We start from the raw sequence: 54,832 nt of genomic DNA, 5'->3' as shown, positions 1-54,832 counted from the left end.
CGGCCCCGCCTATGTCATCGCCCAGATTGAGGCCCTGTTGCGTCAGTTGCACGCGAAGGCGGTTCTGAACGTGCCCGACCCCCTGGGATCCGCCCGCTTGTTTGCCGCGCTTTTCAAAGGATCCGATCTCCTGATAATCGCGCGCTTCGATGAGGCCAGAGCAGAGGACGACAACGAAATCGAATCCTATTGCCGGTCGGCCGTCGCCATGTTCATCGCCGCGCACGCGACGCGAGCTGCGACCGATCAGACAATGCCAGGCTGAAACGCAAAAAGCCCGCAGTTACGCGGGCTTAGAGATGCTTTAGTGCCGGTCTATGCCGGACGCGGGATCATTCCCACTCAATCGTCGCCGGCGGCTTGCTCGACACGTCATACGTGACGCGGGAGATACCTTCGATTTCGTTGATGATGCGCCCGGAAACGGTTTCCAGCAGCTCGTACGGCAGGTGTGCCCAACGAGCGGTCATGAAGTCGATGGTTTCCACGGCACGCAGGGCCACGACCCAGGCGTAACGACGGCCATCGCCAACCACGCCCACCGATTTCACCGGTTGGAACACCACGAATGCCTGGCTGACCTTGTGGTACCAGTCGGCCTTGCGCAGTTCTTCGATGAAGATGTGGTCGGCGCGACGCAGCAGGTCGGCGTACTCCTTCTTCACTTCACCGAGGATCCGCACGCCCAGGCCCGGGCCCGGGAATGGGTGGCGGTAGACCATGTCGTAGGGCAGGCCCAGTTCCAGGCCGAGGCGACGCACTTCGTCCTTGAACAGTTCGCGCAGCGGCTCGACCAGCTTGAGGTTCATCTCTTCCGGCAGGCCACCGACGTTGTGGTGGGACTTGATCACGTGGGCCTTGCCGCTCTTGGCGCCGGCCGACTCGATCACGTCGGGGTAGATGGTGCCTTGGGCCAGGTACTTGATGTTGTCCAGCTTGCAGGATTCAGCATCGAACACATCGATGAAGGTGCGGCCGATGATCTTGCGCTTCTTCTCCGGGTCGGACTCGCCGGCCAGGTTGTTCAGGAACTGCTCCTCGGCGTTGGCGCGGATCACCTTGACGCCCATGTTCTCGGCGAACATGGCCATCACTTGCTCGCCTTCGTGCAGACGCAGCAGGCCGTTGTCGACGAAGACGCAGGTCAGTTGATCGCCAATGGCCTTGTGCAGCAGCGCAGCGACCACCGAGGAATCCACGCCGCCAGACAGGCCCAGCAACACGTTGTCGGTACCGACCTGGGCGCGAACCTGGGCGATGGCGTCTTCAGCGATTTTCGACGGGGTCCACAGGGCTTCGCACCCGCAGATGTCGAGGATGAAGCGCGACAGGATGCGGCCGCCCTGCTTGGTGTGGGTCACCTCGGGGTGGAACTGCACACCGTAGTAACGGCGATCATCGTTGAACATGCCGGCAATCGGGCAGCTCGGGGTGCTGGCCAGGATGTGGAAGTCTTCCGGCATCTTGGTGACCTTGTCACCGTGGCTCATCCACACGTCCAGGCCGAACAGGCCGTCGGCGTCGATGTGGTCTTCGATGCCGTCCAGCAGGCGGCTCTTGCCGACCACGTCGACGCGGGCGTAACCGAACTCACGCAGGTCCGAACCTTCGACCTTGCCGCCCAGTTGTTCGGCCATGGTCTGCATGCCGTAGCAGATACCGAAGACCGGCACGCCCAGGTCGAACACGGCTTGCGGGCAGCGCGGGCTGTCGGCTTCGTGCACAGACTCGGGACCGCCGGCGAGGATGACGCCTTTAGGCGCGAATTCGCGAATCGCTTCGTCATCCATGTCGAACGGATGCAATTCGCAGTACACGCCGATTTCACGCACGCGGCGGGCGATCAGTTGGGTGTACTGGGAACCGAAGTCGAGGATCAGGATGCGGTGAGCGTGAATGTCGAGGGCCATGACTCATTCTCATGTAGTGAATCAGAAACAACTCGGGGCTGAATGAACAGCCCCGGTGATTAACATTTTGCTGGAGGCCTTAACCTACGCGGTAGTTCGGCGCTTCCTTGGTGATCTGCACGTCGTGGACATGAGACTCGGCCATACCGGCGCCAGTGATGCGCACGAACTCCGGCTTGGTGCGCATCTCTTCGATGTCGGCGCTGCCGGTGTAGCCCATGGAAGAACGCAGGCCGCCCATCAGCTGATGGATGATGGCGCTCAGGGTGCCTTTGTACGGCACGCGACCTTCGATGCCTTCCGGCACCAGCTTCTCGGCACCCGCGGAGGAGTCCTGGAAGTAACGGTCGGAAGAGCCCTGGGCCTGGGACATGGCGCCCAGCGAACCCATGCCGCGATAAGCCTTGTAGCTACGCCCCTGGAACAGTTCGATCTCACCCGGCGCTTCTTCAGTACCGGCGAACATCGAACCCATCATCACGCAGGAAGCACCGGCTACGATGGCCTTGGACAGGTCACCGGAGAAACGGATACCGCCGTCGGCGATCAACGGTACGCCCGTGCCTTCAAGGGCTGCGGCGACGTTGGCGATGGCGCTGATCTGTGGAACACCAACACCGGCGACGATGCGGGTGGTGCAGATCGAGCCTGGGCCGATACCGACCTTGACCGCGTCGGCGCCGGCTTCGGCCAAGGCCTTGGCGGCCGCGCCGGTGGCGATGTTGCCGCCGATCACCTGCACTTCAGGGAAGTTCTGCTTGACCCAGCGAACACGGTCGATCACGCCTTTGGAATGGCCGTGGGCAGTGTCGACCACCACCACGTCGACGCCAGCCGTCACCAGAGCCGCGACGCGGTCACCAGTGTCCTTGCCGGTACCGACCGCAGCGCCTACACGCAGACGACCCTGGTCGTCCTTGCTGGCCAGCGGGTAAGCCTTGGCTTTTTCGATGTCGTTGACGGTCATCATGCCCTTGAGGGTGAATTTGTCGTCGACGATCAGCACGCGCTCGATGCGGTGCTTGTGCAGCAATTCGCGGACCTCGTCCTTGTTGGTGCCTTCCTTGACCGTGACCAGGCGCTCTTTAGGCGTCATCACTTGGCGGACGGTGGCATCCAGGCGATTCTCGAAACGCACGTCGCGGGAGGTGACGATGCCGACCAGGTCGCCATCGTGCAGCACCGGGACGCCGGAGATATTGTGCATGCGGGTCAGTTCGAACAGATCGCGAACCGTGGCGTCAGCCTCGATGGTGATCGGGTCCTTGACCACGCCAGCCTCGAACCGCTTGACCTTGCGCACTTCGGCGGCCTGCTGTTCGATGGTCATGTTCTTGTGGATGATCCCGATACCGCCTTCCTGGGCCATGGCAATGGCCAGACGGGCTTCGGTCACGGTGTCCATGGCGGCGGAAACCAGTGGGATATTCAGTTCGATGCCACGGGTGAGACGGGTTTTGAGACTGACTTCGTTAGGCAGTACCTCAGAATAACCGGGCACTAGGAGAATGTCGTCGAAGGTCAGAGCTTCTTGGCTGATACGCAGCATCGCGGGGGCTCCCGAGCGGGAAAATGGAAGCGCGCCATTATACTCATGGACCCCGTCTGGCTCAATGTAAAACTCTGTCTATTATTGGCGGGCTGATTGACGGGGCTAATCACCGCACTGTGGCTGTACACCGCCCCCCTGTGGCGAGGGGATTTATCCCCGCTGGACTGCGCAGCAGTCCCAAAGCAGTCGACTCATATACCTGATGTACCGCATAGCCTGGGTTTAGGGCCGCTTCGCGCCCCAGCGGGGATAAATCCCCTCGCCACAAAAGCAATCTCCAGTGTGCCTATCTACAACTCAACCCTCACCCAACTCACCGGCTGATCCAGCCAATCGGCGAATTCATCGAGAAAGTCCTGCTTGAACCCCGCCTCCAGCCAGTTGTTGAAGATGAATCCCAGGTTGGAAAAGCCGCAGGGCTGCAGGAACAGGAAGCCGTTGATGTCATCTTCGTGCCCACACTCGGGGCAGGTGAAGTTGTCGGTGCGCGCTGGCATCCAGTCTTCCAGGCTTTCGAACAGCGCCTCGCCGACTTCCTTACGGCACTCGGCACAGCCGGCCTCTTCGAGAAAGCCCTTGCCCGGCGTATAGATGCAGCGCTTGGTAATGATCTCCAGGCCATTGATCGCTTCGCCGAACGGCAAGGCCTCGGGATGCAAGACCACCGACCGAGCGCCAGGGGCGATGGCGTGGGCCATGCGATTGCCGGTGCGCCCGCAGGTGGTCAGTTGTTCTTCGACGATATTCTTGCGCACCAGCCAGCGCACGATCGCCCGGGCCCGGGGCTCGTGGACCGGCAGGGTGGAAATTTTCGGGACGATGATGCTTTGCGAATTCATGACGAGGCCTGGAGGTTCCCATGGGGGCGAATAAAGGCCGGCAGCTTAATCCCTGGCCGAGCCAGGTCAAGCACTCAGGTAACGCCCGATCAAGGCAATGCCGCTGGCGAGCACCAGCCAGGTCACCAAGCGCACGAACGCCTCGCGCGACATCCGCATCGTCAGGCGACGACCCACCCACAGCCCCAGCGCCATGGCCGGCAACAAACACAGCGCCAGTACCAGCAAGGGTAGCTCGGCATACACGCCTGCGATGATGAACAGGCTCAAACGCACCACGGTGCTGCAACTGATCAAGGCACTTTGCGTGGCCCGGGCCGGATCCTTGGGCAGGCGGCTGTTCAGGTAGATCGCATATAAAAAGCCGCCACTGCCAAACAACGCCCCGAACATCCCACCCACCGTGCCCATCGGGAACGCCCACAGCGACGACAACTGTGCCGGCCGGGTCTTGATCAACAGGCTGTAGATCGCATAGCTGCTGATGAACAGCCCCATCAACAGCAACAGCAGGTCGGACTTGAGGTTGAGCAGGAAAATCACCCCCAGGGTGCAACCCAGCGCCATGCACGGCAGCAATCGCAACAGCTCCGGCCGGGACACGTCCCGGCGCGACGGCAGCAGGTTGCCGAAGGCCGCGACAAAATCCAGCAGCACCAGCAGCGGGATGATCTTCGACAATGGCATGAACAGCAGCAGGATGGGCGCGGCCACCAGTGCCGTGCCGAACCCGGCGATGCCGAACACGATGTAAGCCAGGGCGATGGCCGAGCCGATCACCAGCCATTCCATGGGCGCGAATGCCCACTGGCCCAACCACGACAGAAGATTCATCCGGTACTTCCTTGATGAGGAAGCGGCGACTTTAGCCAGATGTGTCGGGGCATATCCAGCATTTGTGGTGACAGGTCCACCGCTATCGCGAGCAAGCTCGCTCCCACATTGGATTTCCATTGGATTCAAATGCTGTGTACGACGCAGAACCCTTGTGGGAGCGAGCTTGCTCGCGATGCAGGCGACTCGGTCTAATTCTCTGTACACATGGAGATTCAGCTACAAATGCCCTTATCATGCCGCCCATGATTAAAGATCCCTTTGCCCGACTGGGCCTGGACCGCGAGGTCCTGACTGTCAGCCAGCTCAACGGCCGTGCGCGGGTGTTGCTCGAAGACGTGTTCAGCAACATCTGGGTCGAGGGGGAAATCTCCAACCTTGCCCGTCCGGCCTCCGGCCATGTGTATTTCACCCTCAAGGACAGCGGCGCCCAGGTGCGTTGCGCGCTGTTCCGGCAGAACGCCGCGCGGGTGCGCCAGGCCTTGAAGGACGGACTGGCGGTGAAAGTGCGCGGCAAGGTTTCGCTGTTCGAGGGCCGCGGCGACTATCAACTGATCCTCGACACCGTGGAGCCGGCCGGCGATGGCGCCCTGCGCCTGGCCTTCGATGCCCTGAAGGAAAAACTCAGCGCCGAGGGCCTGTTCAGTGCCGAACGCAAGGTGCCGCTGCCAGCCCATCCACAACGCATCGGCATCATCAGCTCACCCACCGGCGCGGTGATCCGCGACATCATCAGCGTGTTCCGCCGTCGTGCGCCGCAGATCGCCCTGACCCTGATTCCCACCGCCGTGCAGGGCCGCGAAGCCACCGTGCAAATCGTCCGCGCCCTGAAACTGGCGGACGCCCGGGGTTTCGACGCGCTGATCCTGGCCCGAGGCGGCGGTTCCCTGGAAGACTTGTGGTGCTTCAACGAAGAAGCCGTGGCCCGGGCGGTGGATGCCTGCGTCACGCCGATCGTCAGCGCCGTCGGCCATGAAACCGACGTGTCCATCAGCGATTTCGTCGCCGACGTGCGCGCCCCGACCCCGTCCGCCGCCGCCGAACTGCTGGCACCGGATGCCGGCGACCTGGTGCGTCGGGTCGAAAGCCTGCACCGCCGGCTGGTGATGCGCATGCGTGACCGCCTGATGCGCGATCAACTGCGCCTCGAAGGCCTCACCCGGCGCCTGCGCCATCCCGGCGAACGCCTGCGCCAGCAAGCCCAGCGCCTCGACGACCTGGACATGCGCCTGCGCCGGGCCTTCGAGCGCAGCCTCAATACCCGCCGCGAACGCTTGATCCGCCTGGAAACCCGCCTGGCCGGGCAACATCCGGGCCGACACCTGGCGTTGCTGCGCCAGCGCCTGGACAGCCTGGCCGAACGCCTGCCCAGGGCAATGCGCGAAGGCCTGAAAGCGCGACGCGTGCAGTTGCACAACCAGATGCAGACGCTGCACATCGTCAGCCCCTTGGCGACCCTTGGCCGGGGCTACAGCATCTTGCTCGATGAACGTGGCCATGCGATCCGCAGCGCCGGGCAAACCCAGACCGGCCAGCGCCTGACCGCCCGCCTCGGCGAAGGCGAGCTGCTGGTGCGGGTCGAAGACAATCACCTGACGCCGGTCACCCTTTCTCTACTGGATTGATTCATGCCGCGATATCTCGCCCCACTGCTGTTGCTGTGCCTGACCTTCAACGCCCACGCCGACAGTTACATCAGTCGCCTGTTGAACAAACCGGTGCCCGGCGGCGTGGCCGTGGTGGACCTGGGCAGCGCGGCCCAGGCGCCGAAAGCCAGTTACCAGGGCAAGCCGGTGCTGGTGGTCAAGGAACAGGACAACTGGCTGGCGATTGTCGGCATTCCCCTGACGGTCCAGCCCGGCACCCAACAGATCAGCAGCGGCGGCGCGACGCAGCCGTTCGTGGTCGGTTATAAAAAGTACCCCGAGCAACACATCACCCTGAAGAACAAACGCCAGGTCAACCCGAACCCGGCGGACCTCAAGCGCATCGATGCTGAGTTGGCGGTGCAATTGAAAGCCTACCGCAGCTTCAGCCCGAACATCCCCAGCAACCTGTTGCTGGACAAGCCGGTCAACGGCCCGCTGTCGAGCAAGTTCGGCGTGCGTCGTTTCTTCAACGGCGAAGAGCGCAACCCCCATGCCGGCCTGGACTTCGCCGTGCCCGCCGGTACGCCGATCAAGACCCCGGCCGCCGGCAAGGTGATCCTCACCGGCAATTACTTCTTTAATGGCAACACCGTGTTCGTCGACCATGGCCAGGGTTTCATCAGCATGTTCTGCCACATGTCGAAGATCGACGTGAAGGTCGGCCAGCAGCTGGCCCGGGGCACGGTGGTGGGTAAGGTCGGTTCCACGGGTCGGGCGACCGGGCCGCATATGCACTGGAACATCAGCCTGAATGATGCGCGGGTGGATCCGGCGATTTTCATCGGAGCGTTTCAGCCCTGAGGTTTGTGCAAGGCTACTGGCCTCTTCGCGAGCAAGCTCGCTCCCACAAGGGTATTTCGGCATTCTGAAAAACGCCGCTGTACCTGTGGGAGCGAGCTTGCTCGCGATGACGGCAGCAGCATCACCACCTCCCCATGGATTGCCAAGCTCCAAACATCGACGCAATAAAACTACAATTTTCCGAAAAGCTCGCGATTAAATCTCGCAAACCCGCCTAAAAACAGAACTTCTCTCAATTTTTTCCGACTGCTTGCGATCCTTCCCCCACGCGGTTAGGGTTGAAGGCATGAAAACCTCTCACACCCTCATCCAGCTTCGCCAGCACCGCAGCCTGTGCCTCGTCAGCGCACGACTGCCGGGCTGAATCGCGGCACCTCGTCCCGGCTGTGAAGCCACCCCCATCGAACCACCGGCAGGCCGCCTTTTTCCGGCCACGACAATAAGGATTCCCTGATGAGCATGCTCAAAGACCCGTCTTCCAAATACCGCGCCTTCCCGACCATCAACCTGCCGGATCGCACCTGGCCGTCGAAGACCATCACCGCCGCGCCGATCTGGTGCAGTTCCGACCTGCGTGACGGCAATCAGTCGCTGATCGAGCCGATGGACGCGGTCAAGAAGCTGCGCTTCTGGAAAACCCTCGTGGCCGTGGGCGTGAAGGAAATCGAAGCGTCGTTCCCAGCCGCTTCCCAGACCGACTTCGACTTCGTGCGTACCCTCATCGAAGAAGGCCACATCCCGGACGACACCACCATCCAGGTGCTGACCCAGGCCCGTGAAGACTTGATCGCCCGTACGTTCGAATCCCTGCGCGGTGCGAAAAAGGCCATCGTCCATCTGTACAACGCCACCTGCCCGTCGTTCCGCCGCATCGTGTTCAACCAGGACAAGGAAGGCGTGAAGGAAATCGCAGTGAACGCGGCCAAGCTGTTCGTCAAATACGCGGCGCAGCAGCCAGAAACCCAATGGCAATTCGAATACTCGCCAGAAACTTTCAGCGCCACTGAGCTGGAGTTCGCCAAGGAAGTCTGCGACGCGGTGATCGAAGTCTGGAACCCGACGCCTGAACGCAAGGTGATCCTCAACCTGCCGGCCACCGTGGAAGTCGCTACCCCGAACATCTACGCCGACCAGATCGAGTGGTTCCACCGCAACATCACCCGCCGTGACAGCGTGCTCATCAGCCTGCACACCCACAACGACCGTGGCACCGGCGTGGCCGCCACCGAGCTGGGCCTGATGGCCGGTGCCGACCGCGTCGAAGGCTGCCTGTTCGGCAACGGCGAACGCACCGGTAACGTCGACCTGGTGACCGTGGCGCTGAACCTCTACACCCAAGGCATCAACCCTGGGCTGGACTTCTCCGACATCGACGGCGTGCGCAAAGTGGTCGAAGAGTGCAACCAGATCCCGGTGCATCCACGTCATCCATACGTGGGCGACCTGGTTCACACAGCGTTCTCCGGTTCGCACCAGGACGCGATTCGCAAGGGCTTCGCCCAGCAGAAATCCGACGGTCTGTGGGAAGTCCCGTACCTGCCGATCGACCCGGCCGACATCGGCCGCAGCTACGAGGCGGTGATTCGCGTCAACAGCCAGTCCGGCAAGGGCGGCATCGCCTACCTGTTGGAGCAGGAATACGGCATCAGCCTGCCACGCCGCATGCAGATCGAGTTCAGCCAGGTGGTGCAGCGCGAAACCGATCGCCTGGGCCTGGAAATGACCGCCCAGCAGATCCACAGCCTGTTGCAACGCGAATACCTGCAAGCCAACACCCCGTACGCGCTGGTCAGCCATCGCCTGCAGGAAGAGAACGGCAACAGCGCCGTAGAGGTGGAAGTGGCCAGCAAGGGCCAGGGCGAGACCAACCTGCACTGGCGCGGCAAGGGCAATGGCGCGCTGGAAGCCCTGGTGGCCGGCCTGCCGATTCCGGTGGAGATCATGGACTACAACGAACACGCCATTGGTGCTGGCACCAACGCCAAGGCCGCGGCCTACATCGAACTGCGGGTTAACGGCGAGCGTGCGGTGCATGGCGTGGGTATCGATGAAAACATCACCACCGCCAGCTTCAAGGCCCTGTTCAGTGCGCTGAACCGCTCGCTGAGCCAGCCAGAAGCCAAGGCAGCCTGATTCCTGGGCTGAAATGCAAAAAGGCCCCGGGGTGTGAACCCTGGGGCCTTTTTGTTTGGCTGATGGTTGGGTGCTGACTGTACTGGCCTCATCGCGAGCAAGCTCGCTCCCACAGGGTTTTGCATAACCCCGTGGGAGCGAGCTTGCTCGCGATGAGGCCTGTCAGGCAACCAAACTGTCAGGCATGGGTGTCGACAGAAACGGTCATGGCCTGCAACAACGACGCCCGCAGGGTTTGCAGCATCGCCTGGGTACCCATGATCTGGGTCTGGATGGCCATGGCCTGCTGAGCCTTCAGCTCTTCGTTGGCCTGGCTCTTCTGCACCCGGGCCAGTTGGGCTTGCTGCTGGGCCAGCAGTTTTTCGGCCTGCTCGATCTGCTTTTTCAGTTGTTCGATGATGTCCCCACTACCGCTGGACGGAGCACCGGCGACATTCGCGCCGCGGGTGTCAACCTGCAGGGTCTTGTCCTTGTCGTCGCCGGTTTCGGTGGACGATACGGGGCTGAGCGCTTGTTCTTCCTGCGCCCCTTTGATCGAGACTTTAGGGGCCGAAAGCGGATACGGGTTAACGGTGGTTGCGTTGATACTGGTCATGAGCATTCTCCTTGGCTGACCGTTTATCGGCACGCAACACCATTCCTGAAGAGCTGAATCGTTTCAATTAGATGAATTCGAAGTCGTCGGCATCCAGGTTCGCGGGAAACCGCGTGCGATACGCCGCCAGGTCCGCCGCGTTCAAACACACCGTGAACACCCCGTCTGCCTCGCCCGCGCTGAGCAAGGTCTCGCCCTGGAAATCCAGCACCTGACTGTCACCGGTGTAGGCAAAACCCTTGCCGTCCGTACCGATGCGGTTCACTGCCGCCACGTAGCACAGGTTCTCGATGGCCCGGGCCGGCAGCAGTCGGTTCCAATGCTGACGCCGGGCACCCGGCCAGTTGGCGGTGTACAGCAACAGGTCGGTGTCCTCGGCGTCGCGGCTCCAGACCGGGAAACGCAGGTCGTAGCAAATCAGCGGACGAACCCGCCAACCCTTAAGTTCGAACAATACCTGGCGCTCACCCGGCGTGTAATGGTTGTGCTCCCCCGCCATGCGAAACAGATGACGCTTGTCGTAATGCAGCACTTCACCGTCCGGCCGCGCCCACAGCAGGCGATTGCGATGGCTGCCGTCGGCGGCCTGAATGATCACACTGCCGGTGATGACCGCATCCAGCTTCGCCGCCTGGGCCTTGAGCCACTTGTGCGACGGACCGCATTCCGGCTCCGCCAGGGCCTCGGACTCCATGGAAAACCCGGTGGTGAACATTTCCGGCAGGATGATCAGGTCCGCCCCACGCGCCTGCTCCAACAAACCTTCGAAGTGGGCCAGGTTGGCCTGGCGGTCGTGCCAGGCCAGGGTGGTCTGGATCAAGGCGACATTGAGATTGGGCAACGCGCTCAAATCACGCATAGTTTTTCCGCCGCTTCGCGCAGCGTCTCCTCGCGTTTGGCAAAGCACAGGCGCACCAGGCGCTGGCCTTCGGGCGGGCTCTGGTAGAACACCGAGACCGGGATCGTCGCCACGCCGTGCTCACGGGTCATCCAGACCGCCATGTCGACGTCATTCAAGTCCGGGCGGATTTGCGAGTAATCCACCAACTGGAAATAAGTCCCGGCCACCCGCTTGAAACTGAATCGCGACGGAGCCAGCAGATCGCAGAACAGGTCGCGCTTGGCCTGGTAGAAGTCCGGCAGTTCGTCGACATGCTCCGGATGCTCGGCCATGTAGTCGGCTAACGCGTACTGCAACGGCGTCACACCGCAGAAGCTGACGTACTGGTGCACCTTGCGCAACTCTGCCGTCAGGGCCGCTGGCGCTACCACGTAGCCGGTTTTCCAGCCGGTGACGTGGTAAGTCTTGCCGAACGAACTGACCACGAAGGCGCGGCGGTACAGTTCTTCGTGGGCCAGGACGCTGGCGTGGGAAACGCCGTCGAACACCAGGTGTTCGTAGACCTCGTCGCTGATCAGGTAAATGTCGCGGTCGCGAATCAACGCCGCCAACTGATCCAGTTCGGCACGACTGATGAGGGCGCCGCTGGGGTTGTGGGGGCTGTTGAGGATGATCAACCGCGTACGTGGGCTCAGGGCTTCGCCGAGCTTCTGGAAGTCGATGGCGAAGTCCTCCAGGCCCAACTGCACATGCACGCAGCGCCCACCCGCCAGCTGCACCGCCGGCTCGTAGCTGTCATAGCAAGGGTCGAACACGATCACTTCGTCGCCACTGTGGACCACGGCGGCAATGGCACAGAAAATCGCCTGGGTCGCGCCGGGGGTGACGGTGACTTCCTGGTCGGCATCGACACTGACACCATAACTGCGGGCGATCTTCGCCGCGATCTGTTGGCGCAGGGCCGGCAAACCGGTCATGGGCGAATACTGGTTATGGCCTTGGGCAATATGCCGGCCGACTGCATCGCGCAGGGCCTGGGGACCATCGAAATCGGGAAATCCTTGGGACAGATTGAGCGCGCCGGTCTGCGCGGCGAGCTGGGACATCTGGGTAAAGATAGTGATGCCGACATTCGGCAACTTGCTGGTGATCATCGAGGGTTCCCTGGGTCTGCACCCGGCTCTGGTGCGGCGCGGGAGAGGTCGAGGATAGCCCAATCGCCGGGCATGAAAAAGGGTGCCCTAGGCACCCTATTATCAAGCATCCCGACACAGAACCCTGTGGCGAGGGGATTTATCCCCGCTGGGTTGCACAGCAACCCCAAAGCAGTGAATTCAATCTACCTGACACACCGAGCTGTGGGTATTAGGGCTGCTTCGCAGCCCAGCGGGGATAAATCCCCTCGCCACAGGTTCTGTGTGCTGTCTCAGTCACTGTGGGCAACGCCCTTCAGTGAGCAGCCAATCAACGCTTGTCACGACGCTTCTTGTCAGCCTTCTTGTTGTGCGACATCAAGCGGCGCTTCTTGTTGACCTGGCGGTCGGTGAGCGTGTTCTTGTTGCCTTCGTACGGGTTCTCGCCACCCTTGAATTCGATGCGGATCGGCGTGCCGACCAGCTTCAGGACGCGGCGATAGGTGTTTTCCAAGTAACGGACGTACGACTTGGGCACCTTCTCGATCTGGTTACCGTGGATCACGATAATCGGCGGGTTGGCACCACCCAAGTGGGCGTAACGCAGCTTGATCCGGCGGTTGTTGACCATCGGCGGGGCGTGCTCGCCAACGGCGTCTTCCAGGATCTGGGTCAGGCGGTTGGTCGGCCAGCGGGTGACCGCGGACTTGAACGAGTTCTGCACCGAGGCGTAGAGGTTGCCCACGCCCGTGCCGTGCAGGGCCGAGATGAAGTGGATGTCGGCGAAGTCGACGAAGAACAGCCGGCGCTGCAATTCGACCTTGACGAAATCCCGTTCGCTCGGCGTCATGCCGTCCCACTTGTTGATCGCGATGACCAGCGCACGACCGGCTTCCAGGGCGAAACCCAGCAGGTTCAGATCGTGGTCGACCACACCCTCGCGGGCGTCCATCACGAAGATCACCACGTTGGCGTCTTTGATCGCCTGCAGGGTTTTGACCACGGAGAATTTTTCGACTTCTTCGTGGATCTTGCCGCGCTTGCGTACACCCGCGGTGTCGATCAGCGTGTACTTTTCTTCGTTACGCTCGAACGGGATGTAGATGCTGTCACGGGTGGTGCCGGGCTGGTCATAGACGATGACCCGGTCTTCGCCGAGCATGCGGTTGACCAACGTCGACTTGCCCACGTTGGGACGGCCAATGATAGCGATCTTGATCCCGTCTTTTTCGCTCGGGCCCGGAATGCGCTTGGCCTCCTCACCTTCGGCAACGATCTCTTCTTCGCCGTCTTCCGGCTCGTCGGCGTCATCCTTGGGGAAATCCGCCAGGGCGATTTCCAGCATCTGGGTGATGCCGCGACCGTGGGCACCGGCGATCGGGATCGCCTGGCCCATGCCCAAGGGTGCGAATTCAGCGCGGGCCATGTCCGGGTCGATGTTGTCGACCTTGTTGGCAACCACGTAGGAACGCTTGTTACGTTTGCGCAAATGCTCGGCGATCATCTGGTCGGCGGCGGTAAAACCGGCCTTGGCGTCTACCAGGAACAGCACCACATCGGCTTCTTCGATGGCGAGCAGCGACTGCTCGGCCATTTTTTCGTCCATGCCGTGTTCATCACCGGAGATGCCGCCGGTGTCGACCAGAATATAGGTACGCCCTTGCCACTTGGCCTCACCGTATTGGCGATCACGGGTCAGACCGGACAAGTCGCCGACAATGGCGTCGCGAGTCCTGGTCAGGCGGTTGAACAAGGTGGACTTGCCGACGTTCGGTCGGCCCACCAGGGCGATTACGGGAACCATGCGGCTCTCCACTTCGTTATTTCAGAAAATACAAAAGCCGCTGCGAGGCAGCGGCTGGTGCTCGGGGCAGCACTGTGGGAGCAGCGCTTGCTGACTCCCACAGGTGAAGCCGCTTGGGGGATTAGCCCCAAGCATAGTCTTACTTGATGGTCAGGGCTTCCAGTTTGCCGCTGTTGCCATACACATAAATCATGTTGCCCGCCACCAGCGGACGGGCCCGCAGGCCGTCGCTGTCGATGCGCTCGCGGCCGACGAAACGGCCGTCCACCTGGCTGAGCAGGTGCAGGTAACCTTCCAGGTCACCCACTGCAACGTAGCTGGAGAACACTTCCGGGGCCGACAGTTGACGACGGGCCAGGGAGTCGTTGCTCCACAACGCAGTGGTGGAACGCTCGTCGACGCCTTCGACCGTGCCCGAGGACAGGCTCACGTAGACGCTGCCGAAGCCTTGGGCGACACCGGCGTAGCTGGACGCATCGCGCTGCCACAACGGACGACCGCTTTCCAGGTCCAGTGCCGCCACGCGGCCCTGGTAGCTGGCGACGTACAACGTACCGCCGGACAGCAGCAAGCCGCCGTCGATGTCGACCACACGCTCCAGCTCCGAACGACCTTGTGGGATCGCTACACGCTGTTCCCAGACCGGCACGCCGTTGGAAACATCCAGGGCGACCACTTTACCGGTCGACAACCCAGCCACCGCGAGGCGGTTGGTGACGATCGGCGCACTGGTGCCGCGCAAGGTCAGTACCGCCGGGGTACTGTCGTACAACCAGCGCTGGTTGCCGGTGGCGGCATCCAGGCCGATCAGACGGTCATCCTGGGTCTGGACCACGACCACGTCACCGTTGGTGGCGGGCGGTGCGAGCACTTCACTGGTCACGCGGGCGCGCCATTTTTCTTCACCGCTGCTCGCGTCCAGGGCGACGATCTCGCCCTTGAGCGTGCCGATCATGACTAGCCCGTAACCCACGCCAACGGCGCCGGACACAGGCAGTTCGAGATCTTGCTTCCATTTGACGTCGCCATTGCTGCGATCCATCGCCATGACCACGCCCGTGACGTCGCCGGCATAGATGGTGTCGCCATCGATTGCCGGCACCAGCATGTTGTAGGTCTCACCCTGGCCGTCACCGATGGAGCGGCTCCATTGCTTCTGCAGCACGACTTCTTCTTTGAAGTCGGTCAGCTCGGCCGGAGGCAGTTCTTTCTTGCTGTTGCTGCTGCAACCCGCGGCCAGAATGGCCAGGGCCAGCAATGCTGCATGTTTCCACTGGATCACGTCACGCATCCCCTTTGGCCAGGTCGTCCAGCTTGATTTGCAGGCCACCGACCGCGGCTTCATCCGACAGCGCGGCCTTGGCTTTTTGGTAGGCCGCATGGGCCTCATCGGCACGGCCCAGCTGTACCAGCAGGTCGCCCTTGAGTTCTTCGCGGGTCGCCAGGAAAGCCTTGTCGGCCTCGCCGTCGAGCAGCTTCAACGCATCTTCAGCCTTGTTCTGCGCCGCCAGCACCTGCGCCAGGCGCTGACGTGCCACTTCGCCCAGGGTCGGGTTGGCCGGCTTGTCGACGATACCCTTGAGCTCGGTAGCGGCGTCATCCAGCTTGCCGCTGTCCACGGCGACCTTGGCCACGAACAAGCGACCGTATTGCGCGTAGGCGGTGCCGCCGAATTCCTTGTCCAGCTTGCCGGCCAGGTCCGCCACACGGGCAGGGTCAGGCTTGCCGTCCGGGGTCAGGGTGGTTTCCAGCAATTGCTGATAGAGCACCGAGGCGCCTTGCGACTGGTTGCTCTGGTATTTCTGGTAGGCCTGCCAGCCGAACACGATGACCAGCGCCAACAGGCCGCCAGTGACCAGCGGCTTGCCGTTGCGCGTCCACCAGTCCTTCAAATCCGCCAGCTGTTCATCTTCGGTACTCGACACCCCAATACTCCTTAATCGCTAAATCGGCTGTTTGACAGCTTCAACCCTGCACGACGCAGGTGGCCAGGTGTGCAGCAAGCGCATCCCAGGCAATGCTTTGTTGTTCGCCCTGGCCACGCAGGGGTTTGAAACCTACCACTTGTTGGGCCAGTTCGTCGTCACCGAGGATCAGTGCATACAGCGCACCGCTCTTGTCGGCCTTCTTGAATTGGCTCTTGAAGCTGCCGGCGCCGGCGTTGATCTGCAAGCGCAGGTTGGGCAACTGGTCGCGGATCCGCTCGCTCAACGACAAGGCGGCCAGTTCGGCGGCCTCGCCAAAGGCGCACAGGTAGACGTCGACCTGACGGGACAGCTCTTCAGGTACCTTGTCCAAGGCTTCCAGCATCAGCACCAGACGCTCGATGCCCATGGCAAAGCCCACGCCCGGGGTCGGCTTGCCGCCCATCTGCTCCACCAGCCCGTCGTAGCGGCCGCCGGCACATACGGTGCCTTGGGCGCCGAGTTTGTCGGTGACCCATTCGAATACGGTCTTGCTGTAGTAATCCAGGCCACGGACCAACTTGGGGTTGATCACGTAGGGAATGCCGACAGCGTCGAGGCGCGCCTTCAACCCTTCGAAGTGCGCGCGGGATTCGTCGTCGAGGTAGTCAGCCATTTTCGGCGCGTCGACCAGGACCGCCTGGGTATCGGCATTCTTGGTGTCGAGCACGCGCAGTGGATTGGTCTTCAGACGGCGCTGGCTGTCTTCGTCGAGCTTGTCCAGGTGCGCGGAAAGAAACTCCACCAGTGCTTCGCGATAGCGACCACGGGATTCGCTGGTGCCCAGGCTGTTGAGTTCAAGCTTGACCGCGTCGCGCAGCCCCAGCTCGCCCCACAGGCGCCAGGTCATGACGATCAGCTCGGCGTCGATGTCCGGCCCGTCGAGGTTGAACACTTCCAGGCCAATCTGGTGGAACTGGCGATAACGGCCTTTCTGCGGGCGCTCGTGACGGAACATCGGGCCGATGTACCAGAGCTTCTGCACCTGGCCGCCGCCCGTGATGCCGTGCTCGAGCACTGCGCGCACGCAGGCCGCCGTGCCTTCGGGGCGCAGGGTCAGGGAATCGCCGTTGCGGTCGTCGAAGGTGTACATCTCTTTTTCGACGATGTCGGTCACTTCACCGATGGAGCGCTTGAACAGCTCGGTGAACTCGACGATCGGCATGCGGATCTGCCGATAACCGTAGTTATCCAGCAAACGCGCCACGGTGCCCTCGAAGTAACGCCACAGGGGCGTCTGCTCGGGCAGGATGTCGTTCATGCCACGAATGGCTTGCAGGGACTTGCTCACAAGTAATCCTTAAATTCGTTCGACTCAACCACGCGCAATCACTGCGGCGTCGGCTTCGACCTTTTCGGCCGCTTTCTGGCGGATCAGCCGTTCCAGCTCATCCACCAGATTGTCATTCGTCAGTTTCTGCGACGGCTTGCCGTCGATGTAAATCAGGTTCGGTGTACCGCCGGTGAGGCCGATATGGGCCTCCTTGGCTTCGCCCGGCCCGTTGACCACGCAACCAATCACCGCGACATCCAGCGGCACCAGCAGGTCTTCGAGGCGCCCTTCCAGCTCGTTCATGGTCTTGACCACATCGAAGTTCTGCCGCGAGCAGCTCGGGCAGGCGATGAAGTTGATACCACGGGAACGCAGGTGCAGGGATTTGAGAATGTCGTAGCCGACTTTCACTTCCTCGACCGGATCAGCCGCCAACGAGATGCGGATGGTATCGCCAATCCCTTCGGCGAGCAGCATACCGAGGCCGACGGCGGATTTCACCGTGCCCGAACGCAACCCACCGGCTTCGGTGATGCCCAGGTGCAGCGGCTGGACAATTTCTTTGGCCAGCAAACGGTAGGCTTCGACGGCCATGAACACGTCGGAAGCCTTCACGCTGACCTTGAAGTCCTGGAAATTCAGGCGCTCGAGGTGCTCGACATGGCGCAGGGCCGACTCCACCAGCGCCGCCGGGGTCGGTTCGCCGTATTTCTTTTGCAGGTCTTTTTCCAGGGAACCGGCGTTGACGCCGATACGGATCGGAATGCCCCGGTCGCGGGCGGCATCCACCACGGCGCGTACGCGGTCTTCACGACCGATGTTGCCCGGGTTGATGCGCAGGCAATCGACGCCCAACTCGGCCACGCGCAGGGCGATGCGATAGTCGAAATGGATATCGGCCACCAGCGGCACCTTGACCAATTGCTTGATCTTGCCAAACGCCTCGGCGGCGTCCATGTCCGGCACGGAAACTCGCACGATATCGACGCCGGCGGCTTCCAGGCGATTGATCTGCGCGACCGTGGCGGCCACGTCGTTGGTGTCGCTGTTGGTCATGCTCTGCACAGCGATAGGCGCATCGCCGCCCACGGGCACGTTACCGACCCAGATCTTGCGGGATTCGCGACGCTTGATTGGAGATTCGCCGTGCATGACTTATTGACCCAACTTCAGGCGAGCGGTCTCGCCACTGGTGAACGGAGCGATGTCGACCGGCTGGCCGTTGTAGCTGACCTGCGCGCCACGGGCATACCCCAGGCGTACGGCGAAAGGCGGCTTGCCATTGATGGCGGTGCTGTCGCCCTTGCGCTTGAGGCCACTGAACAACACCTTGCCGTTGCCGTCGGTGACTTGTGTCCAGCAATCGGCGACGAATTGAATCTGTACCTGGCCTTCACCGGCCGACGGCGCCACGGGTGCCGCGGCTGGAGCCGCTGGGGTAGCCGGTGCGGCGGCGGTTGGCGCAGGCGTGCTCGGGACGGCTGGAACGGCGGCAATCGGCGCGTTTGTAGTCGGTGCAGCAGGCGCAGGGGCCGGAACAGCCGGCTCGGCACCCGCCTCGGCATCGGCGCTGTCCTGGCCTTGAGGCAGTGCCAGGGTGGTTTCGCCTTCGCCCTGGGCTTCCACCACGGCCTGGTCTTCCGGCTCGTCCAGCGGATGGATCTGGGTGGTGCCGTCGGCGCCTTCGACTTCGACATGTTCAGGGTTCATGGCGACCGGTTCCTTGTTGCGCAAGGACGCCTGGTCCTGCCACCAGACAAAACCGCCACCGATCACCGCGATCAGCAGCAACAGGCTGACGATGCGCAAAATAGTGTGGGAAACGCGAACCGGCTCCTCGATGCGACCCAGGCTGTGCACATTGCTGCCCTGGGCATCGGAACCGGTGAATTGATCGAATTGCTGGACCAGGAGGGTCTGGTCCATGCCGAGCAATTTGGCATAGGCGCGGATGTAGCCCCGGGCAAAGGTATGCCCTGGCAGCTTGTCGAACGCGCCGTTTTCCAGATTGCCCAGGGAAGCCACGGTGAGATTGAGCTTGATGGCCACTTCGGCCAGCGACCAACCATTGCTTTCGCGGGCTTGACGCAGGGTCTCACCGGGGTTTACGCGAGTCGCTGCTACAACTTCAGGATGCGCCGCTTTCATCATTGCTCCGACAGGTATTGCTGATATTCCGGCGTACCGGGATAGAGTCTTTTTAGTTGCAGGCCATAACTGGCAGCCTTGTCACGATCTTCAAACACATGCGCCAGTCGAACACCGAGCAATAGACTACGTGCATTTTGCTCGCTCAGCAGGCTAAAACGTTCGTAATAGTCACGCGCGGGCACATATTGCCTGTCTTCGTAAGACAACTCAGCCATTTCCAGCAAGGCACGCGGTTGCTGATGGTTGAGCCGCAGCGCTTTTTCCAGCTGCTGGCGGGCCAGGTCACGCTGGCCGAGTTTCGAGGCCGTCATGCCGAGGTTCTCGAAAACCCGCGAACGCTCGGGATAAAGCGTGTCGGCGGCGGCCTGCTCAAAACGCTCGTAGGCCTCCTTGTAGCGTTTCTGCTCGAAAAGGAAGCTGCCGTAGTTATTCAGGATCCGTGCATCCTGCGGCCGGCCAGACAGCGCCTTGCGAAAATGCTCGTCGGCCAGCTCGGGTTCCATCTCGGCCTGGAACACCAAGGCCAGGGCCGCGTTGGCATCGGGGTCGGAATCATCCAGCTCCAGAGCCTTCTTGAGCGGCACCTTGGCCCGCTCGGTCATGCCCTGCTGCAAGTAGCCAATGCCCAGTTGCACATAGGCCACACGTGCCTCGTCGCGTCCCTTGCTGGTTTTCATCGGGTTGTAGTCACCCGACAGAACACAACCGGTACAAAGCCCGGCCAACAGCAAGACGAGCGCGAAGCGCAGGGACATAGAGTTCCTCTCTTAGTGACTGTTCGCAGCGTTTTGCGCCACATCGTCGGCGGCGTTCAATTCACGCACGGCAATGTAGCGTTCGCTGCGGCGGGTGCGATCCAGCACCTGTCCTACCAATTGGCCACACGCGGCATCAATGTCTTCACCGCGGGTGGTGCGCACGGTGACGTTGAAGCCAGCGTGGTGAAGCTGATCCTGGAAGCGACGAATCGCGTTGTTGCTCGGGCGCTCGTAACCGGAGTGCGGGAACGGGTTGAACGGGATCAGGTTGATCTTGCACGGGATGTTCTTGAGCAACTCGATCATCTCGACCGCATGCTCAACCTTATCGTTCACGTCCTTGAGCAGCGTGTATTCGATGGTCAGCACGCGCTTTTCGCCCAGGGACGACATGTACCGCTGGCATGATTCCAGCAGCATCTTAAGCGGATATTTCTTGTTGATCGGCACCAATTGATTGCGCAATGCGTCATTGGGTGCGTGCAGCGACAACGCCAGGGAGACGTCGATGTGCTTGGACAGCTCATCGATCATCGGCACCACGCCGGAGGTGGACAAAGTCACCCGGCGCTTGGAGATGCCATAGCCCAGGTCATCCATCATCAGGTGCATGGCGGCCACGACGTTGTCGAAGTTCAGCAGCGGCTCACCCATGCCCATCATCACCACGTTGGTGATGGCACGGTCGACGGTCGCCGGGACGCTGCCAAAGGATTTGTTGGCAATCCACACCTGGCCGATCACTTCGGCGGCGGTGAGGTTGCTATTGAAACCTTGCTTGCCGGTGGAGCAGAAACTGCAATCCAGGGCACAGCCTGCCTGGGACGAAACGCACAAGGTGCCGCGCTTGCCCTGGGGAATGTAGACGGTCTCGACGCAGCTGCCGGACGCCACGCGCACCACCCATTTACGGGTGCCGTCGCTGGAGATGTCCTCGCTGACCACTTCCGGACCACGAATTTCAGCAACTGCCTTGAGCTTTTCGCGCAAGGCCTTGCTGACATTCGTCATGGCGTCGAAGTCGTCGACGCCAAAATGGTGAATCCATTTCATTACCTGACCGGCACGGAAACGCTTCTCCCCGATTGAGTCGAAGAATTTCTCCATTTCCGGCTGGGTCAAGCCCAACAGGTTGGTTTTGCCGTTCGATGTAGTCATGGATTCACCTTCACTCAAAAGCCTGGGCTTAGCGAGTGGTTACTTCAGTAGCGGAGAAAAAGTAAGCGATTTCGCGGGCAGCGGCGGCTTCGGAGTCCGAACCGTGAACGGCGTTGGCATCGATCGACTCGGCGAAGTCAGCACGGATGGTGCCAGCAGCGGCTTCTTTAGGGTTGGTAGCGCCCATCAGTTCACGGTTGCGAGCGATGGCGTTTTCGCCTTCCAGCACCTGAACGACAACCGGACCGGAAGTCATGAAGGCAACCAGTTCACCGAAGAAACCGCGCTCGCTGTGCTCAGCGTAGAAGCCTTCGGCTTCGGCTTTGGACAGTTGCTTCATTTTCGAAGCTACAACGCGCAGGCCAGCGTCTTCGAAACGGGTAACGATCTTGCCGATCACGTTTTTAGCAACGGCGTCAGGCTTGATGATGGAAAAAGTACGTTGAACAGCCATGGTGTAACTCCAGAAACGGTAATTTGCGAAAAATTAAACCCGCGAATTATACGCGGGTTCTTGGGTATTGCCTAACTGCGTACGGTGCAGACTCAGTCCGCTTCTTCGATCCAGGCGGCTTGAATGGCTTCCAGCACCTTCTCACCACCACGGGTCGGATCATCACTGAACTCCGGCAATGCCAGCACCCATTTGTGCAGATCGACGAAGTTCACGTAACGGGGGTCTACATCTGGCTTGGATTCAACCAGCTGGATTGCGATTTCCAGTACATCAACCCATTTCAGACTCATTGTAGCTCCCTGAATCAGTGCGGCGCTTCGGCGGCGTGGTTAAGCGAGTATCTCGGAATTTCGATGGTCAGGTCCTCGGTGCCGACAATCGCCTGGCAGGCCAGGCGCGATTGCGCTTCCAGGCCCCAGGCCCGGTCGAGGAAATCTTCTTCCAGCTCGTCCGCCTCTTCCAGCGAATCGAAGCCTTCACGAACGATGCAATGACAGGTCGTGCACGCACAGACACCGCCACAGGCACTTTCCATCTCGATGTGATGCTCATGAGCCAGTTCAAGAATGGACGTACCGGGCTCAGCCTCCACGACCATACCCTCCGGGCAGAACTTCTCGTGGGGCAAAAAAATCACCTGCGGCATCAGTTATTCCTCGATTTCATTCAGGTTGCGCCCCGCCAGGGCGGCCTTGACCGTCGAGTCCAGGCGGCGGGCAGCAAAGGCATCGGTGACTTGCGACAGACGCTTGGTCTGCTGCTCGATGGCATAACCATCGGTGCCTTTGATCAATTCGGACAGTTCCTGCATTTGCAGCTCGATGACCATGCGCTCTTCGGGATCGAGCAAGCGGTCGCCGTCAGCTTCCAGGGCACCTTGCACGGCTTCGATCAAGCGCTGGGCGTCGACCTGTTGCTCGCGCAGCACGCGGGCCACTTTGTCGTCGCTGGCGTGCTGGAAGGAATCCTTGAGCATCTTGGCGATTTCGCCGTCGGTCAGGCCGTAGGACGGCTTGACCTGGATGCTCGCTTCCACGCCCGAAGCCAGTTCGCGGGCGGAGACATTGAGCAAACCGTCGGCATCGACCTGGAAGGTCACGCGGATCTTCGCCGCACCGGCCACCATCGGCGGGATGCCGCGCAATTCGAAGCGGGCCAGGGAACGGCAGTCGCTGATCAGTTCACGCTCACCTTGCAGCACGTGGACCATCATGGCCGACTGGCCGTCTTTATAAGTGGTGAAGTCCTGGGCACGAGCCACGGGGATGGTGGTGTTGCGCGGGATCACCTTCTCCATCAGGCCGCCCATGGTTTCCAGCCCCAGGGACAACGGAATCACGTCGAGCAGCAGCAATTCGCCGCCCTCGCGCTTGTTGCCGGCCAGGGTATCGGCCTGGATCGCAGCGCCGATGGCGACCACCTGGTCCGGGTCGATCTCAGTCAATGGCTGACGGCCAAACGCCTCGGCAACGGCTTCACGAACCCGAGGCACGCGGGTCGAACCGCCGACCATGACCACGGCTTTAACATCTTCAAGCTCGACACCGGAATCGCGCACGGCACGGCGGCAGGCCTTGAGGCTGCGGGCGACCATGGGCTCGATCAGGGCATCGAAGGCTTCGCGGGTCAGCGAGGCTTTCCAGTCGCCATAAGCGACTTCAACGGTGGCGGCGTCGGTCAAGGCTTCCTTGGCGGCGCAGGCGGTTTGCAGCAGGTGGCGTTGCGCACCCGGATCGAGATCGGCGGACAAGCCGGCTTGTTCGATGATCCAGCCGGCAATGGCGTGGTCAAAGTCATCGCCGCCCAGGGCACTGTCGCCACCGGTGGCCAGGACTTCGAAAACGCCGCCGGTCAGGCGCAGGATAGAGATATCGAAGGTGCCGCCACCCAGGTCGTAGATCGCGACCAGGCCTTCGGCGTGCTGGTCGAGGCCGTATGCCACGGCAGCAGCGGTCGGCTCGTTGAGCAGGCGTAGCACGTTAAGGCCAGCCAGCTTGGCCGCGTCCTTGGTAGCTTGGCGCTGGGCGTCGTCGAAATAGGCCGGAACAGTGATGACCGCCCCTACCAGCTCACCACCCAATGCGGCTTCGGCGCGTTGACGCAACACCTTGAGGATGTCCGCCGACACTTCCACCGGGCTTTTCGGGCCCTGCACGGTTTCAATGAACGGCATGTGGGATTCGCCACCGACAAAGCGGTACGGCAGCTGATCGCCCAATTGCTTGACGTCGGACAGACCACGACCCATCAAGCGCTTGACCGACACAATGGTGTTCAACGGATCGGTGGCGGCGGCCAGTTTGGCTGATTCGCCCACTTCGACGCGATCGGCGTGATAGCGCACAGCGGACGGCAGGATCACCTGCCCCTGCTCATCGGCCAGCGGCTCGGAAAGACCGCTGCGCAAGGCAGCGACCAGGGAATTGGTAGTACCCAAGTCGATCCCGACAGCCAGGCGACGCTGGTGCGGTTGTGGACTTTGGCCGGGTTCGGCGATCTGCAGTAGGGCCATCGTAATCAGGACTTATCTGTAATCAGGCGTGCGACCGGAGCGGCACTGGGTTAATCGTCGAGGCGCTCTTCTAGCTGGCGCACTTCGTAGGTGAGCTTGTCGAGGAACTGCATGCGCCGCATCAGGCGCTCGGCCTGTTCGCGTTGCGCGGCATCGTTCCAGCAGGCTGCGAAGCTTTCGTTCAGTTCTTGCTGGGCGTCTTTCAAGCGGCGCTTGAATACCGCGATACCGGCCAGGTCGGCGCTGTCCTGCAGGTCCTCGAGCTCTTCGCGCCATTGCATCTGCTGCAGAAGAAACTCGGGATCGTGGACCGTGACTTCCAGGGGCAACTCATGACCGCTGATGGCGAGCAGGTAACGCGCGCGCTTGGCCGGACTCTTGAGCGTCTGGTAAGCCTCGTTGAGGTTCGCCGACTGCTCGAGCGCCCGCCGCTGCTCGGCTTCGGAGCCGTCAGCGAAGCGATCCGGATGAACACCACGGGCCAATTCCAGATAACGCGCCGACAGCTGATCGAGATCCAGCTGGAAAGCAGGCTGCAACTGGAACAAAGCAAAATGACAAGGAGTACCCACAAGCTGCCTCAGATGTTGAAGCTTTCGCCGCAGCCACACTCACCGCGTACGTTGGGGTTGTTGAACTTGAAGCCTTCGTTCAACCCTTCCTTGACGAAATCCAGTTCGGTGCCGTCCAGGTACGTCAGGCTTTTCGGGTCGATGATCACTTTCTGACCATGACTTTCGAACACCTGATCGTCTTCGCCCACTTCGTCGACGAATTCCAGTACATAGGCGAGACCAGAACAGCCCGTGGTGCGAACACCCAGGCGGATACCCTCACCCTTGCCGCGCCCCGCAAGGGAGCGCTGGATATGGTTAGCTGCCGCTTCTGTCATCTGGATAGCCATGGAAACTCCTTACCGGTACGCGGATCAGATCAAGCCTTTCTTCTGCTTGTAGTCGCGAACGGCGGCCTTGATGGCGTCTTCGGCGAGTACCGAGCAGTGGATCTTCACTGGCGGCAGAGCCAGCTCTTCAGCCAGCTGGGTGTTCTTGATGGTTTCGGCTTCATCAAGGGTCTTGCCTTTCATCCACTCGGTGGCGAGGGAGCTGGACGCAATGGCCGAGCCGCAACCGTAGGTCTTGAACTTGGCATCTTCGATAATACCTTGCTCGTTGACCTTGATCTGCAGACGCATCACGTCGCCGCACGCCGGCGCGCCGACCATGCCGGTGCCGACATCAGGATCCTGCGCGTCCATCTTGCCGACGTTGCGCGGGTTCTCGTAGTGGTCGATGACCTTTTCGCTATATGCCATTTGCTTTAATCCTCATCAGTGAGTCGCTCTGGTGGCGACTTCTCAGTGCGCCGCCCACTCGATTTTCGAAATGTCGACGCCGTCTTTGTACATGTCCCACAGCGGCGACAGAGCGCGCAGCTTGGTAACGGCCTCGCAGACTTTCTGCGCGGCGTAATCGATTTCTTCTTCGGTGGTGAAGCGACCGAAGGTGAAGCGAATGGAGCTGTGGGCCAGTTCGTCGTTGCGGCCAAGGGCGCGCAGTACGTACGAAGGCTCAAGCGATGCCGAGGTGCACGCCGAACCGGACGACACGGCCAGATCCTTGAGCGCCATGATCAGCGACTCGCCTTCAACATAGTTGAAGCTCAGGTTCAGGTTGTGCGGTACGCGGGCGATCATGCTGCCGTTGACGTAGAGTTCTTCAAGGTGCTCGACCTGCTTGAAGAAGCGGTCGCTCAGGGCCTTGATGCGCACGTTCTCGGCAGCCATGTCTTCCTTGGCTACACGGAAGGCTTCGCCCATGCCGACGATCTGGTGGGTCGCCAGGGTGCCGGAACGCATGCCACGCTCGTGACCACCGCCGTGCATGGTCGCTTCGAGGCGAACACGCGGCTTGCGGCTGACGTACAGCGCGCCGATGCCTTTAGGGCCATAGGTTTTGTGGGCCGAGAACGACATCAGGTCGACTTTGAGCTTGGACAGGTCGATGTCGACCTTGCCGGTGGACTGGGCCGCGTCGACGTGGAACAGGACGCCTTTGGAGCGGGTCAGCTCGCCGATGGCCGCGATGTCGTTGACGGTGCCGATTTCGTTGTTCACGTGCATGATCGAAACCAGGATGGTGTCGTCGCGCAGGGCGGCTTCGACCATGGCCGGGGTGATGATGCCGTCTTCACCGGGCTCGATGTAGGTGACTTCGAAGCCTTCACGCTCCAGTTGGCGCATGGTGTCCAGGACAGCCTTGTGCTCGATCTTGGAGGTGATCAGGTGCTTGCCCTTGGTGTGGTAGAAATGCGCGACACCCTTGATTGCCAGGTTGTCGGACTCAGTGGCACCGGAGGTCCAGACGATTTCACGCGGGTCGGCATTGACTAGGTCGGCGACCTGGCGACGGGCGTTTTCGACCGACTCTTCGGCCTTCCAGCCAAACACGTGGGAACGGGACGCCGGGTTACCGAAGTTTCCGTCAACCAGCAGGCATTCACTCATTTTTTGCGCAACACGCGGATCAACCGGGGTGGTCGCAGAGTAATCAAGGTAAATCGGCAATTTCATGGACTCTCTCCTAAATCAGGCTGGCTGGCGTTCCGCTTGCTCTGCGGCAGTCATTCGACGGCGGACGCTTCAATCTTGTCCAGGTGCGGCGCCCTGCTGTTGCAACGGCGCTGGTCCTGACGCTGGGCTACTTCTTGCACCTCACGGCGAGTTACAAGGTCAGCCAAGCTGATACCGCTTAGAAATTCGTGGATCTGCAGGCTGAGGTCGCACCACAAGTGGTGGGTCAGGCAAGTATCGCCGCCATGGCAGTCGCCAAGGCCCTGGCATTTGGTCGCATCGACCGATTCGTTCACTGCATCGATCACCTGGGCGACCTGGATGCCTTGCATGTCCCGCGACAGCTGGTAGCCGCCGCCGGGGCCGCGAACACTGGACACCAGGTTGCTGCGGCGCAGCTTGGCGAACAGCTGCTCAAGATAAGACAGGGAAATGCCCTGGCGCTCGGAGATATCGGCCAGGGACACCGGCCCGTGCTGCGCATGCAATGCCAGATCCAGCATCGCGGTCACGGCGTATCGGCCTTTTGTAGTCAGTCGCATGGACAATTACCACGGAGTACGGAATGGGGGCGAGTATGCAATTCCCGAGTATTTAAGTCAAGTATAAGACCTAGTGCTTTACTCAGGTTTACCCGCTAAAGAGCGCGCGCATGATAGCAAAGGCTGGTCGGGGGCGACCAGTGATACCGCGTTATCGTTTATCGCGAGCAAGCTCGCTCCCACATTGGATCACGGGTGCTGACGCGATCCCTGTGGGAGCGAGCTTGCTTGCGATGAGGCCAGCAGGGTTTCAGCCAGCCTGGCTCTCATCCTTGTCCTTCACACACGCAAAGTCTTCCTCGCGCAGTTCAGGCAGGTCCTTGGCACAGTAATTACTGCCCAGGTCCTTCAGGGCGCCGCACATCCCCTCCAGGCGCCCATCGACGGCCTGCAGGTGATCGAGCAACTGGTTGATGGCCCGAGCGACCGGGTCGGGCATGTCTTCGCCGACACCGTAGGCGTCGAAGCCGATCTTCTCGGCCATGGCCTTGCGGCGGGCATCCTGCACCTCATCGGACTTGACGATGATCCGCCCCGGAATCCCCACCACAGTCGCACCCGGCGGCACGGCCTTGGTTACGACCGCATTGGAGCCGACTTTCGCCCCCGCCCCTACCGTGAACGGCCCGAGCACCTTGGCACCGGCACCGACCACCACGCCGTCTTCCAGGGTCGGATGACGCTTGCCTTTGTTCCAGCTGGTGCCGCCAAGGGTCACGCCCTGGTACAGCGTCACGTCGTCGCCGATCTCGGCGGTTTCACCGATGACGATGCCCATGCCGTGGTCGATGAAGAACCGACGACCGACCTTGGCCCCCGGATGAATCTCGATCCCGGTCAACCAGCGGCCGAAGTTCGAGACCAACCGCGCCAGCCACTTCCAGCCCATGTTCCACAATGCGCCGGACAGGCGATGGATCCAGATCGCGTGCATCCCCGGGTAGCAGGTCAGCACTTCAAAGGCATTGCGCGCCGCCGGGTCACGATGGAAAACGCTTTGGATATCTTCACGCAAACGTTCGAACATTTTATTTCTTCCGCTTAATCAGCTCGCCACGGGCCGCTTTCTGGGTTTCCGTGAGGATGCCGCGCAATATATTCATCTCCGCCCGGCTGACCGAGCTTCGTCCGTACAACCGACGCAGGCGCGCCATCAAGTGCCGCGGCTTTTCCGGGTCGAGGAACTCGATGTCCACCAGGGTCTGCTCCAGGTGCTCAAAGAATCGTTCCAGCTCGTCCATGGTCGCCAGTGTCTCACTGCGCGGCGACGTGACCTCGGTTTTTTCGACTTTGCTAGGCTTGCCTTCGGCCGCCAGCCAAGCCATGCGCACTTCATAACTCAACACCTGCACCGCCGCCCCGAGGTTCAGGGAACTGAACTCCGGGTCGGAAGGGATATGCACGTGAAAGTGACATCGCTGCAGCTCGTCATTGGTCAGGCCGGAATCTTCACGGCCGAACACCAGGGCGATTTCAAAGCCTTGCGCGGCTTCCTCGACCACTTTGGTGCCGCATTCACGGGGGTCGAGCAGCGGCCAGGGGATACGCCGGTCGCGGGCACTGGTGCCGAGCACCAGGTTGCAACCCACCAGGGCATCTTCGAGGGTGGCGACGACTTGCGCGCTGGCCAGGATGTCGCCGGCACCGGAGGCCCGGGCGTCGGCTTCGTGATGAGGAAACAAGCGCGGCTCGACCAGCACCAGCCGCGACAAGCCCATGTTCTTCATGGCCCGCGCAGCTCCGCCGATGTTACCCGGATGGCTGGTATTGACCAGGACGACACGAATGTTCTGCAACAAGGGGGGCGCTCTCGAACACGATAAAGGGAGCAAATCTTACAGAAGCACCTACCGTTAAGCTATGAAAGCGAACACCAACCTTCTCCTGAGAAAACTTTCTGATAGAATGCGCGGCTTTCTTTAACAACCTTAGGTGACACATCCATGCAGCCCATGCTGAATATCGCGCTGCGCGCCGCCCGCAGCGCCAGTGAACTGATCTTCCGCTCCATCGAGCGCCTGGATACCATCAAGGTCGATGAAAAAGACGCCAAGGACTACGTGTCCGAGGTCGATCGCGCCGCCGAGCAAAAGATCGTCGACGCCCTGCGCAAGGCTTACCCGAACCACTCCATACTCGGTGAAGAGACCGGCATGCACGCCGGCACTGGCATCGAAGGCGAAGAGTACCTGTGGATCATCGATCCCCTGGACGGCACCACCAACTTCCTGCGCGGCATCCCTCATTTCGCTGTCAGCATCGCCTGCAAATACCGCGGCCGCCTGGAACACGCCGTCGTGCTGGATCCGGTTCGCCAGGAAGAATTCACCGCCAGCCGTGGCCGTGGCGCCCAACTGAACGGTCGCCGCCTGCGCGTCAGCGGCCGCACCAGCCTGGAAGGCGCCCTGCTGGGTACCGGCTTCCCGTTCCGCGATGACCAGATGGACAACCTGGACAACTACCTGGGCATGTTCCGCGCCCTGGTCGGCCAGACCGCCGGCATCCGCCGCGCCGGCGCCGCCAGCCTGGACCTGGCTTATGTGGCTGCTGGTCGTTTCGATGCGTTCTGGGAGTCGGGCCTGTCCGAGTGGGACATGGCCGCAGGCGCCCTGCTGATCCAGGAAGCCGGCGGCTTGGTGAGCGACTTCACCGGCGGCCACGACTTCCTTGAAAAAGGCCATATCGTTGCCGGCAACACCAAATGCTTCAAGGCTGTGCTTACCGCAATCCAGCCGCATCTGCCGGCTTCGTTGAAGCGTTAAGCCGCTCGGCTACAGAAAAGGCACCTTTCGAGGTGCTTTTTTTATGCCTGCTGGAATCTGCCCTCATGTAGGCAAGCACCTCCCTTTGTGGCGAGGGGATTTATCCCCGCTGGGCTGCGAAGCCGCCCCCCCCCTCCAAGCAGTCAATTCAATCTGCCTGACATACCGGGTTGCTGGCATTGAGGGCCGCTTCGCGCCCCAGCGGGGATAAATCCCCTCGCCACAAGGGATGACACCCTGAACATGGATGCAAGCTGATCCATCGCTATCGCGAGCAAGCTCGCTCCCACAGGGGCTGAGGGATGCCCGAAAGCCGGGCACAAAAAAAAGCACCCCGAAGGGTGCTTTTTTCATAGCGGCTGGATCACTGGGCGGGTTCGTTCTGGCCCAGAATCAATTGGCCTTCCTTGCTCACCGGGATTTGGTTGCCCGGGTCGCGGTCCATGCGGACTTTGCCTTCTTTGCCGTCGAGCATGTAGCGAACGTCGTAGCCTACAACCTTGTCGCTGATGTCATTGACCGTGTTGCAGCGCGTCTGGGTGGTGGTGTAGGTGTCGCGCTCCTGCATGCCTTCCTGAATCTTGTTACCGGCATAACCACCACCGGCCGCACCCGCCACGGTGGCGATTTTCTTGCCGGTGCCGCCGCCGATCTGGTTACCCAGCAGGCCACCGGCCACGGCGCCCAGCACGGTGCCGGCGATCTGGTGTTGGTCCTGGACCGGCTTCTGCCGAGTCACGGTGACGTCCTTGCACACTTCACGCGGGGTCTTGATTTGGGTCTTGACCGGATCCACGGCCAGTACCTGCGCATATTCAGGGCCACTCTTTACCAAGCTGTAGGTCGCGACCGCACCACCGGCAGTCACACCGACAGCACCCAATACCGCACCAACCAGCATCGATTTGTTCACTTGAACCTCCAGGCCATCACAAGCGGATTAATCCGCGCTTCTCCCAGCCTTGGAGCACAAAAAAAGGCGCGAGTTCAACTCGCGCCTTTTCAGCGGTGACGGGCGGAGCGACAAGCCTTATGGGCGGTCGTCCACTTCCGTTTCGGTGGCCGCCGGAGGAATCAAATCCTCGGAGCTCAGGTTCAGCCAGATCAGCACCACGTTAGCGATGTAGATCGACGAGTAGGTACCCGCCATCACACCGATGAACAACGCGATGGAGAAGCCAAACAGGTTGTCGCCACCAAAGAACAGCAGCGCGGCAATCGCCAGCAAAGTAGAGATCGACGTCGCCATGGTCCGCAGCAGCGTCTGGGTAGTCGAGATGTTGATGTTCTCGACCAACGAGGCCTTGCGCAGTACACGGAAGTTTTCACGCACCCGGTCGAACACCACGATGGTGTCGTTGAGCGAGTAACCGATGATCGCCAACACCGCCGCCAGCACCGTCAAGTCGAAGGTGATCTGGAAAAACGACAGGATACCCATGGTCACGATCACGTCGTGGATCAGCGAGACAATCGCCCCCACCGCGAACTTCCACTGGAAGCGGAAAGCCAGGTAGAGCATCACGCCGCCCAGCGCCAGCAGCATGCCGAGGCCGCCCTGGTCGCGCAGCTCTTCACCCACCTGCGGGCCGACGAACTCGACGCGCTTGACCTGGGCCGGGTTGTCGCCGCCGGCCTTCTGCAAGGCCTCGGCTACTTGATGGCCCAACTGCGGGTCTTCGCCTGGCATACGCACCAGCAGGTCGGTGGTTGCGCCAAAGCTCTGCACGATGGCGTCGCTGTAGCCCGAACTCGCCAACTGCGCACGCACCTTGGTCACGTCGGCCGGACGCTCGTAGGTCAGCTCGATGAGCGTACCGCCGGTGAAGTCCAGGCCGTAGTTCAATCCCTTGGTGGCCCAGCTGAACAACGCCAGGACCGTGAGAAACAATGTGACGCCGAACGCAATGTTGCGAACGCCCATGAAGTTGATTGTACGTAACATGGCAGCCCCTTAAATCCACAACTTCTTGAAGTCACGACCGCCAAAGATCAGGTTGACCATTGCGCGGGTCACCATGATGGCTGTGAACATCGAGGTAAAGATCCCGAGGGACATGGTCACTGCGAAGCCCTTGACCGGGCCGGTGCCCATGGCAAAGAGAATCCCGCCCACCAGCAACGTGGTCAGGTTGGAGTCGAGAATCGCGGTGAATGCCCGGCCGAAGCCTTCGTTGATCGCACGTTGAATCGTCATGCCCGCGGCGATCTCTTCACGTATCCGCGAGAAGATCAGCACGTTGGCGTCCACCGCCATGCCCATGGTCAACACGATACCGGCGATACCCGGCAGGGTCAGCGTGGCACCCAGCAGCGACATCAGGGCCAGCAGCATCACCATGTTCACCGCCAGCGCGACGGTGGCGATGATGCCGAAGAAGCGGTAGATGGCGATGATGAACAGCGAGACGAACAGCATGCCCCACAGCGACGCATCGATACCCTTGGTGATGTTGTCGGCACCCAGGCTCGGGCCAATGGTGCGCTCTTCAGCGAAGTACATCGGCGCGGCCAGGCCACCGGCACGCAGCAGCAGGGCCAGTTCCGAGGATTCACCCTGGCCGTTCAGGCCGGTGATACGGAACTGGCTGCCCAGTGGCGACTGGATGGTCGCCAGGCTGATGATCTTTTTCTCTTCCTTGAAGGTCTGGACCGGCACGTCTTTCTCGACGCCATCGACCACTTGCTTGGTGTAGGTGGTGGTCGGCTTCTGCTCGATGAAGATCACCGCCATGCTGCGACCGACGTTGCTGCGCGTGGCGCGGCTCATCAGTTCACCGCCGTGGCCATCGAGGCGGATGTTCACCTGTGGACGACCCTGCTCGTCGAAGCCCGCCTGGGCGTCGGTCACCTGGTCACCGGTGATGATCAGGCCACGCTCGATCTGCGCCGCCGGACGACCGCCTTCACGGAACTCGAAGCTCTCGGTAGTAGCCTTGGACGCACCCGGTTCAGCACCGAGGCGGAATTCCAGGTTGGCAGTCTTGCCGAGGATACGCTTGGCTTCGGCGGTGTCTTGCACGCCTGGCAGCTCAACCACGATGCGGTTGGCGCCCTGGCGCTGCACGATCGGCTCGGCCACACCCAGCTCGTTGACGCGGTTACGGACCGTGGTCAAGTTCTGCTTGATGGAATATTCGCGGATTTCCGCCAGCTTGGCCGGGGTCATCGCCAGACGCAGCACCGCCTGACCATTGAGGTCGGCCGGCACAATGTCGAAATCGTTGAAGTTCTTGCGGATCAGCGCACGGGCCTGCTCGCGGGTATCTTCATCGCTGAAGCCCAGCTGAATGGCACCGTCGAGTTGCGGCAGGCTGCGATAGCGCAGGCGCTCTTTGCGCAGCAGGCTCTTGACGTCGCCTTCGTAGACTTTCAGGCGCGCGTCGAGGGCTTTTTCCATGTCCACTTCCAGCAGGAAGTGCACACCACCGGACAAGTCCAGGCCGAGCTTCATCGGGTGCGCGCCGAGCTTGCGCAACCATTGCGGCGTGGTCTGGGCCAGGTTCAGGGCTACGACGTAATCATCGCCCATGGCCTTGCGCACCACGTCCTTGGCCGGCAGCTGGTCTTCCGACTTGACCAGGCGCAGCAGGCCGCCCTTGCCGTTTTCGGCGATGGACGCAGCCTTGACCTCGATATTGGACGCCTTGAGCGCAGCGCTCGCACGGTCCAGATCGGCCTGGGTGACCTGCAGCGCAGTGCTTGCGCCACTGACCTGAATGGCCGGGTCATCCGGGTAAAGATTGGGAGCGGAATAAATCAGACCGACCGCCAGCACCGCCAGGATCAGTACATATTTCCACAGAGGGTATTTGTTCAGCATCACGCCGCCCGCTTATGACGCGGGGCGCCTTGCGCGCCCCGTCGATTGAATAGAAGTTGAAACTCTTAGATCGCTTTCAGCGTGCCTTTTGGCAGCGTGGCCGCGATAGCGCCCTTCTGGAACTTCATTTCAACAGTGTCGGACACTTCCAGTACCACGAAGTCATCGGCCACTTTAGTGATCTTGCCAGCGATGCCGCCGGTGGTGACCACTTCATCGCCCTTCTGCAAGCTGCTCAGCAGGTTCTTCTGCTCTTTGGCGCGCTTGGCCTGTGGACGCCAGATCATCAGGTAGAAGATCACCAGGAAGCCGACCAGGAAAATCCACTCGAAACCGCCGCCCATAGGGCCGGCAGCAGCAGGTGCAGCCGCGTCAGCCATGGCATTAGAGATAAAAAAGCTCATTTAGCACTCCAGTTGCAAGTATTGAATCTAGGGATCGGAAAACTCAGTCCAAGGGCGGAACAGGCAACCCGCGCTTGGCATAGAAGGCCTCGACAAAGGCGGCCAATGTACCCTGTTGAATAGCCTCGCGCAAACCAGCCATAAGCACCTGGTAATGGCGCAAATTGTGGATGGTATTCAACATGCTACCCAGCATTTCGCCGCACTTGTCCAAATGATGCAGATAAGCACGGGAGAAGTTCTGGCACGTGTAGCAATCGCAGGTCGGATCCAGCGGCGAATCATCATGGCGATGGAACGCGTTACGGATCTTCAGCACGCCCGTGTCGATGAACAGATGCCCATTGCGGGCATTACGGGTTGGCATCACGCAATCGAACATGTCCACCCCGCGGCGCACACCCTCAACCAGATCTTCCGGTTTGCCAACGCCCATAAGGTAACGAGGCTTGTCAGCAGGCATTTCCCCTGGCAGGTAATCGAGCACCTTGATCATCTCGTGCTTGGGCTCGCCCACCGACAGACCGCCGATGGCCAGGCCGTCGAAGCCGATCTTGTCCAGGCCTTCGAGGGAGCGCATGCGCAGGTCGCGGTGCATGCCGCCCTGGACGATGCCGAACAGCGCCGCGGTGTTTTCGCCATGGGCGTTCTTGGAACGCTGGGCCCAGCGCAACGACAGCTCCATGGACACCCGCGCCACGTCTTCATCGGCCGGGTACGGCGTGCATTCGTCGAAGATCATCACGATGTCCGAGCCCAGGTCGCGTTGAACCTGCATCGACTCTTCCGGGCCCATGAACACCTTGGAACCGTCCACAGGAGAGGCGAAGGTCACGCCCTCCTCCTTGATCTTGCGCATCGCGCCGAGGCTGAACACCTGGAAACCGCCGGAGTCGGTCAGGATCGGGCCTTTCCACTGCATGAAATCGTGCAGGTCGCCGTGGGCCTTGATCACCTCCATGCCCGGGCGCAGCCACAGGTGGAAGGTGTTGCCGAGGATGATCTCCGCGCCGGTGGCGACGATGTCCCGTGGCAGCATGCCCTTGACCGTGCCGTAGGTGCCCACCGGCATGAACGCCGGGGTTTCCACGGTTCCGCGGGGGAAGGTCAGACGACCGCGACGAGCCTTGCCATCGGTGGCGAGCAACTCGAAGGACATGCGACAGGTGCGACTCATACTGTTTCCTCGGGTCCGCGTGGCGCGGGGTTACGGGTGATGAACATCGCATCACCGTAGCTGAAAAAGCGGTATCCATGCTCGACGGCGGCCTTGTAGGCGGCCATGGCTTCGGGATAACCGGCGAACGCCGAAACCAGCATCAACAACGTGGATTCGGGCAAATGAAAGTTGGTGACCAGGGCATCGACCACATGGAACGGCCGGCCCGGGTAGATAAAGATGTCAGTGTCACCACTGAACGGCTTGAGCACGCCATCGCGGGCGGCGCTTTCCAGGGACCGCACGCTGGTGGTCCCCACCGCCACCACCCGCCCATTGCGGGCGCGACAAGCCGCCACGGCATCGACCACTTCCTGGCTCACTTCCAGCCATTCATTGTGCATGTGGTGGTCTTCGATGCGCTCGACCCGCACCGGCTGGAACGTGCCCGCGCCCACGTGCAGCGTCACGAACGCGGTCTCCACGCCCTTGGCGGCAATCGCCTCCAGCAACGGCTGATCGAAATGCAACCCCGCCGTCGGCGCCGCCACCGCCCCCAGGCGCTCGGCGTACACGGTCTGATAACGCTCGCGGTCCGAACCTTCGTCCGGGCGGTCTATATAAGGCGGCAACGGCATGTGCCCGACACGGTCGAGCAGCGGCAACACCTCTTCGGCAAACTCAAGCTCGAACAACGCATCATGCCGCGCCACCATCACTGCCTCACCGCCGCCGTCGATCAAAATCGACGAACCCGGCTTGGGCGACTTGCTGGAGCGCACATGGGCCAGCACACGATGACTGTCCAGCACCCGCTCCACCAGAATCTCCAGCTTGCCGCCGGAGGCCTTCTGGCCAAACAACCGCGCTGGAATCACCCGGGTATTGTTGAACACCATCAAATCGCCCGGGCGCAAATGCTCAAGCAAATCAGTGAATTGACGGTGAGCCATGGCACCGCTGACCCCATCCAGGGTCAACAGTCGACTGGCGCGACGCTCGGCCAGAGGGTGGCGAGCGATCAGCGAATCCGGGAGTTCGAAGGTAAAGTCAGCAACACGCATGATGGGGTTCGTCTAGCAGGGCCGGAAAGTCTAGCGGAAATATCAAAAATTCACCATGAAACGTGATTGACCAACGGTAGGCACCTCTCTATACTTCGCCGCCATTGAGCCCTGATGGCGGAATTGGTAGACGCGGCGGATTCAAAATCCGTTTTCGAAAGGAGTGGGAGTTCGAGTCTCCCTCGGGGCACCATCTTAAAAAAAGACCTTGAAATTCAAGGTCTTTTTTTTCGTCTGTAGAAAAGTTGTTTTTTGTGGCTAACGCAGATCCCAACCAATCCCCACCCGCTTTTGTGGTGAGGGGATTTATCCCCGCTGGGCCGCGAAGCAGCCCCTAATACCGGCGGCACTCACCGCCCCCAAGCGATGCTCCCAGCTACGGCTTTCAAGGCTTGGAATGTTGCACAGCTCCACCGCACCCTCCTCACCCGATGACAAAGGACTTCACCCCATGGAATTGCTGCTGGAAACGGTCGCTCTTTACTCGCTGAAGCTGGCTTATGAGACGGAGGGGCATAGTCCGATTTTGCGGGATGATCCGTTGATGGGCGATTGTGATCGGGAGGTGTTTGGGTTGCTAGTGCGCAGGGAAGACATCCAAGCTATCCAGGCGAAAGTGCAGCACTGCCTGGACTTGGCACTGGAAGCGATAGGGGGCAGCAACACAATTCTGGGACGGGAACTGGGGCGGTTGGTGACTGACTTCGGCGCTACCCAGACGATAGAGGAGCTTCGGGATCCGCTTATAACCCTTAGGGATTACCTGAAAGATATCCAGTAAACCTGCAAGACCTGGCGCAACCGAACATCTTGGAGAAATACGTTTTGCTGAAATGGATCTCTGCATTTTTTGTTAGAAGTCGCGAAAACGACACGCTGGGCGAGTTAGTGATGGAGAACCGGCGCTGGCGCATGTTCGCCAAGGTCGGGTTTATCATACTGACGTTGATGCCCATCCTCACTTACTGCTCATGGATAGCCCCATGGTTTGAGGACTCTGGAGTTACCAATCCCGCAGTGCTTGAAGTGATCAATAGCGAAGAGTATCAACGGGCAACCCGGGAGGTCTTTGCTCTGCTCGACCTGTATAACCGCGGGGAGATCGACCTGGATTCGCTGCATGGTTTACAGGGCGTACATCGAATTGGCGGGGTGATGGTCACTTTCAACCTGAAACTGGTACCACGAGACGAGCCCAGGCAGGGAGGAGGCAGCAAATACAAGCTTGATGGCCAGTACAAAGTGACCGTCTCCATAGGCTATCTTGTTTTGTTTTTGACCATCGAGTTGGTTCTGATCGGGCTAGCAGCCTGCGCAATTTTCCAAGGGCCACCAAAAGCGCAACGCAGGTTTGAGGAACAGATACTCCAAGAGCATTTCTCCTTTGATATGCCCGTGCTCCCCGCCCCCCAAGAGCGAGCCGACAAGATCATCGAGCGCATGCTGCTGCGTTTTCACCGTTTTGCGAAAGACCTGGAACACCGCCCGCGCGGCCGAAAGGGAGTTCAGCTCGACGATGAATACGACGTCCAGTTTCTGGTCAGCGCGTTGCTAAGATTGCAGTTCGATAACGTAAAGCCTGAAGAGCCGTCCCCGAGCATGGCAGCAGGCGGCACCCGCGCAGACTTCCTCCTGCCTGAACATGGGCTCTTTATTGAACTCAAGATGACGCGCGACGGTATGACCGCAAGATCGCTAGCCGACGAGCTGATCCTGGATATCGCACGCTATCGTGCCCATCCCGAATGCCATGCAATCATTTTCTTCGTCTACGACCCTCGCGGCCTTGTTAAGAACACCATGGCATTGCGAACGGAGTTATCGGAGATTGCGGGTGAGCTCCCTGTGAGCCTGATCGTTTCGCCTAGCCATTGAGGAAAGGGCGGCTCGTGAAGATTGCCCTAAATGCTCAAATACACAGGTACGGCGTCACCGCCAGCTCAAGCATGTCCACCAGTTCAGGATCCATGAAGCGATAGTCATCGGGAATATCCAGAACATGCAGCTGCTCACAAATATGACATCGGCCCAACGGATATCCGCCGGGCCGATAGGCTTTGCGTGCGTTCGGGCTGGTGCCCGCCGAACGAGTGCTGAAGCCAGGAAGGGACACAAAAGAAAATAAATCTTTCTCGCTGTCCCTTTTTCGCTCAAGAAAGCCTGAGTGGCAATCAGTTTTCCGTAAAAGCGCAGGAGACGTTCCTTCGCGTTTCGTTGGCAACTAAAGCGAGCGGCCGCCGTCGACGATGAGTTCCGAGCCAACCGTCCAGCGTGACTCGTCTGACGCCAGGTACAGCACGGCCTTGGCCACTTCCTCGGGCGTACCAAACCGGCCGAGCGGAATGGTCGCTGCGATATCCTGGTTGAGCTGTTCGCGATAGGCATCGGGAATACCGAGCTTGTCGTAAAGCGGCGTATCAATCGGGCCAGGGCTGACTGCATTGACGCGAATACCACGCGGGAGCAGTTCGCTGGAAAGCGTCTTCGACATGTTCAGGAACGCGGCCTTGGTCGCGCCATAAACTGATGAATGCGCGGCGCCGAGGTGTGCACTAACCGAGGTATTGAGAACCACCGACGCAGGGTTCGCGAAGACTGGCAGCAATGCCTGGATCAGAAAGTACGGCCCCTTGACGTTGATGTCGAAGGAGCGATCAAACATTTCCTCCGTCCACTCTTCGATCGGCAGCCAAACGGATACGCCGGCATTGAGAAAGGCAACATCGAGTTGGCCATAGTGAGTCTGAACGGCCTGCGCCAGTTCCTTCTGCGCATCGATGCTGGCTGAGTCAGCACGCAGTACCAATACTTCGCTACCCAGTTCCGCCTGGGCCTTTGCGATGGACTCCGGATTGACGCCGGTAACGATCACGCGCGCGCCTTCGGCGAGGAACTGCTTAGCCGTTTCCAGGCCAATGCCGCTGGTGCCGCCGGTGATGAGAGTGCGTTTGCCTTGCAATCGGGACATGTCAGTTTCCTTTTCGGTTTTTACGGTCAGTCGATGTACTGACCTGCCAGAGGGAAACTATGTATTCATACCCGTGGATTGATAAGATGGCCTATTCGAATACATTTCATGCTTGTATTGCATGAATGAGAGGCCTGGATGGATCGACTACTGCTGATGACCTGCTTTGTTCGCGCTGTTGAGACAGGAAGCTTCTCGGCTGCGGGGCGTGACCTGGGGCTGGGGCAGCCCAACGTCAGCCGCTATGTGGCGGCGCTGGAAGATCATTTGCAAACCAGGCTGCTTCACCGATCCACACGAAAGCTTGCCCTTACTCCCGAGGGAGAACGCTATTACGCAGATACCCGGCGCATTCTCGATGCCGTGGAAGAATCGGAGTCGTCCTTCAGGGAGAACGTCGCCCCATCCGGATTGTTGCGAGTCGCCTGCCCGACCGCCCTAGCCCATGCATTCGTGGTGCCCCATGTATCCACATTTCTGGAGCGCTATCCAGAGTTGACGCTCGACCTGCAGATCAATGATCGCTATGTGAATCTGGTCGACGAAGGGGCTGAACTGGCGATCCGCATCGGACATCTGGAAGACAGCGCAATGCGTGCCCGGCCGCTAGGTTGGTTCGAGCGTGTATGCGTTGCCAGCAAAGGATACCTGGCCAAACGCGGAATCCCCACGACGCCCAATGATCTGAAAACGCACGATTGCCTGATCTACACCCTGCTGTCGACAGGCACCACATGGCGCTTTCGGGATATCGATGTTCCCGTTTCTGGCAGGCTTCGGGTCAACTCACCTGAGGCCATACGAGAGTGTGTAAACGACGGACTGGGGATCGCACAGGGGCCCGAATGGCTTTACGCGCAAGGGCTGAAAAATGGCAATCTGCAGGTGTTGCTCAGGGACTACGCAGCTCCGCCTGTCCCCGTGCAAGTCATCTACGTTGCCGACCGGCTTCTCCCCAAAAGGGCCATTGTATTCATGGATTTCATCGCCGAGGTGTTTGCAAAAAATCCTGCATTTAAGGATCAGCCTAGACCGTCGTAATTGCAGTAGTCAGCTTGGGGTGCTCATGACGCCCGCAGTTGCGATCATGAGGTTTTTGAGTTGTTGGTACGGCGGGGCGCTGTAGCTGGGATTCAGGGTGAGATTGGTCAGTGCTTGGATTTGGCGTTGGGGGCGGTTGATGGGGTGGATACGGTGTTGGGGCGGGAGCTGAATCGTCTGGCAGAAAATCTCCGCGTCATACCAACGGTGGCACAATTGCAAACGTCCTTTTCTACGCAAACCAAGGAATGACTACAGAATTGAAGGACTCAGATTGATGTCAATTTCAATAGGGGATTTTTTCTACCCTTACGTAAAATTTCTCCACGGCGCTGCCTACAACCTGCACCAGATCCTGGAAGGCCTTGGCGTCGTATCATCGACCTTCACTGGGCGTAACGACGCCGGGCAAATCACCGGAACTTACTGGTCGCCCGATGAAGCGATGGTGCTCACGCTGGGCTATCTGATGCTGCTGTCACTGCTGCTGATTCCCTTGCTGGCAGCAACGGCCTTTACCGTGAGCAAGAAGCGAGGCGTGTTCATCTTCTTCGCGCTCCTGTTCCTACCCGGTGTGTTGAACTGCCTGGGCCTTTTCCCAACCATCAATTACCTGCCCATCCGCTACACCATCAATGGCGTTGGAAAGCTGGGCAGCGAAGTCGGGCTGATTCCCCTGTTGATGCTTTGCGCCCTCACCGGATGGGGTGTCATGGTTCTTATTTATGACAACCTCAACCTCACCGAACACTTCCGACAGCTATACGACCACTTCTGGTTTCCGCTGGCACTGGTCGCAGCGGTGTTCTTCGTGGCGGACAACGGCGCCAATGAAGACGCCGCATTGCTAAAGGAGGCGACAGCGAGCATCCAGGACGCCAGCGCGTTCCTGTTGGGCCAGATCAGGCGCTACGATGATTACTGTAAAGCTAATGGCTTGGGTAGCCTGAAGTCGTGCCAGTGGAGCAGCGATTCACAGTGGACCTTTACTCACATCAAGGAAGGTGAAGCCAGCTACTTCATAGGTTACGCACCGGACGACTCCAAAGGGTTCTACGCCGCGAATAGAAGAACCCTAAGCGATGAAGATGTGATCGCAATCCGCAAAGAGATCAACGACTACAACCAACGGTTGTGCCCCGTGAAGCACTTTTCCAATGGCATGTCGCGCTCATCGCCGCTCTCCAGCACCTGTGAGTACGTCCCCCGCGGCTATTGCTCGGTCAATCCTGATGGCCCGCCGGGACTTGTAGACAAAAACATCAGCAGCCACACCGTAGCCTTGGCCAGCGAATGCATCATTCCCTGGCTCGCCGGTGCCAAGCCTTCTCTGAAGCAGTTGTCGACGCTGGTCAGTCAACATGACAAAGCCAAGAATCAGCGTTGGCTGTATTTCCTTGCTGTCGCCGTAGCGGTCGGAGCAAAAGTGGCCTTGGCGACTACCAAGCTGTGTTTGATTGATGCACGGCCTGTGGCTGATAGGCGGCGCGTTCTGAGGGCAGCACGGTATCGGCTGGGCCAGTGCCTTCGTGTGCTGAAGCGCCTGCTGGTTGGTTTTGGTCAATTTGCATGGTTTGCTGCAACCCGGGTATCCAAGCTGCTTAAACGAGGACTAGCACAGCACAGCCAAAGAAAATAAATCCGTCCCATTTTCTCAGTCCCATTTTCTCCACAATGGGTATCCGTCGGGCCGATAGGCTTACGTGCGTTCGGGCGGGTGCCCAACGAGCGAGCACCGAAACCAAGGCGTCGAATGAGCAGCCAAATAAACCGACGGCTTCTGAGGTTGTCAATTGATATAGCAATGTGACATCCTGTATTTTTTAGTTCGGCTGGAAGCATTCGATTCGTGAAAGGACATATTACAGCGTTAATTACTGGATTGGTTGTACCTTTGTTAATTTTTTTGCTTTCTCCTTATTGGAGTAGCATGTTTTCAGATAACAAATCGTTAGAGTACACCATCTTCAGAAAAGTCTTTATATCAGATCTGGATGAAAATGATCCGGTCAGCTCTCAGATAAAGCTATCATTTAAAGGAAAAGACATATCGAAAGGAACGTTTATCACACTACTGTTGAAAAATACCGGAAAAATCCCAATAAAAAAAGAGGATTTTGACACTCCTATTAAAATAGAAACATCAGGTGGCAACGTTTTAGCCAGCCAACTTGTTGACTCCTACCCGGCCGGCATAAATCTTCAACTAAGCCAATCCGGAGGACAGACGATCATACAGCCACTCTTGATAAACCCTGGCGATATTTTCATCCTAAAACTCTTTAGCGATAACGATATAAAAGTACAGGGAGTATCCGCCCGAATCCTTGGAATCTCAAATATCAGCAAGCAGGAACAGCCAGACAAAAGTATTTTCGCCATCAAACATATTCGTCAGGCAAAAAATGAGGGAGCCACGATGGAGCGAAGCGTAATTCCACTACCTCTCTCGGCCATCGGAGTTATAACTAGCATTTGCCTGATTTCAGCGTGGTACATATTTATGACAGTAGCGCTGGAGAAAATCATCCCCTTACAAATTCTTTATTCAGCACTATCTATAACTTTATTTCTCATAGGACTCACTGGCGTGAAGATGTTCGGAGTATATTTCACCCAAGAATTCAATGTAAGTGCATGGGTAAATCTCGCATGGTCTTTCTTGGCCACATGTTTTTCAGGAGTCATCGGATACGTTCTAAAACGAAAGGCACAAACATTAAGACAAGAGCAATTCGAGCAAACAAAGACAGAATGACCTCAACCGAGATCAAATAGCTACCCATCTAAATGACACCCATGAGGCGGATCGATTACCCAAATCATTCCGCACATCATTCATCTGTACTGCGTTAAGCATTCGTCTAAAGTTCGCACCTTGAATTTTGCGCCACATCTGTGAGGTGAGGAGGCCGGCCAGATGATTATCAGATTTATTTTCAGAATAATAAATCTGCCCGCCTTTCTTCATCAGCCTTCCTTCAGATACTCCGAAATATTGAAGCTGTCAGTGGCACTCGTGCCGCGATAGAGACGCTTAATTCAGTGGTAACGGGGACGGAATCATTTAAAAGGGTCTTGCTCAGCAAGACCCCTTTATGCTTCGTGGATTAACGATCCACATGCCCAACCTACCTCACCTCAACAATATCCAACGCCCGATTCGCCAATAGCTCATTCAGCTCAATCACCTGCAAAATCCCTAACGCAACACGCCGTCGCGACCCGTCCAGATCAAACGCTAGATCGCTGATCATGGCATTCGCCGAAGCAAGGTTCTCACTGAGATTCGCAAGCAAACATTCAGAATCAACCGCAGGGTCAATCCGGAAAATGGAGTCTGACTTATCAGACGTTTCGCTCTTAGGCTTGGGCTTCAAATAAAAATCCAACGCTCGCGTAGCAGCGTCATCGATTTTCTTGTTGCGGGTAGATTGAGCACGGGAGATGTGTTCGTCGGCATCTGGGGGATTCGGAGTAACTTTTGCCATTCTCTTGCTTCCTGTAGTAGGAGCCATCACCCACTCGCTGCTAAACGATGGGAGGCAGCTGTACGCAGGTTAGCAGACCGGGGAAACAAGAAACCGGCGCGTCCGGGGACGCCCTGCGCACAGCCACCATCAAGTGCAGGATGGGAGTCCTGACTGGATGACGCCTTGCACAACTTGTTTCACCACGAGCTGCTAAACCCGATCACTGATGAGCAGTGACAGGTCTCAAACTACCGACGCAACCCAAGGCGAACAAGCCGGCGGATTCTGGCGTAGTTGTAGGCAAAGGCGCAAGGCGACGTCGGCTGACGAGTTGCGGTTGCCCAATGACTGACAGCCCCATCTGACGCTTCAGATTGCTCCGCCCCTCAATATCCAGCCCTACTTGTATTGAGGAAACCGGAACAACCACTTCAAGAAACCTCCTACATCGCGTCCCTCTCTTCCCGCGTTAGCGTCTGTCCCGCACTCACTGGACGAGACAACCACGTGGCGACACGCAAAAAAGACATCCCCCAGGTCCGAAACCCGCCCGGCGGTGACGGGCATCACGTCACCTATCGGGACATGACGGCCACCGAACTGGCCGAGCGCGACGCTCGGCAGCGGGCTTACGAAGCCCTGCTTGCCCGGCAGGCGGCCTATGAGCAAGAACGCTGGGCCACGGTGGATAAAAAGCCTTTACCCATCGTGACCGGAAGCGTGTTTGCCAAAAGCTGCAAGCTCCCCAACGGCATCATCGATTACAGCAACCCCAACGGCTACGTCCCGGCAGATCTGGTCAAACAGTACGGCGAACTCATGTGGCTCGGCGGTCGCGGCGCCGATCCATCTGGCGCGATCCCCCTCAAGCAGATCGGCGCTGGAACGGCTCCCGTTCCCTTGGGCAGGCTCGCGCTGGGCGGTTCGGCGACTTCCTCGGCTGCAGTTGCCGGCAGCACCGTCGGCGCTGCCCTGCTGACAGGCATCGTCGCCATGCTCTGGCCGTCCAGCCTGGGCGATAGCGCGCTCTACAGCGAAGACCAGTTACGCAATCTCAAACAGGCCCGCAGCCGCATGCGCCTGAGCATCGAGCAGCAGGTCGATGGCAGTCTCAAAGGCTACGGCTTTTACACCGGCCAGAATCGTGATTGGGAAATGGTCGACGTTGTCCAGTTCACCCCTCGCGCCGACCAGTTCATCGCCGACCTGGGTGATGGCATCGAACTGATCTGGACGCCGGCCGCGAATCCAGCCGACACCCTAGGCATTCCCGCCTTGGAAGCCGCGCCCCAGGCGCCTCACATCTGGATCTATCCCCCGACGCCAGTGGCCGACAGCATCATCGTCGACCCGATCTATCCGCCGGAGTACAAGGATTTCATTCTGGTGTTTCCGGCGGATTCGGGGGTTCGGCCGGTTTATGTTGTGGTGAGTACGCCTCATCATGACTACCACCCGAAACCAGATTTTTTACCTGCTTTTCCAAGTGCGAAATGGGCGCCACCCAAAACCCGCATGAAAGGAGGAGGATTACGTCCTCGCTGGAAAGATAATGACAAAATAATATATGAATGGGATTTACAGCATGGTGCAGTAGAAAAATATAACAAGCGAGGAAAGCACTTGGGCGAATTCGACCATATTACGGGAGCCCAAACCAAACCAGCCGACCCAACGAGGTGGATAGAGCCATGAAACACAAAATAATGGGGGTAATGGACGGCGACGACTTCGCTTCATACGAAAAAACGCTCTGCATTGACACTCAAGTTTTAGCAAAAATAATGAGCTGGACCAAAGAAGAAGACTATTTTTACGATTACGAACTTAATACATCTCAAATTAAAGCGTTGGAATCTGAGTGCTCTATAGAACTGCCCCGAAACCTGTTGTTTTTTTTAACCAGCAGCAACTAATTGCAAGTAAGGAGAGGTAATTTTTCCGAACAAGAAAGGCCTAGCTGCGCAAGACCTTTCTTGTCCTGAGGGCAAACGCCTCGGCTACCTCACCTCAACAATATCCAAAGCCCGATTCGCCAACAGCTCACTCACCTCAATCACCTGCAAGATCCCCAACGCAACCCGCCGTCGCGAACCATCCAGATCAAACGCCAAGTCACTGATCATGGCATTCGCCGAAGCCAGGTTCTCACTGAGATTCGCAAGCAAACACTCAGAATCAACCTCTGGATCAATCCGAAAAATGGAATCGGACTTGTCAGACGTTTCACCCTTAGCCTTGGGTTTCAGGTAGTAATCCAACGCACGGGGGGCCGCGTCGTCGAGTTTTTTGTTGCGGGCAGACTGAGCACGGGATGTGGGTTCGTCGGTAACTGGAGGATTCGGTGTAACTTTGACCATGGTCTTAACTCTCTGGTTGAGGCCACGACCCGTTCGCTGCTAAACGAATTGGGAGGCAGCTGTACGCAGGTTAGCAGACCGACGAGTTAAGAAATCGGCGCGTCCGAGGACGCCCTGCGCACAGCCACCATCAAGTGCAGGAATGGGGATTCCTGTCTGATGGACGCGTTGTGCGACTTAACTCGGCGAGCTGCTAAACCCGATCACTGACAATCAGTGACAGGCCCAAAACTACCGACGCAACCCCAGGCGCACAAGCCGGCGGATTCTGGCGTAGTTGTAGGCAAAGGCGCAAGGCGCTGTGGCTTGGCGGGCCTTCGTCGCTGGTGTCTGTCGGTCTTTACTGACAGGACGCCGCTCGACTGGTCTGAGCAGATGTCCGATGCCGTTCAATTGAGGCTGTCGGAAGGTCTGTGGCGAGGCGCTTATAGGAGGGGCTGCTGCGCAGCCCAGCGGGAGCAAGCTCCCTCGCCACAGTTCATTGTTTTGCTTATCTGAATGGCATTGCGATTGGAGCCACTAGGCGCCCTCGCCCTTCTCCCCCGACTCATCGCTGTGCACCACCACCAGCAACTGCGCCTGGACATCCCCCACCGAACGCAGCCGATGGGGCTTCTGCGCATTGAAATGCAGGGCATCGCCACGGTTCAGCAGCACGCGCTCGTTCATGAAGTCCACTTCCACCTGGCCCTCGTGCACGAACAGAAACTCCTCTCCCGTGTGTTCCTTGAACGCGTGATGCGCTGTGAATTCACTCGCCGGATAGAGGATGAAGGGCAGCAGGCTGCGCTCGGACACTTGATGGGCCAATACCGCGTATTCGGAGCTGCCGCTGCTCGCCGCGAGGGATTGGCGGTCTTCGCTGCGCACCAGGCTGTAGCTGTCGAGGGAGACGCTTTCTTCGGAGAACAGCTCCTCGACTTTCACGCTCAGGGCCTTGGCGAGCTTGAGCGCCGTGGCGATGGAGGGCGTGCTCAAACCCCGTTCCACCTTGGACAGGTAGCTCTTGGTCATCCCGGTTTTTTCGGCCAGGACGTCCAGTGTCATGCCGAGTTTTTTCCTGAGCAATTTCAAGCGAATGGACATAGGTAACCAACATTTCCAGAGAAACGGACAATCTGCAATTGCAAATGACACTTTGTGTCATATAGTCTATTTAGTGTCATTAGCACCTTCCTTTCACAGCTTCCATGACGCGGATCAAGAACGGTCAAGAACGGTCAAAGAACGAATCAGGAGAACGGGTATGAGCAAGACACTGGCGACGCCCAAGGACCAGTTGGTCCAGCATGCTGTTAACCAGATGCAGAAAACACTGCCGGATAATACGTGGACTGTACGACAAAAGCTGGCCCTGACCTGCCGCATCCTGTTCGAGAACGGTCACGACTCAGGGCTGGCGGGGCAGATTACCGCGCGCGGGCCGCAACCGGGCACCTATTACACCCAGCAATTGGGCCTGGGCTTCGATGAAATCACCGCCGGCAACCTGTTGCTGGTCAATGAAGACCTCGAGGTGCTGGAGGGCCATGGCATGCCCAACCCGGCCAACCGCTTTCATACCTGGGTCTACCGCGCCCGGCCGGATGTGAATTGCATCATTCACACCCACCCGACCCACATTGCCGCGCTGTCGATGCTGGAAGTGCCGCTGCAGATTTCCCACATGGACCTCTGCCCGCTGTACGAAGACTGCGCCTTCCTGGAGGGCTGGCCGGGTGTGCCAGTGGGCAACGAGGAAGGCGAGTTGATCGCCGGTGCCCTGGGTGACAAGCGCGCCATCCTGCTTTCCCACCACGGCCAGTTGTCCACCGGTGCCACCGTGGAAGAAGCCTGCAACATCGCCCAACTGATCGAACGCGCCGCGAAGTTGCAATTGCTGGCCATGGCCGCCGGCGAGGTGAAACCGATCCTGCCTCACCTGGGCCGCGAAGCCCACGACTGGATCGCCCGCCCGAAGCGCCACGCGGCCGCCTTCAACTACTACGCCCGGCAGACCCTGCGTCAACACGCCGATTGCTTGAACTGAACCCACCAGGAGCGAAGCCATGTCTACCCCCAACATCCACGGCATCATCGGCTACACCATCACGCCCTTTTCCACCGACGGCCAGGGCTTGGACCTGGACGCACTGGGCCGGTCCATCGACCGTCTGATCGACAGCGGCGTGCATGCCATCGCGCCCCTGGGCAGCACCGGCGAAGGCGCCTACCTGAGCGACGCCGAGTGGGACCAGGTCAGCGAGTTCAGCATCGCCCGCGTCGCCGGCCGGGTGCCGACCGTGGTCAGCGTGTCTGACCTGACCACCGCCAAGGCGGTACGCCGCGCACGTTTTGCCCAGGCGAAGGGCGCCGATGTGGTGATGGTGTTGCCGGCCTCTTACTGGAAACTGAGCGAAGCGGAAATCCTCGCGCACTACCAGGCCATCGGCGCCAGCATCGACTTGCCCATCATGCTCTACAACAACCCCGCCACCAGCGGCATCGACATGTCGGTGGAGCTGATCCTGCGGATTTTCAACGCAGTTGATAACGTCACCATGGTCAAGGAAAGCACCGGCGACATTCAGCGCATGCACAAGCTGCAATTGCTGGGCGAAGGCCAGGTGCCGTTCTACAACGGCTGCAACCCACTGGCGCTGGAAGCCTTCGCGGCCGGCGCCAAGGGCTGGTGCACCGCCGCGCCGAACCTGATCCCGCAGCTCAACCTCGACCTGTATGCGGCCGTCCTGGCCAACGACCTGAGCCAGGCGCGGGCGTTGTTCTATCGTCAATTGCCACTGCTGGACTTCATCCTCAAGGGCGGCTTGCCCGCCACCATCAAGGCCGGCTTGCGTACTCTTGGCCTGGAAGTCGGCGATCCGCGTCTGCCGGTTTTTCCATTGGATGAGGCGCGTAACAAGCAACTGCAGACGATGTTGAAGCAACTGCTCTGATTCAGAGTTCTAATCTTGCGACGGACAGGTGACTCCCTGACCTGTCCGGTCGCTCCATTGAGGGTCACTTGAGATGAAGACCTATCAACCGTTGAACTGCGACCTGCATGATTACCTGGAGATCGCCTGCCTGTATGGCTACACGCTGGACATCGAACTGACTGACGGCCAACGCCTGACCGCCCGTGCGATCACAACGCGTACCGCCCCCACGCGGGAGGAGTTTCTCGATGTCGAAACCAGGGACGGTCGCCTGGGGATTCGCCTCGATCAGTTGCTGGCGATTACGCCGCAGGATCACAACGCCCGGTTTGGCCGGGTGGTGCTGGCGTAGCGGAATCTGCCGGGTAGTCTGCGAGAACCATTCGTTGGTCGGGCGACGAGTTCCATTCCACGGCACTAAAGAGTAAGAGGACAAGATGCTGAGAGTGGCAACGCGCCGAGCGGGCTAGATAGTGCTATCTTCTTTTGATAGCATCAGCCCCATGAAAAACAGACACCGGAAAACCCTTGAAGCGATCCACCGTACGCCAACGAGTGCGGCAATAGTGTTTGCTGACATTGAAGCCTTGGTCGTTCATCTGGGTGGCCAAGTGCTGGAGCGTGAAGGTTCTCGGGTCAAGCTGATCCTGGGGGAGGCCCAATGGCGTTGCCATCGGCCACACCCTGGGAAAGAAGCCAAGAAATATCAGGTAGAAGAGGCTCGCGAATTTCTCCAGCGGGCAGGAGTTGAGCTATGAACAGCATGACTTATAAGGGCTACACAGCCCGAATTGAGTTTGATGAGCGTGACGACATTTTCGTCGGTCGGATTCTGGGTGTGCGTGACATCATCAGTTTTCACGCCGATTCCGTGACCGAGCTACGAGCGGAGTTTGCCAGTGCTGTTGAGGATTACTTGGCGGACTGTGCCGAGCAAGGCGTCAGCCCTGAGAAGCCTGCTTCCGGCAAGGTGATGCTACGCATTCGTCCTGAAGTGCACGCTGCCGCTACCATTGCAGCCCAAACCGCCGGCAAAAGCCTGAACCAGTGGGCTGATGAGGTGTTTGAGCGCGCAGCGCACGTCTGACGTCAAATACACGGATTGATTTGAAAACCAACTGAGAATGCCTAGGTCGGCACCACCTCACCCGCTTGTTCCAGCGCCAATCGATGCAAGGTGACAGCCGCCAGTTCCAAGCCATCACCCCAGCTCACATCGAAGCCCCACTCAACCATTTGGGCGGTGCCGAACAACGACAGGTCCTCCAAGGGCTTGAGTACCGGGAATTGTCGGATGTGTTCCCGCAGGTCAACGTCGTAGCGCTTACCGTTGGAAAACTCCACCTGCAAGGCATGTTTGCCGGCGGCAGGCTTCACGCTGCTGATTCTGGCTTTGCTGATCATGGGTCAGCGCCTCCGATTCTGTTAATTCCATACACGCTACGGGTCCGCAGTCTGATTGCCGCCCAATGACTGACATCCCTCGCTGACGCTTCAGCTTATTTCCGCCCCTCAACAGCCAGCCCTACCTGTATTGAGGAAAACGGAACAACCACTTCAAGAAACCTCCTACATCGCTCCCCTCTCTTCCCGCGTTAGCGTCTGTCCCGCACTCACTGGACGAGACTCACCACGTGGCGACACGCAAAAAAGACATTCCCCAGGTCCGAAACCCGCCCGGTGGTGACGGGCATTACGTCACTTATCGGGACATGACCGCCAGCGAACTGGCCGAGCGCGAAGCCCGGCAGCAAGCTTATGAAGCCATGCTTGCCCGGCAGGCAGCCTATGAACGAGAGCGCGGGGCCACGCTAGATAAAAAGCCCGTGCTCAGCGTCGCAGGAAGCGTGTTTGCTAAAAGCTGCAAGCTCCCCAACGGCATCATCGATTACAACAACCCCAACGGCTACGTCCCGGCCGACCTGGTCAAGCAGTACGGCGATCTCATGTGGCTCGGCGGCAGGAGCGCCGACCCATCGGGCACGATTCCCCTCAAGCGGATCGGCGCTGGCACGGTACCCGTTACCTTGGGCAGGCTCGCGCTGGGCGGCTCGGCAACTTCCACGGCTGGCGCTGTCGGCGGCACCGTTGGGGCAGCCCTGCTGACAGGCATCGTCGCCTTGCTCTGGCCGTCCAGCCTGGGCGACAGCGCGCTTTACAGCGAAGACCAGCTGCGTCACCTCAAGCAAGCCCGCAGCCGCATGCGCCTGAGCATCGAGCAGCAGGCCGACGGCAGTCTCAAGGGCTATGGCTTCTACACCGGCCAGAACCGCGGCTGGGAAATGGTCGACGTCGTCCAGTTCATCCCTCGCGCCGATCAATTCATCGCCGACCTGGGTGATGGCATCGAACTGATCTGGACCCCGGCCAGCGACCCGTCCGACACCCTTGGCATCCCAGCACTGGAAGCGGCGCCACAGGCGCCTAACATCTGGATCTATCCCCCGACGTCAGTGGCCGACAGCATCATCGTCGATCCGATCTATCCGCCGGAGTACAAGGATTTCATTCTGGTGTTTCCGGCGGACTCGGGGGTTCGGCCGGTTTATGTTGTGATGAGTTTGCCCGGGGACCATCAATATCACGATGCGCCTGATTTACTACCTGCATTTCCAGATGCCACTGTCGTGAAATCCAAGTCTTCTGTTCAGGGAGGAGGAAAACGCAGAGTTCGTTGGATGGATAAAAAAGGGAGAATTTACGAATGGGACTCAAAAAGCGCCGCGGTGGAAAAATATGACAAGCTAGGCAATCATCTTGGAGAGTTCGATCATATAACAGGAAAACAAACCAAACCTGCTAAACCCGGCAGAAAAACCCCCAGATAACTAGAAGAGTAGACAGATGCGATACTTATCAATAACAGGCTTCTATCCAGATGAAAAAAATGACGACTCCTTACAATTTCAAAAGCCCATTAAAAATGCGAACTTAATGCAAGCATTAGCTCAACTAACCGAAGGAAAGTCTCTCGAAGAAATCGAACCCGGCGAGCTGGAGCTTACAAAAAGCCAAATCAACGAAATATCAAAACTACTGAAAATCGAATTCCCGGAGGGATTGGAGTACTTTATTGGAACAAGGGCAGACTGAGTAGCATTCACGTCATAGTGCTGTAGAACCATATACAAAACAAGGTAAACATCTTGGCGAGTACGACCCGATAATTGGCGAACAAACTAAATTCGCCGCCCCGGCAAGGAAAATAGAAAAATGAAGCCCACCGTTGAAATTTTTGACATGACAGCGGAAAAATTGATACAGACAGTAGAAATTCCAATTACCTACATGGGCCAGTTGGCTGCGCTTATGGACTGGACAAAACCTGAAGACTTTTGCTTTGTCTACGACCTGTTACCGCAGCAGATAAAGACGATAGAAGAGTGGACTCGTGCAACATTTAATGGTGATAACCGAATTATTCAAATCGTCTGCCTCGAATAGGACATGATTTCAATGGGCGTAAAGTTGAGATTGGATTGGTACGACAAAGAAACCGAACGGGCTGGAGGCGAAGAATATTCGAAAGACATGGGGGATGTTTTATCGATAATCACCGCGTTGAATCTGGAAAGCGAACCAGAAATTTTAGACGGAGGCTTTGATGTACTCGCTGGATGGATACCACTCATCCAGCCCTTTTTTGACCACCCAATCGACCCAGAACAATTCGACTATCAAATTGCATTTCGATACCGAACCCATTGGTAAAAAACGGTGACTTAGCGGACGGTGGATTGATCCTCAAGGAAACCATCTATGAGTGAGATTTCAGACATGGTGAAACACAAAATAATGGGCGTAATTGACGGCGACGATTTCGCCTCATATGAAAAAACACTCCATATTGACACTCAGGCTCTAGCAAAAATAATGAAATGAACTAAAGCAGAAAACTATTTTTATGATTACGAATTGAATAAAACTCAAATTACAGCACTGGAAACCGTGTGTTCAATAGACCTACCCCAAGACCTGTTGTTTTTTTAACCAGCAGCACCTGACTGACAACAAGACGTCAGCTAGTTTGCATGCACTGTCAAAGACAACCCCAGGTGCAATTCTCGAAAAATAGAGACTATGGTCTTTTGATTTTTTTGTATCTACCAAATCAACGAAAGAATCAAATGGGCCTCAAACTAAGACTCGAATGGTATAGCAAGCAAACCGAATTCTATGAGGGAGAGGAGTATTCCGAAGACTTGGGTGACGACGACTCTGTCATTGAAGCGCTAGGAATCCCAGTCGAAAACAATATAAATAACGGAGGGTTTAATATTCCACAAGAATGGATAAAAATTCTCCAACCATATTTTCAGCACTCAATTGATTGGCCCACCTACGTCTATCAGGTCTCCTTCGACTATCGAGACAGCTGGTAGCCACGGAGCGAGTAGTCAATAAAAGAGGAACACAGACTCATGCCATATATAGTGCCCGGCTAAACAACAGTGCCGCTCCGATGCCAATCACACTGGTTGAGGAAGCGCCGCTACGCCCCCGGCGCCTTATCTGGCCAAAGATAAGACAGTCTAGCTATCCGACGGGGGCTGTGCAGTCAAAGGGGTCTAGTCTCATCAAGCTATTTGAGACGTCTTTTGGCCCTTGGCTTTTGTCGCTCTCTTGCCCTTGTGCTCAAACTCCCATCCCTTACAAGCCAGGGCCACATGCTTAGGAATCATTGAGGTCCCGCTGCTGTAAGCAGTGATAGTGCGACGGGTAAAGCCCAGCTCCTGCGCGGCGGTCGTCAACGAGAGCTTGTTGGCAGTCATCCAGCGTTTGAATGCCTGGGTCGGCATCACCTCACCGGCTTGCTCCAGCGCCAACCGATACAAGGTGACAGCCGCCAGTTCCAAGTCATCACCCCAGCTCACATCGAAGCCCCATTCGCCCACTTGGGCGGTGCCGAACAACGACAGGTCCTCCAAGGGCTTGAGTACCGGGAATTGTCGGATGTGTTCCCGCAGGTCAACGTCGTAGCGCTTACCGTTGGCAAACTCCACCTGCAAGGCATGTTTGCCGGGGGCAGGCTTCACGCTGCTGATTCTGGCTTTGCTGATCATGGGTCAGCTCCTCCGATTCTGTTCATTCCACACACGCTGCAGGTCAGCGGTGTGCTTTGCCGCCCACGCCAAGGCGGCTTTCAGGGACTTAGGGTTTGCCCCTCTGCCAAGCACCTGGAGCCCGTCGATCTCCACCAGCGATTCACCATCGGGCGTTTGCACATGAAAATGCGGCGGCGCGTGATCGTCCGGGTAAATTTTTATTTTCCAGTTACGGTCGCTGTATACGGTAGCCATGCCAGGCATGCTAGGGAATTTTTTTCCCTAGCACAAGGTCAGCCGTCAGATGCTGAGCACGCCCCCTTTTCCCGCCGAAGCG

62 protein-coding genes, 1 tRNA gene and 2 pseudogenes (1 of these 65 only partly in view) are annotated in these 54,832 nt (G+C 59.0%); 25 read left to right on the top strand and 40 right to left on the bottom strand.

What is annotated here, in order from left to right:
* A protein-coding gene (locus tag LOY70_RS05490) for a TetR/AcrR family transcriptional regulator (RefSeq protein ID WP_265034037.1) crosses the window boundary here: on the top strand, positions 1–265 show its 3' end. 395 nt of this gene lie to the left of the window's left edge; 265 of the gene's 660 nt are visible here — the last part of the coding sequence; its start codon lies beyond the left edge, outside the window; it ends in the stop codon at positions 263–265.
* Between the two features lie 67 nt (positions 266–332).
* Here LOY70_RS05490 and guaA read toward each other — a convergent pair whose 3' ends face one another.
* From guaA to LOY70_RS05470, 4 genes are all read right to left on the bottom strand, one after another.
* Positions 333–1,910 (bottom strand): glutamine-hydrolyzing GMP synthase, encoded by a 1,578-nt coding sequence (guaA, locus tag LOY70_RS05485; protein WP_072408106.1) that lies wholly within the window; start codon positions 1,908–1,910, stop codon positions 333–335.
* 79 nt (positions 1,911–1,989) lie between these two features.
* Entirely contained in the window at positions 1,990–3,459 is a 1,470-nt protein-coding gene (gene guaB, locus LOY70_RS05480) for an IMP dehydrogenase (protein WP_265034036.1), read from the bottom strand.
* A gap of 293 nt (positions 3,460–3,752) precedes the next feature.
* Entirely contained in the window at positions 3,753–4,301 is a 549-nt protein-coding gene (locus LOY70_RS05475; RefSeq protein ID WP_265034035.1) for a sugar ABC transporter ATPase, read from the bottom strand.
* Between the two features lie 66 nt (positions 4,302–4,367).
* Positions 4,368–5,135 (bottom strand): sulfite exporter TauE/SafE family protein, encoded by a 768-nt coding sequence (locus tag LOY70_RS05470; protein WP_265034034.1) that lies wholly within the window; start codon positions 5,133–5,135, stop codon positions 4,368–4,370.
* Between the two features lie 245 nt (positions 5,136–5,380).
* Between LOY70_RS05470 and xseA the strand changes: the two genes are divergently transcribed.
* The 3 genes from xseA to leuA all read left to right on the top strand — a co-directional run bounded on the left by xseA (position 5,381) and on the right by leuA (position 9,718).
* A complete protein-coding gene (gene xseA, locus LOY70_RS05465) occupies positions 5,381–6,760 on the top strand; it encodes an exodeoxyribonuclease VII large subunit (protein WP_265034033.1) in 1,380 nt (459 codons plus the stop codon).
* A gap of 3 nt (positions 6,761–6,763) precedes the next feature.
* Positions 6,764–7,585 (top strand): peptidoglycan DD-metalloendopeptidase family protein, encoded by an 822-nt coding sequence (locus LOY70_RS05460; RefSeq protein ID WP_025212017.1) that lies wholly within the window; start codon positions 6,764–6,766, stop codon positions 7,583–7,585.
* 453 nt (positions 7,586–8,038) lie between these two features.
* Positions 8,039–9,718 (top strand): 2-isopropylmalate synthase, encoded by a 1,680-nt coding sequence (leuA, locus tag LOY70_RS05455; RefSeq protein WP_265034032.1) that lies wholly within the window; start codon positions 8,039–8,041, stop codon positions 9,716–9,718.
* A 178-nt stretch (positions 9,719–9,896) separates the two neighbouring features.
* On the opposite strand, the gene LOY70_RS05450 is transcribed toward leuA, so the two are convergent.
* The 22 genes from LOY70_RS05450 to trmJ form a co-directional block, all read right to left on the bottom strand.
* Positions 9,897–10,313, bottom strand: coding sequence for a hypothetical protein (locus LOY70_RS05450; RefSeq protein WP_265034031.1), 417 nt, complete (start codon positions 10,311–10,313; stop codon positions 9,897–9,899).
* A 67-nt stretch (positions 10,314–10,380) separates the two neighbouring features.
* Entirely contained in the window at positions 10,381–11,172 is a 792-nt protein-coding gene (locus tag LOY70_RS05445) for an amidohydrolase (RefSeq protein ID WP_265034030.1), read from the bottom strand.
* The gene (locus LOY70_RS05440) at positions 11,160–12,308 is read right to left on the bottom strand and encodes a pyridoxal phosphate-dependent aminotransferase (RefSeq protein ID WP_265034029.1); all 1,149 of its coding nucleotides are present in this window, start codon (positions 12,306–12,308) and stop codon (positions 11,160–11,162) included. Before LOY70_RS05440 ends, LOY70_RS05445 begins: the two co-directional genes overlap by 13 nt.
* Before the next feature lie 310 nt (positions 12,309–12,618).
* Positions 12,619–14,091 carry a ribosome biogenesis GTPase Der gene (gene der, locus LOY70_RS05435; protein WP_265034028.1) on the bottom strand — a complete coding sequence of 491 codons (1,473 nt, stop codon included), beginning with the start codon at positions 14,089–14,091 and terminating at the stop codon, positions 12,619–12,621.
* A 139-nt stretch (positions 14,092–14,230) separates the two neighbouring features.
* Positions 14,231–15,382, bottom strand: coding sequence for an outer membrane protein assembly factor BamB (gene bamB / locus LOY70_RS05430; RefSeq protein WP_265034027.1), 1,152 nt, complete (start codon positions 15,380–15,382; stop codon positions 14,231–14,233).
* Positions 15,375–16,016 carry a YfgM family protein gene (locus tag LOY70_RS05425; protein WP_123342631.1) on the bottom strand — a complete coding sequence of 214 codons (642 nt, stop codon included), beginning with the start codon at positions 16,014–16,016 and terminating at the stop codon, positions 15,375–15,377. The genes bamB and LOY70_RS05425 overlap by 8 nt, the downstream gene beginning before the upstream one ends.
* 40 nt (positions 16,017–16,056) lie before the next feature.
* Positions 16,057–17,346 carry a histidine--tRNA ligase gene (hisS, locus tag LOY70_RS05420; protein ID WP_123415512.1) on the bottom strand — a complete coding sequence of 430 codons (1,290 nt, stop codon included), beginning with the start codon at positions 17,344–17,346 and terminating at the stop codon, positions 16,057–16,059.
* Positions 17,347–17,370: 24 nt separating this feature from the next.
* A complete protein-coding gene (ispG, locus tag LOY70_RS05415; RefSeq protein WP_003185136.1) occupies positions 17,371–18,480 on the bottom strand; it encodes a flavodoxin-dependent (E)-4-hydroxy-3-methylbut-2-enyl-diphosphate synthase in 1,110 nt (369 codons plus the stop codon).
* A 3-nt stretch (positions 18,481–18,483) separates the two neighbouring features.
* Positions 18,484–19,476: a helix-turn-helix domain-containing protein gene (locus LOY70_RS05410; protein WP_265034011.1), complete on the bottom strand. Its 993-nt coding sequence runs from the start codon at positions 19,474–19,476 to the stop codon at positions 18,484–18,486.
* Positions 19,476–20,234, bottom strand: coding sequence for a type IV pilus biogenesis/stability protein PilW (pilW, locus tag LOY70_RS05405; protein WP_123415510.1), 759 nt, complete (start codon positions 20,232–20,234; stop codon positions 19,476–19,478). The genes LOY70_RS05410 and pilW overlap by 1 nt, the downstream gene beginning before the upstream one ends.
* A gap of 12 nt (positions 20,235–20,246) precedes the next feature.
* Positions 20,247–21,395: a 23S rRNA (adenine(2503)-C(2))-methyltransferase RlmN gene (gene rlmN / locus LOY70_RS05400; protein ID WP_265034009.1), complete on the bottom strand. Its 1,149-nt coding sequence runs from the start codon at positions 21,393–21,395 to the stop codon at positions 20,247–20,249.
* A 28-nt stretch (positions 21,396–21,423) separates the two neighbouring features.
* On the bottom strand, positions 21,424–21,849 hold the full coding sequence (gene ndk / locus LOY70_RS05395; protein WP_042727994.1) for a nucleoside-diphosphate kinase: 426 nt from the start codon (positions 21,847–21,849) through the stop codon (positions 21,424–21,426).
* A 92-nt stretch (positions 21,850–21,941) separates the two neighbouring features.
* Complete coding sequence (gene iscX, locus LOY70_RS05390) at positions 21,942–22,142, bottom strand: Fe-S cluster assembly protein IscX (protein WP_025212006.1); 201 nt, start codon at positions 22,140–22,142, stop codon at positions 21,942–21,944.
* A gap of 14 nt (positions 22,143–22,156) precedes the next feature.
* Positions 22,157–22,498 (bottom strand): ISC system 2Fe-2S type ferredoxin, encoded by a 342-nt coding sequence (gene fdx, locus LOY70_RS05385; RefSeq protein ID WP_025212005.1) that lies wholly within the window; start codon positions 22,496–22,498, stop codon positions 22,157–22,159.
* A 3-nt stretch (positions 22,499–22,501) separates the two neighbouring features.
* Positions 22,502–24,364, bottom strand: coding sequence for a Fe-S protein assembly chaperone HscA (gene hscA / locus LOY70_RS05380; protein WP_265034005.1), 1,863 nt, complete (start codon positions 24,362–24,364; stop codon positions 22,502–22,504).
* Between the two features lie 50 nt (positions 24,365–24,414).
* Positions 24,415–24,936: a co-chaperone HscB gene (gene hscB / locus LOY70_RS05375; protein ID WP_265034003.1), complete on the bottom strand. Its 522-nt coding sequence runs from the start codon at positions 24,934–24,936 to the stop codon at positions 24,415–24,417.
* A gap of 8 nt (positions 24,937–24,944) precedes the next feature.
* Positions 24,945–25,268: an iron-sulfur cluster assembly protein IscA gene (iscA, locus tag LOY70_RS05370; RefSeq protein WP_003185155.1), complete on the bottom strand. Its 324-nt coding sequence runs from the start codon at positions 25,266–25,268 to the stop codon at positions 24,945–24,947.
* Positions 25,269–25,292: 24 nt separating this feature from the next.
* Entirely contained in the window at positions 25,293–25,679 is a 387-nt protein-coding gene (gene iscU / locus LOY70_RS05365; protein WP_003185157.1) for a Fe-S cluster assembly scaffold IscU, read from the bottom strand.
* A 42-nt stretch (positions 25,680–25,721) separates the two neighbouring features.
* Entirely contained in the window at positions 25,722–26,936 is a 1,215-nt protein-coding gene (locus LOY70_RS05360) for an IscS subfamily cysteine desulfurase (RefSeq protein WP_265033997.1), read from the bottom strand.
* A gap of 50 nt (positions 26,937–26,986) precedes the next feature.
* Positions 26,987–27,478, bottom strand: a complete 492-nt coding sequence (iscR, locus tag LOY70_RS05355; RefSeq protein WP_092474096.1) for a Fe-S cluster assembly transcriptional regulator IscR — start codon at positions 27,476–27,478, stop codon at positions 26,987–26,989.
* Positions 27,479–27,728: 250 nt separating this feature from the next.
* A complete protein-coding gene (cysE, locus tag LOY70_RS05350; RefSeq protein ID WP_265033992.1) occupies positions 27,729–28,505 on the bottom strand; it encodes a serine O-acetyltransferase in 777 nt (258 codons plus the stop codon).
* A gap of 1 nt (position 28,506) precedes the next feature.
* Positions 28,507–29,277, bottom strand: a complete 771-nt coding sequence (gene trmJ, locus LOY70_RS05345) for a tRNA (cytosine(32)/uridine(32)-2'-O)-methyltransferase TrmJ (protein WP_207966499.1) — start codon at positions 29,275–29,277, stop codon at positions 28,507–28,509.
* 144 nt (positions 29,278–29,421) lie between these two features.
* On the opposite strand from trmJ, the gene suhB reads away from it, so the two are divergent.
* Positions 29,422–30,240 carry an inositol-phosphate phosphatase gene (suhB, locus tag LOY70_RS05340; protein WP_025211999.1) on the top strand — a complete coding sequence of 273 codons (819 nt, stop codon included), beginning with the start codon at positions 29,422–29,424 and terminating at the stop codon, positions 30,238–30,240.
* Positions 30,241–30,604: 364 nt separating this feature from the next.
* On the opposite strand, the gene LOY70_RS05335 is transcribed toward suhB, so the two are convergent.
* From LOY70_RS05335 to queA, 6 genes are all read right to left on the bottom strand, one after another.
* Complete coding sequence (locus tag LOY70_RS05335; protein WP_265033987.1) at positions 30,605–31,153, bottom strand: glycine zipper 2TM domain-containing protein; 549 nt, start codon at positions 31,151–31,153, stop codon at positions 30,605–30,607.
* A 117-nt stretch (positions 31,154–31,270) separates the two neighbouring features.
* Entirely contained in the window at positions 31,271–32,185 is a 915-nt protein-coding gene (gene secF, locus LOY70_RS05330; RefSeq protein WP_265033985.1) for a protein translocase subunit SecF, read from the bottom strand.
* A 9-nt stretch (positions 32,186–32,194) separates the two neighbouring features.
* The gene (gene secD / locus LOY70_RS05325) at positions 32,195–34,063 is read right to left on the bottom strand and encodes a protein translocase subunit SecD (protein WP_265033983.1); all 1,869 of its coding nucleotides are present in this window, start codon (positions 34,061–34,063) and stop codon (positions 32,195–32,197) included.
* A 65-nt stretch (positions 34,064–34,128) separates the two neighbouring features.
* Complete coding sequence (gene yajC, locus LOY70_RS05320) at positions 34,129–34,467, bottom strand: preprotein translocase subunit YajC (RefSeq protein ID WP_007916913.1); 339 nt, start codon at positions 34,465–34,467, stop codon at positions 34,129–34,131.
* 43 nt (positions 34,468–34,510) lie between these two features.
* The gene (gene tgt / locus LOY70_RS05315) at positions 34,511–35,626 is read right to left on the bottom strand and encodes a tRNA guanosine(34) transglycosylase Tgt (protein ID WP_212800693.1); all 1,116 of its coding nucleotides are present in this window, start codon (positions 35,624–35,626) and stop codon (positions 34,511–34,513) included.
* Between the two features lie 14 nt (positions 35,627–35,640).
* Positions 35,641–36,690 carry a tRNA preQ1(34) S-adenosylmethionine ribosyltransferase-isomerase QueA gene (gene queA, locus LOY70_RS05310; RefSeq protein WP_265033960.1) on the bottom strand — a complete coding sequence of 350 codons (1,050 nt, stop codon included), beginning with the start codon at positions 36,688–36,690 and terminating at the stop codon, positions 35,641–35,643.
* Between the two features lie 108 nt (positions 36,691–36,798).
* On the opposite strand from queA, the gene LOY70_RS05305 reads away from it, so the two are divergent.
* The 3 genes from LOY70_RS05305 (at position 36,799) to LOY70_RS05295 (ending at position 38,565) form a co-directional block, all read left to right on the top strand.
* Positions 36,799–36,883: transfer RNA gene (locus tag LOY70_RS05305), tRNA-Leu, on the top strand.
* Between the two features lie 258 nt (positions 36,884–37,141).
* The gene (locus tag LOY70_RS05300; protein ID WP_265033958.1) at positions 37,142–37,471 is read left to right on the top strand and encodes a hypothetical protein; all 330 of its coding nucleotides are present in this window, start codon (positions 37,142–37,144) and stop codon (positions 37,469–37,471) included.
* Between the two features lie 44 nt (positions 37,472–37,515).
* A complete protein-coding gene (locus LOY70_RS05295; RefSeq protein ID WP_265033956.1) occupies positions 37,516–38,565 on the top strand; it encodes a hypothetical protein in 1,050 nt (349 codons plus the stop codon).
* A gap of 34 nt (positions 38,566–38,599) precedes the next feature.
* On the opposite strand, the pseudogene LOY70_RS05290 reads toward LOY70_RS05295, so the two are convergent.
* Positions 38,600–38,794, bottom strand: a pseudogene (locus LOY70_RS05290) (phosphotyrosine protein phosphatase); the annotation flags it as partial.
* A gap of 117 nt (positions 38,795–38,911) precedes the next feature.
* The gene (locus LOY70_RS05285; protein WP_265033952.1) at positions 38,912–39,658 is read right to left on the bottom strand and encodes an SDR family oxidoreductase; all 747 of its coding nucleotides are present in this window, start codon (positions 39,656–39,658) and stop codon (positions 38,912–38,914) included.
* Positions 39,659–39,796: 138 nt separating this feature from the next.
* On the opposite strand from LOY70_RS05285, the gene LOY70_RS05280 reads away from it, so the two are divergent.
* The 3 genes from LOY70_RS05280 to LOY70_RS05265 all read left to right on the top strand — a co-directional run bounded on the left by LOY70_RS05280 (position 39,797) and on the right by LOY70_RS05265 (position 43,457).
* Positions 39,797–40,699: a LysR family transcriptional regulator gene (locus LOY70_RS05280; RefSeq protein WP_265033950.1), complete on the top strand. Its 903-nt coding sequence runs from the start codon at positions 39,797–39,799 to the stop codon at positions 40,697–40,699.
* 277 nt (positions 40,700–40,976) lie between these two features.
* A complete protein-coding gene (locus tag LOY70_RS05270) occupies positions 40,977–42,338 on the top strand; it encodes a hypothetical protein (RefSeq protein WP_265033948.1) in 1,362 nt (453 codons plus the stop codon).
* 210 nt (positions 42,339–42,548) lie between these two features.
* Positions 42,549–43,457 carry a hypothetical protein gene (locus LOY70_RS05265; protein ID WP_265033946.1) on the top strand — a complete coding sequence of 303 codons (909 nt, stop codon included), beginning with the start codon at positions 42,549–42,551 and terminating at the stop codon, positions 43,455–43,457.
* 373 nt (positions 43,458–43,830) lie between these two features.
* Here LOY70_RS05265 and LOY70_RS05260 read toward each other — a convergent pair whose 3' ends face one another.
* Complete coding sequence (locus tag LOY70_RS05260; RefSeq protein WP_265033944.1) at positions 43,831–44,190, bottom strand: DUF6124 family protein; 360 nt, start codon at positions 44,188–44,190, stop codon at positions 43,831–43,833.
* Positions 44,191–44,679: 489 nt separating this feature from the next.
* On the opposite strand from LOY70_RS05260, the gene LOY70_RS05255 reads away from it, so the two are divergent.
* Both LOY70_RS05255 and LOY70_RS05250 read left to right on the top strand, forming a co-directional pair.
* Positions 44,680–45,867 carry a colicin E3/pyocin S6 family cytotoxin gene (locus LOY70_RS05255; protein ID WP_265033942.1) on the top strand — a complete coding sequence of 396 codons (1,188 nt, stop codon included), beginning with the start codon at positions 44,680–44,682 and terminating at the stop codon, positions 45,865–45,867.
* Positions 45,864–46,088, top strand: a complete 225-nt coding sequence (locus LOY70_RS05250; RefSeq protein WP_144923091.1) for a hypothetical protein — start codon at positions 45,864–45,866, stop codon at positions 46,086–46,088. The genes LOY70_RS05255 and LOY70_RS05250 overlap by 4 nt, the downstream gene beginning before the upstream one ends.
* 84 nt (positions 46,089–46,172) lie before the next feature.
* Here the strand turns inward: LOY70_RS05250 and LOY70_RS05245 are convergent, their stop codons facing one another.
* Positions 46,173–46,532, bottom strand: a complete 360-nt coding sequence (locus LOY70_RS05245; protein WP_265033936.1) for a DUF6124 family protein — start codon at positions 46,530–46,532, stop codon at positions 46,173–46,175.
* 519 nt (positions 46,533–47,051) lie between these two features.
* Positions 47,052–47,618 carry a helix-turn-helix domain-containing protein gene (locus tag LOY70_RS05240; RefSeq protein ID WP_265033934.1) on the bottom strand — a complete coding sequence of 189 codons (567 nt, stop codon included), beginning with the start codon at positions 47,616–47,618 and terminating at the stop codon, positions 47,052–47,054.
* A gap of 160 nt (positions 47,619–47,778) precedes the next feature.
* On the opposite strand from LOY70_RS05240, the gene LOY70_RS05235 reads away from it, so the two are divergent.
* From LOY70_RS05235 to LOY70_RS05215, 5 genes are all read left to right on the top strand, one after another.
* A complete protein-coding gene (locus tag LOY70_RS05235; RefSeq protein ID WP_025211984.1) occupies positions 47,779–48,561 on the top strand; it encodes an aldolase in 783 nt (260 codons plus the stop codon).
* A gap of 19 nt (positions 48,562–48,580) precedes the next feature.
* Positions 48,581–49,468, top strand: coding sequence for a dihydrodipicolinate synthase family protein (locus LOY70_RS05230; protein ID WP_072346898.1), 888 nt, complete (start codon positions 48,581–48,583; stop codon positions 49,466–49,468).
* Between the two features lie 73 nt (positions 49,469–49,541).
* Positions 49,542–49,802, top strand: coding sequence for a Rho-binding antiterminator (locus tag LOY70_RS05225; protein ID WP_265033931.1), 261 nt, complete (start codon positions 49,542–49,544; stop codon positions 49,800–49,802).
* 151 nt (positions 49,803–49,953) lie between these two features.
* On the top strand, positions 49,954–50,208 hold the full coding sequence (locus LOY70_RS05220; RefSeq protein ID WP_072346902.1) for a type II toxin-antitoxin system HicA family toxin: 255 nt from the start codon (positions 49,954–49,956) through the stop codon (positions 50,206–50,208).
* Positions 50,205–50,537: a type II toxin-antitoxin system HicB family antitoxin gene (locus LOY70_RS05215; RefSeq protein WP_072346904.1), complete on the top strand. Its 333-nt coding sequence runs from the start codon at positions 50,205–50,207 to the stop codon at positions 50,535–50,537. Before LOY70_RS05220 ends, LOY70_RS05215 begins: the two co-directional genes overlap by 4 nt.
* 41 nt (positions 50,538–50,578) lie before the next feature.
* On the opposite strand, the gene LOY70_RS05210 is transcribed toward LOY70_RS05215, so the two are convergent.
* Complete coding sequence (locus LOY70_RS05210) at positions 50,579–50,854, bottom strand: DUF2442 domain-containing protein (RefSeq protein WP_265033928.1); 276 nt, start codon at positions 50,852–50,854, stop codon at positions 50,579–50,581.
* A gap of 230 nt (positions 50,855–51,084) precedes the next feature.
* Between LOY70_RS05210 and LOY70_RS05205 the strand changes: the two genes are divergently transcribed.
* The 7 genes and pseudogenes from LOY70_RS05205 to LOY70_RS05175 all read left to right on the top strand — a co-directional run bounded on the left by LOY70_RS05205 (position 51,085) and on the right by LOY70_RS05175 (position 53,832).
* Entirely contained in the window at positions 51,085–52,278 is a 1,194-nt protein-coding gene (locus LOY70_RS05205) for an S-type pyocin domain-containing protein (RefSeq protein ID WP_265033927.1), read from the top strand.
* Positions 52,279–52,294: 16 nt separating this feature from the next.
* Positions 52,295–52,543, top strand: a complete 249-nt coding sequence (locus LOY70_RS05200; RefSeq protein WP_265033925.1) for a pyocin S6 family toxin immunity protein — start codon at positions 52,295–52,297, stop codon at positions 52,541–52,543.
* A 19-nt stretch (positions 52,544–52,562) separates the two neighbouring features.
* Positions 52,563–52,667 (top strand): annotated as a pseudogene (locus LOY70_RS05195) (colicin E3/pyocin S6 family cytotoxin); the annotation flags it as partial.
* Positions 52,664–52,894, top strand: a complete 231-nt coding sequence (locus tag LOY70_RS05190) for a hypothetical protein (protein ID WP_265033923.1) — start codon at positions 52,664–52,666, stop codon at positions 52,892–52,894. The pseudogene LOY70_RS05195 and the gene LOY70_RS05190, both read left to right, overlap by 4 nt.
* Before the next feature lie 12 nt (positions 52,895–52,906).
* Positions 52,907–53,161: a cloacin immunity family protein gene (locus tag LOY70_RS05185; RefSeq protein WP_265033921.1), complete on the top strand. Its 255-nt coding sequence runs from the start codon at positions 52,907–52,909 to the stop codon at positions 53,159–53,161.
* 48 nt (positions 53,162–53,209) lie between these two features.
* Positions 53,210–53,332, top strand: coding sequence for a hypothetical protein (locus LOY70_RS05180; protein WP_265033919.1), 123 nt, complete (start codon positions 53,210–53,212; stop codon positions 53,330–53,332).
* Between the two features lie 149 nt (positions 53,333–53,481).
* Positions 53,482–53,832, top strand: a complete 351-nt coding sequence (locus tag LOY70_RS05175) for a colicin E3-like toxin immunity protein (RefSeq protein WP_413776626.1) — start codon at positions 53,482–53,484, stop codon at positions 53,830–53,832.
* A 195-nt stretch (positions 53,833–54,027) separates the two neighbouring features.
* Here the strand turns inward: LOY70_RS05175 and LOY70_RS05170 are convergent, their stop codons facing one another.
* A complete protein-coding gene (locus LOY70_RS05170) occupies positions 54,028–54,513 on the bottom strand; it encodes a DUF2442 domain-containing protein (protein ID WP_212803012.1) in 486 nt (161 codons plus the stop codon).
* 3 nt (positions 54,514–54,516) lie between these two features.
* Complete coding sequence (locus LOY70_RS05165) at positions 54,517–54,750, bottom strand: DUF4160 domain-containing protein (RefSeq protein ID WP_175456215.1); 234 nt, start codon at positions 54,748–54,750, stop codon at positions 54,517–54,519.
* Positions 54,751–54,832: the final 82 nt, after the last annotated feature.

The organism is Pseudomonas sp. B21-054 (assembly GCF_026016345.1).
Classification (GTDB): domain Bacteria; phylum Pseudomonadota; class Gammaproteobacteria; order Pseudomonadales; family Pseudomonadaceae; genus Aquipseudomonas.
Note: the sequence above shows the minus strand (reverse complement) of the source record. Positions and strands in the feature narration are given on the sequence as shown.

What these genes read in the sequence shown, in the direction of transcription:
- guaA (WP_072408106.1), bottom strand. Translation starts at nt 1,910, where the DNA reads ATGGCCCTCGACATTCACGCTCACCGCATCCTGATCCTCGACTTCGGT.
- guaB (WP_265034036.1), bottom strand. Translation starts at nt 3,459, where the DNA reads ATGCTGCGTATCAGCCAAGAAGCTCTGACCTTCGACGACATTCTCCTA.
- LOY70_RS05475 (WP_265034035.1), bottom strand. Translation starts at nt 4,301, where the DNA reads ATGAATTCGCAAAGCATCATCGTCCCGAAAATTTCCACCCTGCCGGTC.
- LOY70_RS05470 (WP_265034034.1), bottom strand. Translation starts at nt 5,135, where the DNA reads ATGAATCTTCTGTCGTGGTTGGGCCAGTGGGCATTCGCGCCCATGGAA.
- xseA (WP_265034033.1), top strand. Translation starts at nt 5,381, where the DNA reads ATGATTAAAGATCCCTTTGCCCGACTGGGCCTGGACCGCGAGGTCCTG.
- LOY70_RS05460 (WP_025212017.1), top strand. Translation starts at nt 6,764, where the DNA reads ATGCCGCGATATCTCGCCCCACTGCTGTTGCTGTGCCTGACCTTCAAC.
- leuA (WP_265034032.1), top strand. Translation starts at nt 8,039, where the DNA reads ATGAGCATGCTCAAAGACCCGTCTTCCAAATACCGCGCCTTCCCGACC.
- LOY70_RS05450 (WP_265034031.1), bottom strand. Translation starts at nt 10,313, where the DNA reads ATGACCAGTATCAACGCAACCACCGTTAACCCGTATCCGCTTTCGGCC.
- LOY70_RS05445 (WP_265034030.1), bottom strand. Translation starts at nt 11,172, where the DNA reads ATGCGTGATTTGAGCGCGTTGCCCAATCTCAATGTCGCCTTGATCCAG.
- LOY70_RS05440 (WP_265034029.1), bottom strand. Translation starts at nt 12,308, where the DNA reads ATGATCACCAGCAAGTTGCCGAATGTCGGCATCACTATCTTTACCCAG.
- der (WP_265034028.1), bottom strand. Translation starts at nt 14,091, where the DNA reads ATGGTTCCCGTAATCGCCCTGGTGGGCCGACCGAACGTCGGCAAGTCC.
- bamB (WP_265034027.1), bottom strand. Translation starts at nt 15,382, where the DNA reads ATGCGTGACGTGATCCAGTGGAAACATGCAGCATTGCTGGCCCTGGCC.
- ispG (WP_003185136.1), bottom strand. Translation starts at nt 18,480, where the DNA reads ATGCACGGCGAATCTCCAATCAAGCGTCGCGAATCCCGCAAGATCTGG.
- LOY70_RS05410 (WP_265034011.1), bottom strand. Translation starts at nt 19,476, where the DNA reads ATGAAAGCGGCGCATCCTGAAGTTGTAGCAGCGACTCGCGTAAACCCC.
- pilW (WP_123415510.1), bottom strand. Translation starts at nt 20,234, where the DNA reads ATGTCCCTGCGCTTCGCGCTCGTCTTGCTGTTGGCCGGGCTTTGTACC.
- rlmN (WP_265034009.1), bottom strand. Translation starts at nt 21,395, where the DNA reads ATGACTACATCGAACGGCAAAACCAACCTGTTGGGCTTGACCCAGCCG.
- ndk (WP_042727994.1), bottom strand. Translation starts at nt 21,849, where the DNA reads ATGGCTGTTCAACGTACTTTTTCCATCATCAAGCCTGACGCCGTTGCT.
- iscX (WP_025212006.1), bottom strand. Translation starts at nt 22,142, where the DNA reads ATGAGTCTGAAATGGGTTGATGTACTGGAAATCGCAATCCAGCTGGTT.
- fdx (WP_025212005.1), bottom strand. Translation starts at nt 22,498, where the DNA reads ATGCCGCAGGTGATTTTTTTGCCCCACGAGAAGTTCTGCCCGGAGGGT.
- hscA (WP_265034005.1), bottom strand. Translation starts at nt 24,364, where the DNA reads ATGGCCCTACTGCAGATCGCCGAACCCGGCCAAAGTCCACAACCGCAC.
- iscA (WP_003185155.1), bottom strand. Translation starts at nt 25,268, where the DNA reads ATGGCTATCCAGATGACAGAAGCGGCAGCTAACCATATCCAGCGCTCC.
- iscU (WP_003185157.1), bottom strand. Translation starts at nt 25,679, where the DNA reads ATGGCATATAGCGAAAAGGTCATCGACCACTACGAGAACCCGCGCAAC.
- LOY70_RS05360 (WP_265033997.1), bottom strand. Translation starts at nt 26,936, where the DNA reads ATGAAATTGCCGATTTACCTTGATTACTCTGCGACCACCCCGGTTGAT.
- iscR (WP_092474096.1), bottom strand. Translation starts at nt 27,478, where the DNA reads ATGCGACTGACTACAAAAGGCCGATACGCCGTGACCGCGATGCTGGAT.
- cysE (WP_265033992.1), bottom strand. Translation starts at nt 28,505, where the DNA reads ATGTTCGAACGTTTGCGTGAAGATATCCAAAGCGTTTTCCATCGTGAC.
- suhB (WP_025211999.1), top strand. Translation starts at nt 29,422, where the DNA reads ATGCAGCCCATGCTGAATATCGCGCTGCGCGCCGCCCGCAGCGCCAGT.
- secF (WP_265033985.1), bottom strand. Translation starts at nt 32,185, where the DNA reads ATGTTACGTACAATCAACTTCATGGGCGTTCGCAACATTGCGTTCGGC.
- secD (WP_265033983.1), bottom strand. Translation starts at nt 34,063, where the DNA reads ATGCTGAACAAATACCCTCTGTGGAAATATGTACTGATCCTGGCGGTG.
- yajC (WP_007916913.1), bottom strand. Translation starts at nt 34,467, where the DNA reads ATGAGCTTTTTTATCTCTAATGCCATGGCTGACGCGGCTGCACCTGCT.
- tgt (WP_212800693.1), bottom strand. Translation starts at nt 35,626, where the DNA reads ATGTCCTTCGAGTTGCTCGCCACCGATGGCAAGGCTCGTCGCGGTCGT.
- queA (WP_265033960.1), bottom strand. Translation starts at nt 36,690, where the DNA reads ATGCGTGTTGCTGACTTTACCTTCGAACTCCCGGATTCGCTGATCGCT.
- LOY70_RS05300 (WP_265033958.1), top strand. Translation starts at nt 37,142, where the DNA reads ATGGAATTGCTGCTGGAAACGGTCGCTCTTTACTCGCTGAAGCTGGCT.
- LOY70_RS05285 (WP_265033952.1), bottom strand. Translation starts at nt 39,658, where the DNA reads ATGTCCCGATTGCAAGGCAAACGCACTCTCATCACCGGCGGCACCAGC.
- LOY70_RS05280 (WP_265033950.1), top strand. Translation starts at nt 39,797, where the DNA reads ATGGATCGACTACTGCTGATGACCTGCTTTGTTCGCGCTGTTGAGACA.
- LOY70_RS05270 (WP_265033948.1), top strand. Translation starts at nt 40,977, where the DNA reads ATGTCAATTTCAATAGGGGATTTTTTCTACCCTTACGTAAAATTTCTC.
- LOY70_RS05260 (WP_265033944.1), bottom strand. Translation starts at nt 44,190, where the DNA reads ATGGCAAAAGTTACTCCGAATCCCCCAGATGCCGACGAACACATCTCC.
- LOY70_RS05250 (WP_144923091.1), top strand. Translation starts at nt 45,864, where the DNA reads ATGAAACACAAAATAATGGGGGTAATGGACGGCGACGACTTCGCTTCA.
- LOY70_RS05245 (WP_265033936.1), bottom strand. Translation starts at nt 46,532, where the DNA reads ATGGTCAAAGTTACACCGAATCCTCCAGTTACCGACGAACCCACATCC.
- LOY70_RS05240 (WP_265033934.1), bottom strand. Translation starts at nt 47,618, where the DNA reads ATGTCCATTCGCTTGAAATTGCTCAGGAAAAAACTCGGCATGACACTG.
- LOY70_RS05235 (WP_025211984.1), top strand. Translation starts at nt 47,779, where the DNA reads ATGAGCAAGACACTGGCGACGCCCAAGGACCAGTTGGTCCAGCATGCT.
- LOY70_RS05230 (WP_072346898.1), top strand. Translation starts at nt 48,581, where the DNA reads ATGTCTACCCCCAACATCCACGGCATCATCGGCTACACCATCACGCCC.
- LOY70_RS05225 (WP_265033931.1), top strand. Translation starts at nt 49,542, where the DNA reads ATGAAGACCTATCAACCGTTGAACTGCGACCTGCATGATTACCTGGAG.
- LOY70_RS05220 (WP_072346902.1), top strand. Translation starts at nt 49,954, where the DNA reads ATGAAAAACAGACACCGGAAAACCCTTGAAGCGATCCACCGTACGCCA.
- LOY70_RS05215 (WP_072346904.1), top strand. Translation starts at nt 50,205, where the DNA reads ATGAACAGCATGACTTATAAGGGCTACACAGCCCGAATTGAGTTTGAT.
- LOY70_RS05210 (WP_265033928.1), bottom strand. Translation starts at nt 50,854, where the DNA reads ATGATCAGCAAAGCCAGAATCAGCAGCGTGAAGCCTGCCGCCGGCAAA.
- LOY70_RS05200 (WP_265033925.1), top strand. Translation starts at nt 52,295, where the DNA reads ATGCGATACTTATCAATAACAGGCTTCTATCCAGATGAAAAAAATGAC.
- LOY70_RS05190 (WP_265033923.1), top strand. Translation starts at nt 52,664, where the DNA reads ATGAAGCCCACCGTTGAAATTTTTGACATGACAGCGGAAAAATTGATA.
- LOY70_RS05185 (WP_265033921.1), top strand. Translation starts at nt 52,907, where the DNA reads ATGGGCGTAAAGTTGAGATTGGATTGGTACGACAAAGAAACCGAACGG.
- LOY70_RS05180 (WP_265033919.1), top strand. Translation starts at nt 53,210, where the DNA reads ATGAGTGAGATTTCAGACATGGTGAAACACAAAATAATGGGCGTAATT.
- LOY70_RS05175 (WP_413776626.1), top strand. Translation starts at nt 53,482, where the DNA reads ATGCACTGTCAAAGACAACCCCAGGTGCAATTCTCGAAAAATAGAGAC.
- LOY70_RS05170 (WP_212803012.1), bottom strand. Translation starts at nt 54,513, where the DNA reads ATGATCAGCAAAGCCAGAATCAGCAGCGTGAAGCCTGCCCCCGGCAAA.
- LOY70_RS05165 (WP_175456215.1), bottom strand. Translation starts at nt 54,750, where the DNA reads ATGGCTACCGTATACAGCGACCGTAACTGGAAAATAAAAATTTACCCG.